General features: G+C 75.1%; 53 protein-coding genes (1 of these 53 running past the window's edge). 27 read left to right on the forward strand and 26 right to left on the reverse strand.

The features are described from left to right. Positions 1–234 (reverse strand): S-adenosylmethionine synthetase N-terminal domain-containing protein (locus tag Sru01_RS10380; protein ID WP_275412150.1); only part of this gene is annotated, 234 nt, incomplete at its 3' end. Between the two features lie 676 nt (positions 235–910). Between Sru01_RS10380 and Sru01_RS10385 the strand changes: the two genes are divergently transcribed. The 4 genes from Sru01_RS10385 (at position 911) to Sru01_RS10400 (ending at position 6,819) form a co-directional block, all read left to right on the forward strand. Next, complete coding sequence (locus Sru01_RS10385; protein WP_203983820.1) at positions 911–4,021, forward strand: AfsR/SARP family transcriptional regulator; 3,111 nt, start codon at positions 911–913, stop codon at positions 4,019–4,021. A 327-nt stretch (positions 4,022–4,348) separates the two neighbouring features. Further along, positions 4,349–5,062 (forward strand): 4'-phosphopantetheinyl transferase family protein, encoded by a 714-nt coding sequence (locus Sru01_RS10390; RefSeq protein WP_203983821.1) that lies wholly within the window; start codon positions 4,349–4,351, stop codon positions 5,060–5,062. A gap of 67 nt (positions 5,063–5,129) precedes the next feature. Next, complete coding sequence (locus Sru01_RS10395) at positions 5,130–5,756, forward strand: alpha-ketoglutarate-dependent dioxygenase AlkB (protein WP_203983822.1); 627 nt, start codon at positions 5,130–5,132, stop codon at positions 5,754–5,756. Positions 5,757–5,874: 118 nt separating this feature from the next. Further along, complete coding sequence (locus Sru01_RS10400) at positions 5,875–6,819, forward strand: PfkB family carbohydrate kinase (RefSeq protein ID WP_203983824.1); 945 nt, start codon at positions 5,875–5,877, stop codon at positions 6,817–6,819. Here the strand turns inward: Sru01_RS10400 and Sru01_RS10405 are convergent. From Sru01_RS10405 to ureA, 4 genes are read right to left on the reverse strand one after another with little or no spacing between them, the layout of a single operon-like run. Further along, positions 6,812–8,452, reverse strand: coding sequence for an amidohydrolase (locus tag Sru01_RS10405; protein ID WP_203983826.1), 1,641 nt, complete (start codon positions 8,450–8,452; stop codon positions 6,812–6,814). The genes Sru01_RS10400 and Sru01_RS10405 overlap by 8 nt on opposite strands. A 36-nt stretch (positions 8,453–8,488) precedes the next feature. Beyond that, positions 8,489–9,775 (reverse strand): MFS transporter, encoded by a 1,287-nt coding sequence (locus tag Sru01_RS10410; RefSeq protein ID WP_203983828.1) that lies wholly within the window; start codon positions 9,773–9,775, stop codon positions 8,489–8,491. Between the two features lie 37 nt (positions 9,776–9,812). Beyond that, entirely contained in the window at positions 9,813–11,495 is a 1,683-nt protein-coding gene (locus Sru01_RS10415) for an urease subunit alpha (protein WP_203983830.1), read from the reverse strand. Beyond that, positions 11,492–12,058, reverse strand: coding sequence for an urease subunit gamma (gene ureA / locus Sru01_RS10420; RefSeq protein WP_203983832.1), 567 nt, complete (start codon positions 12,056–12,058; stop codon positions 11,492–11,494). Before ureA ends, Sru01_RS10415 begins: the two co-directional genes overlap by 4 nt. A gap of 122 nt (positions 12,059–12,180) precedes the next feature. On the opposite strand from ureA, the gene Sru01_RS10425 reads away from it, so the two are divergent. Beyond that, the gene (locus Sru01_RS10425) at positions 12,181–13,344 is read left to right on the forward strand and encodes a PucR family transcriptional regulator (RefSeq protein WP_239137243.1); all 1,164 of its coding nucleotides are present in this window, start codon (positions 12,181–12,183) and stop codon (positions 13,342–13,344) included. Here the strand turns inward: Sru01_RS10425 and Sru01_RS10430 are convergent, their stop codons facing one another. The 4 genes from Sru01_RS10430 to Sru01_RS10445 are packed head-to-tail and all read right to left on the reverse strand — an operon-like array spanning position 13,345 to position 16,535. After that, positions 13,345–13,527 (reverse strand): helix-turn-helix domain-containing protein, encoded by a 183-nt coding sequence (locus Sru01_RS10430; RefSeq protein WP_203984019.1) that lies wholly within the window; start codon positions 13,525–13,527, stop codon positions 13,345–13,347. It lies immediately after the preceding gene. Between the two features lie 20 nt (positions 13,528–13,547). Then, complete coding sequence (locus Sru01_RS10435; RefSeq protein ID WP_203983834.1) at positions 13,548–14,372, reverse strand: carbohydrate ABC transporter permease; 825 nt, start codon at positions 14,370–14,372, stop codon at positions 13,548–13,550. Next, positions 14,362–15,237: a carbohydrate ABC transporter permease gene (locus Sru01_RS10440; RefSeq protein WP_203983836.1), complete on the reverse strand. Its 876-nt coding sequence runs from the start codon at positions 15,235–15,237 to the stop codon at positions 14,362–14,364. Before Sru01_RS10440 ends, Sru01_RS10435 begins: the two co-directional genes overlap by 11 nt. After that, on the reverse strand, positions 15,237–16,535 hold the full coding sequence (locus Sru01_RS10445; protein ID WP_203983838.1) for an extracellular solute-binding protein: 1,299 nt from the start codon (positions 16,533–16,535) through the stop codon (positions 15,237–15,239). Before Sru01_RS10445 ends, Sru01_RS10440 begins: the two co-directional genes overlap by 1 nt. 282 nt (positions 16,536–16,817) lie before the next feature. Between Sru01_RS10445 and Sru01_RS10450 the strand changes: the two genes are divergently transcribed. After that, positions 16,818–18,128 carry an NAD(P)/FAD-dependent oxidoreductase gene (locus tag Sru01_RS10450; protein ID WP_203983839.1) on the forward strand — a complete coding sequence of 437 codons (1,311 nt, stop codon included), beginning with the start codon at positions 16,818–16,820 and terminating at the stop codon, positions 18,126–18,128. Positions 18,129–18,173: 45 nt separating this feature from the next. Beyond that, complete coding sequence (locus Sru01_RS10455; RefSeq protein WP_203983840.1) at positions 18,174–19,127, forward strand: DUF72 domain-containing protein; 954 nt, start codon at positions 18,174–18,176, stop codon at positions 19,125–19,127. Here Sru01_RS10455 and Sru01_RS10460 read toward each other — a convergent pair. After that, positions 19,094–19,609, reverse strand: a complete 516-nt coding sequence (locus Sru01_RS10460) for a DUF2087 domain-containing protein (protein ID WP_203983841.1) — start codon at positions 19,607–19,609, stop codon at positions 19,094–19,096. The two genes, Sru01_RS10455 and Sru01_RS10460, sit on opposite strands and share 34 nt — an antisense overlap. Positions 19,610–19,758: 149 nt before the next feature. Then, entirely contained in the window at positions 19,759–20,856 is a 1,098-nt protein-coding gene (locus Sru01_RS10465; protein ID WP_203983842.1) for an NADH:flavin oxidoreductase/NADH oxidase, read from the reverse strand. A 181-nt stretch (positions 20,857–21,037) separates the two neighbouring features. Between Sru01_RS10465 and Sru01_RS10470 the strand changes: the two genes are divergently transcribed. From Sru01_RS10470 to Sru01_RS10490, 5 genes are all read left to right on the forward strand, one after another. Continuing rightward, positions 21,038–21,391 carry an ArsR/SmtB family transcription factor gene (locus Sru01_RS10470; protein ID WP_239137245.1) on the forward strand — a complete coding sequence of 118 codons (354 nt, stop codon included), beginning with the start codon at positions 21,038–21,040 and terminating at the stop codon, positions 21,389–21,391. 168 nt (positions 21,392–21,559) lie between these two features. Continuing rightward, complete coding sequence (locus Sru01_RS10475; RefSeq protein ID WP_203983843.1) at positions 21,560–22,312, forward strand: sugar isomerase domain-containing protein; 753 nt, start codon at positions 21,560–21,562, stop codon at positions 22,310–22,312. Between the two features lie 116 nt (positions 22,313–22,428). Further along, positions 22,429–23,853 (forward strand): N-acetylglucosamine/diacetylchitobiose ABC transporter substrate-binding protein, encoded by a 1,425-nt coding sequence (gene ngcE, locus Sru01_RS10480; RefSeq protein WP_203983844.1) that lies wholly within the window; start codon positions 22,429–22,431, stop codon positions 23,851–23,853. A gap of 90 nt (positions 23,854–23,943) precedes the next feature. Further along, positions 23,944–24,885, forward strand: a complete 942-nt coding sequence (locus Sru01_RS10485) for a carbohydrate ABC transporter permease (RefSeq protein ID WP_203983846.1) — start codon at positions 23,944–23,946, stop codon at positions 24,883–24,885. Between the two features lie 15 nt (positions 24,886–24,900). Continuing rightward, on the forward strand, positions 24,901–25,848 hold the full coding sequence (locus tag Sru01_RS10490) for a carbohydrate ABC transporter permease (RefSeq protein WP_203983848.1): 948 nt from the start codon (positions 24,901–24,903) through the stop codon (positions 25,846–25,848). A gap of 143 nt (positions 25,849–25,991) precedes the next feature. On the opposite strand, the gene Sru01_RS10495 is transcribed toward Sru01_RS10490, so the two are convergent. From Sru01_RS10495 to Sru01_RS10510, 4 genes are all read right to left on the reverse strand, one after another. Further along, positions 25,992–26,273, reverse strand: a complete 282-nt coding sequence (locus Sru01_RS10495; protein ID WP_203983850.1) for a WhiB family transcriptional regulator — start codon at positions 26,271–26,273, stop codon at positions 25,992–25,994. A 286-nt stretch (positions 26,274–26,559) separates the two neighbouring features. Next, complete coding sequence (locus Sru01_RS10500) at positions 26,560–27,219, reverse strand: TetR/AcrR family transcriptional regulator (RefSeq protein WP_239137246.1); 660 nt, start codon at positions 27,217–27,219, stop codon at positions 26,560–26,562. Beyond that, positions 27,174–27,521 carry an SPW repeat protein gene (locus Sru01_RS10505; RefSeq protein WP_203983854.1) on the reverse strand — a complete coding sequence of 116 codons (348 nt, stop codon included), beginning with the start codon at positions 27,519–27,521 and terminating at the stop codon, positions 27,174–27,176. Before Sru01_RS10505 ends, Sru01_RS10500 begins: the two co-directional genes overlap by 46 nt. A gap of 117 nt (positions 27,522–27,638) precedes the next feature. Next, entirely contained in the window at positions 27,639–28,445 is an 807-nt protein-coding gene (locus Sru01_RS10510; protein ID WP_203983856.1) for an SAM-dependent methyltransferase, read from the reverse strand. Positions 28,446–28,558: 113 nt separating this feature from the next. Here Sru01_RS10510 and Sru01_RS10515 point away from each other — a divergent pair, with 113 nt between their 5' ends. Next, positions 28,559–29,935 carry an MFS transporter gene (locus tag Sru01_RS10515; RefSeq protein WP_203983858.1) on the forward strand — a complete coding sequence of 459 codons (1,377 nt, stop codon included), beginning with the start codon at positions 28,559–28,561 and terminating at the stop codon, positions 29,933–29,935. Positions 29,936–29,981: 46 nt separating this feature from the next. Here the strand turns inward: Sru01_RS10515 and Sru01_RS10520 are convergent, their stop codons facing one another. After that, positions 29,982–30,401 carry a hypothetical protein gene (locus tag Sru01_RS10520; protein WP_203983861.1) on the reverse strand — a complete coding sequence of 140 codons (420 nt, stop codon included), beginning with the start codon at positions 30,399–30,401 and terminating at the stop codon, positions 29,982–29,984. A gap of 117 nt (positions 30,402–30,518) precedes the next feature. Further along, positions 30,519–31,262 (reverse strand): SRPBCC family protein, encoded by a 744-nt coding sequence (locus Sru01_RS10525; RefSeq protein ID WP_203983863.1) that lies wholly within the window; start codon positions 31,260–31,262, stop codon positions 30,519–30,521. A 271-nt stretch (positions 31,263–31,533) separates the two neighbouring features. Here Sru01_RS10525 and Sru01_RS10530 point away from each other — a divergent pair, with 271 nt between their 5' ends. Together Sru01_RS10530 and Sru01_RS10535 are read left to right on the forward strand one after the other, a co-directional pair. Next, positions 31,534–31,767 (forward strand): zinc-ribbon domain-containing protein, encoded by a 234-nt coding sequence (locus Sru01_RS10530; protein ID WP_203983864.1) that lies wholly within the window; start codon positions 31,534–31,536, stop codon positions 31,765–31,767. A gap of 47 nt (positions 31,768–31,814) precedes the next feature. Then, positions 31,815–32,276, forward strand: coding sequence for a nucleoside deaminase (locus tag Sru01_RS10535; protein ID WP_203983865.1), 462 nt, complete (start codon positions 31,815–31,817; stop codon positions 32,274–32,276). 47 nt (positions 32,277–32,323) lie between these two features. Here Sru01_RS10535 and Sru01_RS10540 read toward each other — a convergent pair whose 3' ends face one another. Beyond that, positions 32,324–33,229, reverse strand: coding sequence for a LysR family transcriptional regulator (locus tag Sru01_RS10540; RefSeq protein WP_203983866.1), 906 nt, complete (start codon positions 33,227–33,229; stop codon positions 32,324–32,326). A gap of 118 nt (positions 33,230–33,347) precedes the next feature. Between Sru01_RS10540 and metE the strand changes: the two genes are divergently transcribed. Further along, on the forward strand, positions 33,348–35,627 hold the full coding sequence (gene metE, locus Sru01_RS10545; RefSeq protein ID WP_203983867.1) for a 5-methyltetrahydropteroyltriglutamate--homocysteine S-methyltransferase: 2,280 nt from the start codon (positions 33,348–33,350) through the stop codon (positions 35,625–35,627). On the opposite strand, the gene Sru01_RS10550 is transcribed toward metE, so the two are convergent. Next, on the reverse strand, positions 35,591–37,879 hold the full coding sequence (locus Sru01_RS10550) for a heavy metal translocating P-type ATPase (RefSeq protein ID WP_203983868.1): 2,289 nt from the start codon (positions 37,877–37,879) through the stop codon (positions 35,591–35,593). The genes metE and Sru01_RS10550 overlap by 37 nt on opposite strands. 334 nt (positions 37,880–38,213) lie before the next feature. On the opposite strand from Sru01_RS10550, the gene Sru01_RS10555 reads away from it, so the two are divergent. Further along, positions 38,214–38,681, forward strand: coding sequence for a nitroreductase family deazaflavin-dependent oxidoreductase (locus Sru01_RS10555; RefSeq protein ID WP_203983871.1), 468 nt, complete (start codon positions 38,214–38,216; stop codon positions 38,679–38,681). Beyond that, complete coding sequence (locus Sru01_RS10560) at positions 38,678–39,907, forward strand: FAD-dependent oxidoreductase (protein ID WP_203983872.1); 1,230 nt, start codon at positions 38,678–38,680, stop codon at positions 39,905–39,907. The genes Sru01_RS10555 and Sru01_RS10560 overlap by 4 nt, the downstream gene beginning before the upstream one ends. A gap of 2 nt (positions 39,908–39,909) precedes the next feature. On the opposite strand, the gene Sru01_RS10565 is transcribed toward Sru01_RS10560, so the two are convergent. Next, on the reverse strand, positions 39,910–40,578 hold the full coding sequence (locus Sru01_RS10565) for a ThuA domain-containing protein (RefSeq protein ID WP_203983873.1): 669 nt from the start codon (positions 40,576–40,578) through the stop codon (positions 39,910–39,912). A gap of 312 nt (positions 40,579–40,890) precedes the next feature. Continuing rightward, the gene (locus Sru01_RS10570; RefSeq protein WP_203983875.1) at positions 40,891–41,574 is read right to left on the reverse strand and encodes a phosphoribosyltransferase; all 684 of its coding nucleotides are present in this window, start codon (positions 41,572–41,574) and stop codon (positions 40,891–40,893) included. A gap of 127 nt (positions 41,575–41,701) precedes the next feature. Between Sru01_RS10570 and Sru01_RS10575 the strand changes: the two genes are divergently transcribed. Then, positions 41,702–43,093, forward strand: a complete 1,392-nt coding sequence (locus tag Sru01_RS10575; protein WP_203983877.1) for a nicotinate phosphoribosyltransferase — start codon at positions 41,702–41,704, stop codon at positions 43,091–43,093. 21 nt (positions 43,094–43,114) lie between these two features. Here Sru01_RS10575 and Sru01_RS10580 read toward each other — a convergent pair whose 3' ends face one another. Then, a complete protein-coding gene (locus Sru01_RS10580) occupies positions 43,115–43,972 on the reverse strand; it encodes an NBR1-Ig-like domain-containing protein (RefSeq protein WP_203983879.1) in 858 nt (285 codons plus the stop codon). A gap of 211 nt (positions 43,973–44,183) precedes the next feature. Between Sru01_RS10580 and Sru01_RS10585 the strand changes: the two genes are divergently transcribed. From Sru01_RS10585 to recD2, 7 genes are all read left to right on the forward strand, one after another. Further along, complete coding sequence (locus Sru01_RS10585; RefSeq protein ID WP_239137248.1) at positions 44,184–44,918, forward strand: FadR/GntR family transcriptional regulator; 735 nt, start codon at positions 44,184–44,186, stop codon at positions 44,916–44,918. Between the two features lie 228 nt (positions 44,919–45,146). Continuing rightward, positions 45,147–45,620, forward strand: coding sequence for an ATP-binding protein (locus Sru01_RS10590; protein ID WP_203983881.1), 474 nt, complete (start codon positions 45,147–45,149; stop codon positions 45,618–45,620). A 20-nt stretch (positions 45,621–45,640) separates the two neighbouring features. Beyond that, on the forward strand, positions 45,641–46,417 hold the full coding sequence (locus Sru01_RS10595) for an alpha/beta fold hydrolase (protein ID WP_203983883.1): 777 nt from the start codon (positions 45,641–45,643) through the stop codon (positions 46,415–46,417). Positions 46,418–46,458: 41 nt separating this feature from the next. Further along, the gene (locus tag Sru01_RS10600; protein WP_203983885.1) at positions 46,459–47,742 is read left to right on the forward strand and encodes a cytochrome P450; all 1,284 of its coding nucleotides are present in this window, start codon (positions 46,459–46,461) and stop codon (positions 47,740–47,742) included. Then, positions 47,739–48,479 (forward strand): helix-turn-helix domain-containing protein, encoded by a 741-nt coding sequence (locus Sru01_RS10605; RefSeq protein WP_203983887.1) that lies wholly within the window; start codon positions 47,739–47,741, stop codon positions 48,477–48,479. The genes Sru01_RS10600 and Sru01_RS10605 overlap by 4 nt, the downstream gene beginning before the upstream one ends. 158 nt (positions 48,480–48,637) lie before the next feature. Next, positions 48,638–50,209: an FAD-dependent monooxygenase gene (locus Sru01_RS10610; protein WP_203983888.1), complete on the forward strand. Its 1,572-nt coding sequence runs from the start codon at positions 48,638–48,640 to the stop codon at positions 50,207–50,209. Positions 50,210–50,452: 243 nt separating this feature from the next. Continuing rightward, positions 50,453–52,585 carry an SF1B family DNA helicase RecD2 gene (gene recD2 / locus Sru01_RS10615; RefSeq protein ID WP_203983889.1) on the forward strand — a complete coding sequence of 711 codons (2,133 nt, stop codon included), beginning with the start codon at positions 50,453–50,455 and terminating at the stop codon, positions 52,583–52,585. A gap of 27 nt (positions 52,586–52,612) precedes the next feature. Here the strand turns inward: recD2 and Sru01_RS10620 are convergent, their stop codons facing one another. After that, positions 52,613–53,149, reverse strand: a complete 537-nt coding sequence (locus Sru01_RS10620; protein WP_203983890.1) for an NUDIX hydrolase family protein — start codon at positions 53,147–53,149, stop codon at positions 52,613–52,615. 83 nt (positions 53,150–53,232) lie between these two features. Here Sru01_RS10620 and Sru01_RS10625 point away from each other — a divergent pair, with 83 nt between their 5' ends. Further along, positions 53,233–53,415 carry a hypothetical protein gene (locus tag Sru01_RS10625; protein ID WP_203983891.1) on the forward strand — a complete coding sequence of 61 codons (183 nt, stop codon included), beginning with the start codon at positions 53,233–53,235 and terminating at the stop codon, positions 53,413–53,415. Between the two features lie 95 nt (positions 53,416–53,510). Here the strand turns inward: Sru01_RS10625 and Sru01_RS10630 are convergent, their stop codons facing one another. The 3 genes from Sru01_RS10630 to Sru01_RS10640 form a co-directional block, all read right to left on the reverse strand. Beyond that, positions 53,511–54,890, reverse strand: coding sequence for an FAD-binding oxidoreductase (locus tag Sru01_RS10630; protein ID WP_203983892.1), 1,380 nt, complete (start codon positions 54,888–54,890; stop codon positions 53,511–53,513). Between the two features lie 200 nt (positions 54,891–55,090). Beyond that, positions 55,091–55,960, reverse strand: a complete 870-nt coding sequence (locus Sru01_RS10635) for an alpha/beta fold hydrolase (protein ID WP_203983894.1) — start codon at positions 55,958–55,960, stop codon at positions 55,091–55,093. 87 nt (positions 55,961–56,047) lie between these two features. Further along, on the reverse strand, positions 56,048–56,357 hold the 3' end of the coding sequence (locus Sru01_RS10640) for a tetratricopeptide repeat protein (protein ID WP_203983896.1). Its footprint extends 992 nt past the window's final position; the window shows 310 of its 1,302 coding nt (coding positions 993–1,302); the start codon falls outside the window, past its right edge; it ends in the stop codon at positions 56,048–56,050.

Here is a 56,357-nt window from a genome sequence, read left to right on the forward strand (position 1 = left end):
ATAGCCGATGTCCAGGATGGTCTCGCGGATCAGGCCGGGGATGTCGACGTAGGTCTCCGTCGTCACCTCGCCGGCGACGTGGACCTGCCCCGTCGTGATCATCGTCTCCACGGCCACCCGGCTGGCCGGGTCGCCCTTCAGCATGGCGTCCAGAATGGCGTCGCTGACCTGGTCGGCGATCTTGTCCGGGTGACCCTCGGTGACCGACTCGGAGGTGAACAGGCGGCGGGACATCTCTCACTCCTCGTTCTCGGGGGGGCGGGACCGGCGTCCCGCGTCGTGGGAGCTTCGGGTGGGAAGCGATCGTCTCCGGCCGCGCTCAAGGATCGGTCGGAGATGCCATGGGAACCACCGGAAACGGCCGGGCCCGCGTCCGGAAAAGCAAGGGCCATCGTGCGAGTGACGCTCACACGACGGCCCTTGCCCGCGTGGGGACTTGCTGCGAAAGGGGGTCAGCGACCAGGGACACCACCTCGTCATACGCTCGAAATCCGGGCAATCTCGATGCTTCGATGCTAGGTGTCCGGCGAATCCCCTTCCCACCCCAGGGCACCCCCTAGCCTTTTTCAGCGGATAATCACCGTGTTATCGCTTCTGGCGGGGGTTCGCGGCCTCTCCTGTTCCGGCGCCAGGACCGCTGCGAAGCCGCGGTCGCCGCATTACCCGACTTCCCCGATATTCCGGAAGTACGCCGCGAAAGGCGCAGCAGATGGTGAAATCGGCGGCGAATGCACGACCGTCCGGCCGGGCGGCGAGCGGTACCATGTCCAGGCACGCGCGGGGAGAACACGGCGGCCCGTTCCGCCGTCCGTCCGGCGTGGCGGCCGCTCCCGGGTGACGGGCGCGGCGAGGTACGGCCGGCGCGCGGGCACCGCCCGTGGCCCAGGTTCTTCCGGCGAGGAGTAGGCGGGTGGAGTTCCGGGTCCTCGGACCGCTTGAGGTGATCGCCGGAGGCGAGCGGCTGGACGCCGGAGGCACCCGGCAGCGGGTGATCCTGGCCTGCCTGCTGCTGGAGGCGGGCCGGGCGGTGTCCGTCGACCGGCTCGCCGAGGCGATCTACGGCGACGAGCCGCCGCCCACCTCGCGCGCCCAGGTACAGATCTGCATCTCCGCGCTGCGCCGGCTGCTCGCCGCGCACGGGCAGGCCGGACTGATCTCCACCCGGGCGCACGGATACGTCATCCACGCCGGTGACGAGACGCTGGACGCGCGCCGGTTCGAGACGCTGGCCGGCCGCGCCCGCCGGGCCAGGGACGCCGGTGACCCGGCCGAGGCGGTCCGCCTCTACCGCCGGGCGCTCGCGCTGTGGCGCGGCCCGGAGGCGCTGGCCGGCATCGAGAGCCGGCCGGTTCAGGCGGCGGCCGCCCGGCTCACCGAGGAGCGCGTCACCACCAACGAGGACTGCCTGCAGATCGAGCTGGACCTCGGCCGGCACCAGGAGCTGGTCGGCGAGCTGACCACGCTGGTCGGCGCGCACCCGCTGCGCGAGCGCCTGCGCGGCCAGCTGATGATCGCCCTGTACCGGTCGGGGCGGCGGGCCGAGGCGCTGCAGGTGTACCGGCAGGCCAGAGAGGCCATGGTGGAGGAGCTGGGCATCGAGCCCAACGAGCGGCTGCAGCGCCTGGAGCACGCGATTCTGGTCGCCGACCCCGCGCTCGACCTGGCCGGCCCGGCCAAAGCCGCGTCCGGCGGGCCGGCCGGCCGGCCGCCGTCCGAGACGGGCGCCGGTCCGGCCGCGACGGCGGCACCGGCGGCGTCCCTCACCGTCTCTCCGGCGTACCCGGCCTCCCCGGCGGCGCCTCCGCCGGTGCCCTCGCTGCTGCCGAGCGCCGTCGCCGACTTCACCGGCCGCACCAAGCAGCTCGACGCGATCCACCGGGAGCTGGCGATCGCCGCCGAGGATCCCGCCCGGTTCGCCGTCCCGGTCATCGTGCTCACCGGGCGCGGCGGCATCGGCAAGACCACCGTCGCCGTGCACGCCGCGCACCTGATGGCCGATCGCTTCCCCGGCGGCCGGCTGTTCGCCGACCTGCACGGCGGCGCGGCCCGGCAGGTCAGCCCGATGCAGGTGCTGGAGCGCTTCCTGCGCGCGCTCGGCCTGCCCGGCAGCGCGATGCCCGACGGGCTGGAGGAACGCGCCGAGACCTACCGGGCGATGCTGGCCGAGCGCGGCACGCTGGTGGTGCTGGACGACGCCGCCGCCGAGAGCCAGGTGCTGCCGCTGCTGCCCGGCACCCGCAGCTCGGCGGTCATCGTGACCAGCCGCAGCCGGCTCGCCGGCCTGGCCGGCGCGGTGCCCGTCGACCTGGACGGCTTCGACGCGGACCAGTCGGTCGAGCTGCTGGCCCGCATCGCAGGCCGGGACCGGGTCCGGGCCGAACCGGAGGCCACCCGGACGCTGGCCGAACTGTGCGGGCGGCTGCCGCTGGCGCTGCGCATCGCCGGCGCCCGGCTGGCGGCCCGCCCGCACTGGTGGGTGGAGCAGCTGGTGAGCCGGCTGCAGGACGAGACCCGCCGGCTGGACGAGCTGAACCACGGCGAGATGGGCATCCGGGCGAGCATCGCGGTGACCTATCGGAGCGTCGGCGAGCGGGCCCGGCTGCTGCTGCGCCGGCTCGCGGTGCTCGAGGCCGGCCAGCTGCCGGTCTGGATCGGGGCCGCGCTGCTGGACGCGCCGTTCACCGAGGCCGCCGATCTGTTCGACGAGCTGGCCGACGCGCAGCTGCTCGAGATCACCGCCGGTCAGGGGGTGCACGGCGGATACCGGTTCCACGACCTGGTGCGGGTCTTCGCCCGGGAGCGGCTCGCCGCCGAGGAGACCCCGGCGGCCCGCCGGGACGCCCTGGAGCGGGCGCTCGGCTGCCTGCTGTTCCTCGCCGAGGCGGCACACCGCCGCGAGTACGGCGCGGAATACGTGCAGATCCACGGTGGCGCGCGCCGCCACCCGCTGCCCGAGACGCTGGCCGCCCGCATCGTGGCCGAGCCGCTGGCCTGGTTCGAGCGCGAGCGCCCGCTGCTGGTCTCCGGCATCCGCCAGGCGGCGCAGGCCGGGTTCACCGAGTTGTGCTGGGACCTGGCCGTCAGCGCGGTCACGCTGTTCGAGGCACGCGCCTATCTGGACGACTGGCGGGAGACCCACGAGACGGCGCTGGCCGCCGCCCGCCAGGCCGGTGACGCGCGCGGGCAGGCCGCGATGCTGTACTCCCGCGGATCGCTGCGCATCACCGAGAAGCGGTTCCCCGAGGCGCGCCGCGACTTCGAGGAGTCCTTACGCCTGTTCGAGCCGGCCGGGGACGGCGAGGGGACCGCGCTGGCGCTGCGCGGCCTGGGGTTCCTGGACCGGATGAGCGGCCGGTACGCCCAGGCCGCCGCGCACTACGAGCGGGCGCTGGCGGCCTCCACCGCCTCCGGGGACCGGATCGCCGGCGCGTACGTCCTGCACAACCTGGCCCAGTTACGGCTGGACACCGGTGACCCGGCCGGCGCCGGCGACCTGCTGTCCCGGGCACTCACCCTCAGCCGCGAGGGCGGTAGCCGCCGGGTCGAGGCCCAGGTGCTGCACCGGATGGGCGACACGCTGCTGGCCACCGGCGAGCCGGACCGGGCGGCCGGCGTGCTGAGGTCGGCCCTCGCCATCGTCCGGGACATCGGTGATCCGGTGGGCGAGGCGTACATCCTCAACGGGCTCGGGCTGGCCCTGCTGCGGCTCGGAGACGTCGCGGGCGCCGAGGAGTCGTTGCGGGCCGGGATGGGGCTGACCGCGGTGACCGGTGACCGGCTGGCCCAGGCGCGCTGCCTGCTCGGCCTGGGCGAGCTGGCCCTGGCCCGGGACGACCCCGAGCGTGCGGCCGCCGACTTCGAGCAGGCCCTGCGACTGTTCCGGTCCATCCACACGCCCGCCTACGAGGAGCGGGCCCGCGATCTGCTGGCCGGCGTCCGCGACCGGCCGCGCGGCCCCGGCTCCGCGGGCCGGCCGCGGCCTCCGACCGGCGGGATCTCCGGCGGGCGGCCCGCCCGTTAGAATCACGCCGTACTCCCGGCGTCGGGCGGGCGGAAGGAATCCGGCTCCCCTGCCCGCCCCCCTTACTCGGCGCGTTGTCGCCCTTGCCGGGCGGGAACCGGTCCCGAGAAGGGACGGTGAACGATTACCCGGCGGTGTGGCCCGTCGATACGCTGCTCGGGTGACCGCTACCCGATTCAGCGATGAGACGTCCCCGGCGACCGGCATCTCGACCGCCGCCGCCGCGTGGCCGAGGACGGGCGCAGGCCACTCGTCCCGGTCCGGGGCCGGAGCGTGCGCACCGGGCCATGGCCGGTCCGCACGGCCGCCACGCCGGCGTGAACCGGCATGATCGGTTCGATCCTGCCCGACTTCGTGGTCGGCGTCGACCTGCTCACCGATCCGCCGGACCCGGTGCTCTTCCCCGAGGAGGAGCGGGCGATCAGCCGGGCGGACGAGCGGCGGCGCCGGGAGTTCAGCACCGCCCGGGTGTGCGCGCACGACGCGCTGCGCAGGCTCGGCATGCGGCCGGGTCCGGTGGTGCCCGGGGTGCGCGGCGAACCGCAGTGGCCGCCGGGCGTGGTGGGCAGCATCACCCACTGCGCGGGCTACCGCGGCGCGGTCCTCGGCACCTCGGCCAAGGTGACCACGATCGGCATCGACGCCGAGCCGGACGAGCCGCTGGTGCCCGGGGTGCTGGAGGCGGTGTCGCTGCCCGAGGAGCGGGACAGCCTGCACCGGCTGGCCGCCCGGCATCCGCGTACCGCCTGGGACCGCGTGCTGTTCAGCGCCAAGGAGTCGGTGTACAAGGCGTGGTTCCCGCTGGCCCGGCGGTGGATCGACTTCGAGGACATCATGGTCAACATCGACCCGCGGCACGGTGAGTTCTCCGCCTGGCTCCGGGTGACCGGGCCCCGGGTGCACGGCCGGCGGATCACCGCCTTCTCCGGCCGGTGGACGGCCGAGGCCGGCCTCATCCTCACCGCGATCGTCGTCCCCGCCCCCGGCCGGGCCGCCCAGCCGCGCGTGCCCGCCGCCCCCCGGCCCTTCGCCGTCCGCTGAACGGCCGGCGCCGGGCCTATGCCCGGGTCGAATGTCTGTGCGAATGTTCCGGCATATACTGACCGGTATGAGCGCGTTCCAGGGGTCGTTGCTGGATCTGGGTGAGCGGTCCGGGCCCGGGCCGCTGGCCGGCACGGTACGGCGCACCCCGCTCGGCCGGGGCGCCTGGGTGGACGTCCGCCCTGGGTGGATCTCCGGGGCGGACGCGCTGTTCGAGCGGCTGGCCCGGGTGGTGCCCTGGCACGCCGAGCAGCGGCGCATGTACGACCGCACGGTGGCCGTCCCCCGCCTGCTGAAGTTCTACGACGAGGGGGAGGCGTTGCCCGACCCGCTGCTCGGCGAGGCGGGCCGGGCGCTGAACGCCCACTACGCTCCCGAGCTCGGCGAGCCGTTCCGGACCGTCGGCCTGTGCTTCTATCGCGACGGGCGCGACAGCGTCGCCTGGCACGGCGACCGCATCGGCCGGGGCTCGACCGAGGACACGATGGTGGCGATCGTCTCGGTCGGCGCACCGCGCGCCCTGCTGCTGCGCCCGCGCGGCGGCGGGCCGACGATCCGCCACGAGCTCGGGCACGGAGATCTGCTGGTGATGGGCGGCAGCTGCCAGCGCACCTGGGAGCACGCGGTGCCCAAGACGGCCCGGGCGGCCGGCCCGCGCATCAGCATCCAGTTCCGCCCCCGCGGCGTGCGCTGACCGCCCCGGGGGCGGTCACTCCAGGTTCCCGGGGCTCCGGGGGCCGTCCGATCCGGTGCCCCCCCCCCCGGCGGGGGCGTCCGGTGGCGGCCCGCCCGCCGGCGGTTACCGTGGGGCGGTGACGATCGGGGCGCTGTTCGCGGGGCTGTGCACGTTCGACCTGGTCCAGTCGGTGGCGCGGATGCCCGGGGCGAACGAGAAGGTCACCGCGCTGCGCCAGGCGGTCGCGGCGGGCGGCCCGGCGGCCAACGCGGCGGTTACTTTCGCCCGGCTGGGCGGGTCGGCCACGCTGGTCAGCGCGGTGGGCGCGCATCCGCTCGCGGCCGGGATCCGGGCGGACCTGGCCGCCGAGGGGGTGCGGCTGGCCGACGTGACACCGGATGACCCGGAGCCGCCCGCCATCTCGACGATCATGGTGACCCGGGGCAGCGGCGACCGGGCGGTGGTGTCGGTCAACGCCGCGCATCGCCGGGTGCGTCCGCCCGCGGAGCTGCCCGCGCTGGTGGCGGCGAGCCGGGTGGTCCACCTGGACGGCCACCACCCCGGGCTCGCGCTGGCCGCCGCCCGGCACGCCCGGGACGCGGCCCGGCCGGTGGTGCTGGACGGCGGCAGCTGGAAGCCCGGCACGGCCGAGTTGCTGCCGCTGGTGGACGTCGCGGTGGTGTCGGCCGACTTCCGCCCGCCGGGCGCGCCGGCGGACGTGCTCGCCTTCCTGCACGCGGCCGGGGTGCGCTTCGCGGCGGTGACCGCCGGCCCGGCCCCGATCCGGTGGCGGGGCGAGCGCGGCACCGGCCAGGTGCCGGTGCCGGCCGTACCGGTGGTGGACACCCTCGGCGCCGGGGACGTCCTGCACGGAGCACTGACGTTCGCGCTGGCCCGGGCCCTGACCGGAGACCACGGGCCCGGCTGCGCACCGGAGGGCGGACCCGGCGGCGAAGTCGGCGGCGGGCTCGATGACGCCCGCTTCGCGGCGGCGCTGGAGTTCGCCGTCCCGGTGGCCGGCGCCGCGTGCGCCTCCTTCGGGACCCGCGCCTGGACGTGGCCCGCCGGGAAGGTCAGCTGACGGCCAGCCCCGCGGCGTCGTGCACGACGGCGCCGCCGACCACGGTGGCCAGCACGTCGATGCCACCGATGCGCTCCGCCGGGACGGATAGCAGGTCGTCGGCCAGCACGGTGAGGTCGGCGAGCTTCCCGCGCGCCAGCGTGCCCTTGTCCCGCTCCTCCCCCGCCGCGTACGCCGATCCGGCCGTGTAGGCGTACAGCGCCTGCCCGGCGGTGAGGGCCTCGGCAGGGTTGAACGGGACGCCGGCCGAGGTGACCCGGTTGACCAGGTCGTGGATGCCCAGCAGCGGGGCGCCCTCGACGACCGGGCAGTCGGAGCTGCCCGGCAGCACGATGCCGGCGTCCAGGAAGGAACGCTGACGGTAGCAGCCGAGCGCCCGCTCCGGGCCCAGGGCGTCCAGCATGCCGTCGCCGAGCTCGCTGACGAACCGCCCCTGCGGCACCGGGATGACGCCCAGGCGGGCGATCCGGGCCACCTGCGCGTCCCCGGTGACCGCGCAGTGCTCGATCCGGTGGCGGGCGCCGGGACGTGGACGGCGCGCCTGGGCCTCCTCGTAGGCGTCCAGCACGACGTCGATCGCCCGGTCGCCGATGGCGTGCGCGGCGATCCGCCAGCCGGAGGCGTGCGCGCGCAGCACGAACTCCCGCAGCTCGGCCCGGTCCTGCTGCAGCAGCCCTCGGTTGCCGGGCTCGGCGGCGTAGTCGCAGCACATCGCGGCGGTGCGGCCGATCAGCGATCCGTCGGTGAACAGCTTGACCGGGCCGACGCGCAGCCGGTCGTCACCGAGTCCGGTGCCCACGCCGAGGTCGAGGCCGAACCGGCCGGGATCCAGCTCGTGCAGGTTCGGCGAGCCGGGCATCACGGTGACCCGCTGGGGCAGCACGCCGCGGCGCACCGCCTCCTGGAAGGCGGCGATGTCCCAGGACGCGTTGCCGGCCAGCCCGTGCCCGACCCCCGGTTCGGTCAGGCTGGTGAGCCCGTCGGCGGCGACGGCCCGGCCGGCCAGTGCCAGGCCCTCGACGAAGTCCTCGAACGGGACCGGGCGCAGTACCCGGTGGGCCAGCCCCTGGGCCTGCTCGGTGAGCAGCCCGTCGGGCACGCCGTCGGTGTCCCGGCCGATGGTGCCGCCGGGGATATCGGCCGGCAGGTCCTGCGGGCGGGCGAAGCCCATCCGGGCCAACGCCGCGGTGCTGGCCACGCCCATGTGGCCCGAAGTGTGCTGCAGCCACACCGGCCGGCCGCCGGCCGCCCGGTCCAGCCCGGTCCGGGACGGGTGCCGGCCGCCGAGCCGGTTCTGGTCGTAGCCGCCACCGCGCACCCAGGCGTCCGGCGGCAACTCGGCGGCCCGGGCGGCCACCGCCGCGTACAGCTCCTCCAGGGTGGCGACGGTGCCGTGCCGCAGGTCCAGTTCGCGCAGCCGCTGGCCGCGCATGGACAGGTGGTGGTGGGCGTCGTTGAGCCCGGGCACCGCGCAGGCCCCGCCGAGATCGACGACGGCGCCGGCGCCGAGGCCGTCGAGTTCCTCGTCCAGCCCGGCGATCCGCCCGGCGAACACACCGAGGCGGGTGGCGGCCGGCCGGTCGGGGTCCAGGGTGGTGAACCGGCCGTTCACGAACAGGACGTCCAGCCGCATGGCGGCCACTCCTCTCCCTCGGGTGCCCGGCGTTGGTCAGGCGCCGGTGGTGACCGGCGCCGGCCGGGCAGCCGCCGCCCGGCGGTGCAGCACGGTGACGCACGCCATGCTGAGCAGGATGATGAAGATGTACTGGGCGACCACCCACCAGATCGTGCCCGACCAGTTCAGCAGCGCCTGAGCGATCAGCGGCGTGGTGCCGCCGATCAGCGCCCCGCACAGCTGGTAGGCCAGCGAGATGCCGGTGTAGCGGATCCTGGCCGGGAAGACCTCGGCGAGGAACCCGGCCAGCGCGGCGTAGGAGGTGCCGCTGAACACGATGCTGAGCGCCAGCCCGGTGGTGACCAGTGGCGGCGAGCCGGTGCCGACCATCAGGAAGGTGATCGGCGTGCAGACGATCAGCGCGGCGAACGCGATCAGCATGTATCGGGCGGCGCCCCACCGCTGGCCCAGGACGGCGCCGGCCGGCTGGGTGACGAACTGGACGACCGACACGATGATCAGCACGTTCAGCATGGTGCCCTTGGCGATGCCGAGGTCGGTGGTGGCCCAGGACAGGATGAAGGTGTTGGTGAAGTAGGCCGAGGCGATGCCGACGCCGCTCGCGCCGATGCCGAGCAGCACCAGCGGCCAGGCGGTGCGCAGCACCTCGGCGATCGGCAGCCGGGCGACCTCGCGGCGCTCGCGCATGCGCACGAACTCCGGCGACTCCTCCACCCGCAGCCGGATGACCAGTCCGATGACCAGCAGCACCGCCGACGCCAGGAACGGGATGCGCCAGCCGTAGGACAGGAAGGCCTCGTCGGGCAACAGGCTGACCAGCGCGAACATCGCGGTGGCGAGGATGGAGCCGGCCGGGGAGCCCTGCTGGGCGAACGCGGCGTACAGCACGCGCTTGGGCCCGGCGTGCTCGGCGGCGATCAGCACCGCGCCGCCCCACTCGCCGCCCACCGCGATGCCCTGCACCATGCGCAGCACGGCGAGCAGGATCGGGGCGAGCACTCCGACCGAGGCGTAGGTGGGCAGCACGCCGACCAGGGTGGTGGCGCCGCCCATGAGCAGCAGGGTGGCCACCAGGGTGCCCTTGCGGCCCAGCCGGTCGCCCAGGTGGCCGAAGATGATCCCGCCGAGCGGGCGGGCCAGGAAACCCACCCAGAAGGTGGCGAAGGACGCCATCACCCCGGCGGCCGGGCTGGCCTCGGGGAAGAACAGCCGGCCGAACACCAGGGCGGAGGCGGTGCCGTAGATGTAGAAGTCGTACCACTCGATCGAGGTGCCGACGAAGGAGGCGATGCCCGCGCCGCGGGCCTTGGTCGTGCTCATGAGTATCACCAGGGGGTCGGTCGGACGGGGGGACGGGTCAGGCCAGGTGGTGCAGCCGGGACAGCGGCACCTCGGCCGCCGCGCCGACGCGGGCCTCGGCGCCGTCCACCAGGACGGGACCCGGGGTCCGGGGCACCTCCACCCGCGGGGTGGCGGTGTTGTGGCACATGTCGGCCCGGGTGAGGCCGCGCGCGTGCCGGATGGCCGCGTAACGCAGCCCGGCGGGCAGCGCGTCGCGGGCGTCGGCGGAGTCGAGCGCCTCCCGCGCGACGAAGACGCGGGCCAGCCGGCCCGGCGCCCCGCCGAGGCCGCCGAAGTAGGGCCGGTACGTCCGAGGCTGGGTGAGCCGGGTCGAGCCGGAGCCGCTGCCGGACACCCCCCAGGCGACGAAGCCGCTCTTGATGACCAGTTCGGGCTTGGCGCCGAACCAGGCGGGGTGCCACAGCACGATGTCGGCCAGCCGGCCGGGCGCCACGGTGCCGACCTCGTGCGCGATGCCGTGCGCGCGGGCCGGGTTGACCGTGAGCTTTGCGAGGTAGCGAAGCACCCGGGCGTTGTCCGGGCCGGTGACGCCGGCCCGCCGGGCCTGCAGGTGGGCGAGTTGCCAGGTGCGGCGGACGGTCTCGCCGATCCGGCCCATGCCCATCGAGTCGGAGTTGACGATGCTGATCGCGCCGAGGTCGTGCAGCACGTTCTCGGCGGCGATGGCGTGCGCGCGGATGCGGCTGCGGGTGACCTCGACGTCGCTGTCGATGCGGTGGTTCTGCCGGTGCACCGTCATGGTCATCGGGAACAGTTCGCCGACGGTGTTGACGGTGTACGGGATGGTCGGCGTGGTGGAGGACGGCAGGATGTGCGGCTCGGACAGGATGGACAGCAGGTCGGGGTGCCCGCCGCCGCCCTCGACGTGGTAGGCGTGCACGGTGCGGCCGGCGGTGGCGGCCAGGGTGTCGGACAGGTAGCCCGACTCGTTCATCGAGTCCGAGTGCAGCGCCACCGGCAGGTCGGCGCGCTCGGCGACGCCCAGGCAGGTGTCGACGATGCGCGGGGTCGCGCCGAAGTCCTCGTGGATCTTGAACCCGCCGGCCCCGGCGGGGACGGCCTCCTCCAGCAGCCGGGCCGAGCTGGAGGAGCCGCGGGCCAGGAAGGCGGCGTTCAGCGGGGTGCCGCGCCAGCCCTCCATGAGGGTGTGCAGGTTGTGCGCCGGGTTGCAGCCGACGTCCCAGACGCCGCCGAGCCCCATGCCGACGATGGTGGTGACGCCGGCGGCGAGCGCGGCGGGCGCGATGTCCGGGGAGGACAGGTGCACGTGGGAGTCGACGATGCCGGGCGTGGCGATCAGGCCCTCGCCGGGCACGACCGCGGTGTGCGAGTCGATGGTGAAGTCCGCCGGGGCGGCGATGCCCGCCGGGTCCTCGCTCCCGCCGACCGTGACCACCCGGCCGTCCTTGACGCCGATGGTGGTCTTGCGCACGCCGAGCAGCGGGTCGAGCAGGACGACGCTGGTGATGGCCAGGTCGAGCGCCGAGTCGCGCCCGGCGCGCGGGGCGGCGAGCAGGCCGTCGCGCACGGTCTTGCCGCAGCCGCCGAGCGGCTCGTCCCCGTAGGCGGTGTCGTCGCGTTCGATCTCGGCCCACAGGCAGGTGTCGCCGAGCCGGATCCGGTCGCCGGTGGTCGGGCCGTACAGCGCGGCGTAGGTGTCGCGAGGGATCGAGGTCATGCCCGGACCACCTCCACGAGCCGCTCGGTGCCCGGCGGGAAGGCGACGGCGGTGCCGGCCGGGACGTCCAGGCGCATGCCGGCCGCCGCCGCACGGTCGAAGGACAGCGCCGGGTTGGCCTCGGCCAGCGGGAAGTGCGAGGAAAGGTACACGATCAGCTCGCCGCCGTTGCGGATGGCCAGGCGCCCGCGATCCCGCCCGGCGTTGATCTCCACGTCGCCGGCGGCCACCGCGACCGCGCCGGGGCCGGCGCCGCGCGGCGGGCCGAAGGGACGGTCCACCGCCACCAGCGCCGTGCCGCTGGGGAACATGGCCTCGACCTGTACCTGTGGCACCAGGTCCGCGACGCCGTCCATCACGTCGTCCGCGGTGAGCAGGGAGCGCGCCTGCTCGACGATGTCGTCCAGCGGCACGCCGTCCCAGGCCCGCTCCAGGATCTCGTCGCACAGCAGCGCCACCGCCTCGGGGGCGTTCAGCACACGGCCACGCGCCCGCCGGCGCCGGGCCAGCTCGGCCACCGTGAAGATGGTGAGCCGTTCCTGTTCACGAGGCGTCAGATGCACAACGACACGCCCGCCTTCCGGTCGACGACCTTCGCTGTCAGCGGAGTTCGTCCACGGTAAGCACAGCGAGGCGCCCCATCCAATGGCATACCATCGCGGAAACCGATGGCTAGATTGTGCAGATGAACGACACACCCGCTCCGTCGGTGGCCGCGCTGGCGCTGCGCTGCCTGGACGACATCGTGGCCATCACCGGGGTCTGGCTGTCCCGCGCGATGCTGATCGACCCCTACGGCCGGCCGGATCCGCCCGTCCCGGCCGAGGAACTGCGCGACACCGCGCTGGACGGCCTGGAGATGCTGTTGCGGCACGTGGCCACCGGGGTGGTGGCTCCGGGCATGGCCGGGTTCTCCGAGCGGGTCGGCGAGCGCCGGGCCGGGCAGGGGGTGCCGCTGGCCTCCCTGCTGGCCGCGGCCCGGCTGGACGCCCGGGTGATCTGGGAGGCCATGCGGGCGCGGGCCGTGCCGGCCGCGCTGCCCGACCTGATCGGCGGCGCGCACCACGTATGGGAGGCGGTGGAGCAGCACGTCACCGGGCTGATGACCGGCTACCAGCGGGCGGTGATGGAGATGGGGCGCCAGCGGGAGGACCAGCACCGCGCCTGGTTCGCCCGGCTGCTGGACAACCAGGGCCGCAATCCGGACGTCGTCCGCGACGCCGGCCGGGTGCTCGGCTTCCAGCCGGCCGGCCCGTTCCTGACCGCCGTGGCGCACCCCGAGGCCGGGGCGGCGCTGCGGGCCGCGGCGAACGGGCTGACGGCGGCCGGGCTGCGCTGCCACCGGCACGACACGCCGACCGGTGACGTGCTGGTCGTGCAGCTGCCCGACCGGCCCAGTGACCACGAGGCCGGGGTGCTGGACGCGCTGGCCGGAGTGCGCTGCGGGGTCGCTCCCGCCGTGACCGGGCTGGCCGGGGTGCCGGCGGCCGTGCGGCTGGCCGCGGCCACGGCCCGCGCGCCGGGTGGCGGGACCGGGCCGCGGCGCCTGGAGGACAGCTGGCTCGCGGTGTTCGCCGGGACCGGTCCGGAGCCGGCCGCCGAGCTGGTCCGCCGGGTGCTCGGCCCGCTGGCCGGCACCGAGGGCGAGCGGCTGCTGGAGACGGTGCGCACCCACCTGTCGGGATCGGGGGCGATCGCCGACACCGCCGCGGCGCTGTACTGCCACCGCAACACCGTCCAGCACCGCTTCGCCCGGTTCCGCGAACTGACCGGGCGGGACGTCCGCGTCCCCCGGGACGCCGCGGTGGTCGCCCTGGCCCTGCAGGCCGCCGCCGGCCCGCCGCCCTGACTAGGGCGGGCCCGCTCCGGTGCGGGCCGGCGCGTAACCGAGCAGGTCGCCGGGCTGGCAGCCGAGCACCTGGCACAGCCGGGCCAGGGTGGAGAACCGGATGGCCCGGCCCTTACCGGTCTTGAGGAATGCATCGAGCCCCGCGAACGGCCAGGCGAGCTGTCCGGGAAATCGAAAAACGATGAATCAAGAGCAGGGGCCGATCAGTCGAGGGCGCCGAGGGTGATGCCTTCGATGATGTGGCGCTGGGCGGCGACCGCGACCAGCAGCACCGGGACGATGGCGATCAGCGACGCCGCCATGATCAGGTTGTACTGGGTGGTGAACTGGCTCTGGAACACCGACAACCCCTGCGACAGCACCGACATCTCGGTGGTGTTCACCACGATCAGCGGGAACAGGAAGTTGTTCCAGTTCTGCAGGAACAGGATGATGGCCAGCGCGGCGGCGACCGGGCGGGCCAGCGGGGCGTAGACGGCGGCGAAGACGCGCAGCTCCGAGGCGCCGTCCAGCCGGGCCGCCTCGCCGAGCTCGCGCGGGGTGCCGAGGAAGAACTGCCGGAACAGGAACGCGCCGAGCCCGGAGGCGATGTTCGGCACGATCAGCCCCTGGTAGGTGTTGAGCCAGCCGAGATCGCCGAGCAGCTGCGAGATCGGCACGATGATCGCGCTGAACGGCACCATCAGCCCGCTGAGCGCCAGCACGAACAGCGGCCGCTTGCCGGGGAAGTCGAGCATGGCGAAGGCGTAGCCGGCCAGCAGGCCGCTGAGCAGCTGGCCGGCCGTGGCGGCCACCCCGAAGATCGTGGTGTTGAGGTACCAGCGGCCGAAGGGCGCCTGCGACAGCGCCTGGCCGATGTTGCCCCACCGCGGGTGCTCCGGCCACAGCGGCGCCGCCGGGTTGACGATCTCGGCGTCGGTCTTCAGCGCCCCCGCCACCATCCACAGCAGCGGGAAGGCCACGATCAGCACGGCCAGGCCGAGCAGCGTGTACACCACGGCGCGGCGGGCCACCAGGCTAGCGGGCACGGTCGGCCCGCCCGAGCAGCCAGACCTGGGTGGCGGTGATCAGCAGGGAGAGCAGGAACAGCGCGACGCCCATGGCGTTCGCGCGGCCGGTGTCGAACTGCACGAATCCCTCGTTGTAGACGTAGTAGAGGGCGGTCTGGGTGGCGCCGTCCGGGCCGCCCTGGGTGAGCACGTAGATCTGGGTGAAGGTCTGCAGGCCGGTGAGCGTGGTGACCACCCAGATCAGCAGGGTGTGCCGGCGCATCATCGGCCACTGGACGTGCCGGAATCTGCGCACCGGGCCGGCGCCGTCCACGCTGGCGGCGTCCAGCACGTCGCGGGGCACCGACTTCAGGGCGGCGACGTAGAGGATGACGTTCTGCCCGAAGAACTGCCAGGCGCCGAAGGTCAGCACCGCGACCAGCGCCGGACCGGGCGAGGACAGGAAGTCGGCCTGGGGCAGCCCGGCCGCCGACAGCAGCCGGTTCACCAGGCCGAACTGCGGGGCGAACATGTTGCCCCAGATCAGCGCGGTGGCCACCACCGGCACCACCAGGGGGATCACGAACGGCGCGCGCAGCCGGGCGGCCCCGGGGACGCGCGAGTTGAGCAGCAGCGCCAGCACCAGCCCGGCCACCATGGTGAGCAGCACGAACCCGGCGGTGTAGACGCCGGTGACGCCGAGGGCGTGGCCGCCGCCCTCGGCGAGCATGTCCCGGTAGTTGTCCAGCCCGACGAACCGCGGCGAGGTGTCGAACACCCCGCCGCCCTGCAGGCTGCGCCACAGCAGCATGGCCAGCGGGACCAGCGAGAAGAGCGCGGTGAGCAGCACGGTGGGCGCCACGAAGGCGTAGGCGAGCGCCCAGGTGCCGTATCGCCGGCACATCAGCCGATCTTCTTGAGCGCGGCGTCCCCTTCCCGGGCCGCCGCGGCCAGCGCCTCCTGCGGGGTCTTGCGGCCCTTGAGCGCGGCGTTGATCTCGGTCCACAGCGCCTGGGAGATCGCGTTGTAGGCCGGGGTGATCGGGCGGACCTTGCCGGTCTTCTCCGCCTCGGCGAACACCTCGTACGTCGGGTCGGCGGCGATCTTCTCCTTGAGCGCCGGCTGCTCCAGCTGGGCGGGGTCGGAGGGCAGGCCACCGCTCTTGGCCGCCAGATAGGCGCCCCGCTCGGGGGTGCTGAGGAACTTCAGGAACGCCAGCCCGGCCTTCTCCGCCGCCGGGTCGGTCTTCAACAGCGCGGCCACCCCGATGCCGAGGCTGGTGGCGGTGCCGGCGGCGCCGGCGGGCATCGGCGCGACGCCGAAGTCGACGCCGGCCTTCTGGAAGGTCGGCACCGCCCACTGGCCGTTGACGATCATGGCGACGGTGCCGGCGGCGAACGCCGGGGCGCCGTCGAAGCTGCCGGCCTGGGCGTAGCTGGTGGCGGGCGCGGCCTTGGCGCGCAGCAGATCGACCCAGGTGGTCAGCGCCTTGACGCCGGCCGGGCTGTTGAACGCGGTGGCGGTGCCGTCGGCATTGAGGAACGATCCGCCCTCGGCGTGCAGCATCGGCGCCCAGGCGAAGGTGATCCACTCGGCCTCGCCGAGCGGCACGTAGAAGCCGTACTTGTTCTTGCCCGGGTTCGACAGCTTCCTGGCGGTCTCGGCGAGCTCGGTCCACGTCTTCGGGGGGCCGGCGATGCCCGCGGCGGCGAAGGCCTTCTTGTCGTAGAAGAGCACGATGTCACCGACGCCGGCCAGCGCCATGCCGAGCTGGTGCCCCTGGTAGAACAGCGACTCCTTGATGCCCGGATAGAGGGCGTCGGTCTCGGCGGTCAGCTTGCCGTCCAGCGGGACCAGCTTGCCGCTCTGCGCGATGACCGGCAGGTCGGAGGGGTTCTGGGTGAGCAGGACGGTGGGCTGGGTGCCGTTCTTCAGCGCGGCGATCACCTTGGGCAGGTACTGGTCGGAGCTGGCGATGTACTGGCCCTTGGCCGTCATGCCGGGGTTGGCCTTGGCGAACGCCGCGTCCACCTCGGCGATCTGGTCCGGCTGCCAGCTGCTGGTCCAGTAGGTGAAGGTGCCGGCCGCCGCGCCGGAGGCGCTCCCCGCGTTCCCGGCCTGCGGCGAACCGCCGCAGGCGGCGGCCGCGAGGGCCAGCCCGGCGGCGGCCACCCCGGCCGCCAGCCGCTTTCCGATCTTCATGTTCCCCGTCGCTCCCCTGGCGCCCATGGCGGTGACCGCCGTTCCGGACCGGCCGCATCCGGCCGGACGCTCGACCCTATCCCCGCCGCACGCTAATAACCAAGTAAATAGGTAGGTAAATCTCCGGGTGGTACCTCGCATGTCTCCCTGGTACCCCACAAGATCCCGTTTCACCCGTTCCGGCCGGGCCGCGGTTTCACCCCGCCGGAACGGGTACGCGCCGGACAGGGCCGGGCGGCATCTCCCGGCGCAGGCTAGGGCAGGTCGAAGGGAGCGTCGTTCATGGCTGACCGGCAGCGGGTCGTCATCATCGGAGGGGGGTTCGCCGGGTTCACCGCGGCGCGCCGCCTCTCCCGGCTGGCCAGGGGCGCGATCGAGATCGTCCTGATCAACCCCACCGACTACTTCCTCTACCTGCCGCTGCTGCCGGAGGTGGCGGCCGGCGTCCTGGACCCGCGCAAGGTGGCCGTGCCGCTGGCGTCCAGCTGCCCGGGCGTCCGCCACCTGCTGGCCACCGCCGAGCGGATCGACGTCGACGGGCGGCGCGTGCACTGCGTCGACCCCGAGGGCAACCGCCGCGAGGTCCGCTACGACCGCCTGGTCATCGCGGCCGGCAGCGTCAACAAGCTGCTGCCGGTACCCGGGGTGGCTGAGCACGCGCACGGCTTCCGCAGCATCGCCGAGGCGCTGTACCTGCGCGACCACCTGATCCGGCAGATCGAGCTGGCCGAGGCCGCCGACGACCCCGCCGAGCGTGAGGCCCGCTGCACGTTCGTCGTGGTGGGCGCCGGCTACACCGGCACCGAGGTCGCCGGCCAGGGCATGCTGCTCACCGAGGACGCGCGGCGGCGCCGCCCCGGGCTGCGCGGGCAGTCGCTGCGGTGGCTGCTGGTGGACAAGGCGCCGCGCATCCTGCCCGAGCTGGACGAGCGGCTGTCGCGCACCGCGCAGCGCGCGCTGAGCGACCGCGGGGTGGAACTGCGGCCGCAGACCACGGTGGCCGAGGCGACCGCGGACGGCGTCACCCTGTCGGACGGCGAGTTCGTGCCGACCCGCTCGCTGGTGTGGTGCGTCGGCGTGCGTCCCGACCCGCTGGTCGCCTCGCTCGGCCTGCCGGTGGAGCGGGGCCGGCTGTGCGTCGACGAGTACCTCAACGTGCCCGGCCACCCGGAGATCTTCGCCTGCGGGGACGCCGCCGCGGTGCCCGATCTCACCCGGCCCGGCGAGTACACCGCGATGACCGCCCAGCACGCCTCCCGGCAGGGCAGCCGGGCGGCCGACAACATCGCCGCCTCCTACGGCCGCCGGCGGCGGAAGGCCTACCGGCACGGGGATCTGGGATTCGTGGTGGACCTCGGCGGCACCAAGGCGGCGGCCAACCCGCTCGGGATCCCGCTGTCCGGGCTGGCCGCCAAGGCGGTGACCCGCGGATACCACCTGCTGGCGCTGCCCGGCGGGCGGGCCCGGGTCGCCGGGAACTGGCTGCTGGACGCGGTGCTGCCCCGCCAGACGGTCCAGTTGGACCTGGTGCGCGGCGGATCGGTGCCGATCGACGCCGGCACCCCCGAGCGCCCGCACGGCACCGCCGGCTGACCGCGCGGCCGGGTTTACCGGGGCGTCAGGTGGTAGAGGGCCGCCATGGCCGATCACGACTCGGCGCCGGCCGGCGGTCCCGACATCCGGGTGGGCACCGCCGGCTGGACCGACCGCGCGCTGCTCGCCTGCGGCTGGTACCCGCCGGAGGCGACGACCCCGGAGCGGCGCCTTTCGTACTACGCCACCCGGTTCCGGATGGTCGAGGTGGACGCCACCTACTACCATCCGCCGTCCCAGCGCACCGTGGAGGCGTGGCGGGACCGCACCCCGGCGGACTTCGTCTTCAACGTCAAGGCGTTCTCGCTACTCACCCGGCACCCCACCCCGGTCGCCTCGCTGTACAAGGACCTGCGCGAGCGGGTCGGCGCCGGCCGGCGGACGGTCTACCTCGACGACGTGGGCGAGGAGGTCGCCGCGGAGGTGTGGGACCGGTTCCGCTCGGCGCTGCTGCCGCTGCACCGGGCGGGCAGGCTCGGCGCGGTGCTGCTGCAGTTCCCGCCGTGGTTCACCCCCGGTCCGGGGTCTCGCGAGTACATCCTGTCGTGCGTGGAGCGCTGCCGTCCCCTGCGGGCCTGCGTGGAGTTCCGCAACGCGGCCTGGCTGGCGCCGGAGCGGCGGGAGCGGACGCTGGACTTCCTGGCCGGGCATGACATCCCCTACGTCTGCGTCGACATGCCGCAGGGGCACCGGTCCTCGGTGCCGCCGGTGGTCGCCGCGACCGCGGACCTGGCCGTGGTCCGCTTCCACGGGCACTCCGCGCAGTGGGAGAGCAAGGTCAGCGAGGAGCGCTACCGCTACCTGTACGGCGAGGAGGAGCTGGCCAAGTGGGCGGTGGAGATCTCCGGCCTGGCCGGCCGGGCCCGCACCGTCCATGTGATCATGAACAACTGCTGCGGGGCCAACGCGCAGCGCAACGCGGCCCGGCTGGCCGAGCTGCTGGAGGTGGCCCCGCCCGGCCCGGATCAGACCTCGATGGATCCGCCGCTGCGCCAGTAGACGCCGGCCTCCCGGCTGAGCAGTCCCTCGTCCACCAGGTAACGGCGCAGCGCCGCGTGGTCGTCGTGGAACGCGCGCAGCGCCACGTTGACGTCCTTCTCCGGATAGCGGACCCCGGGCTCGAACACCCGGGCGATGTAGTCGAGCAGCACCAGCCGCTTCTCCCGGCGGGACGGGATGGCGCGCAGCCGGCCGTCGACCAGGAAGTTGCGCAGCACCCGATCCTCGGCGGACTCCGCCGCGGCGGACGGCTCGGCGGTCGCGTGCAGCAGCTCGCGGAACCGCTCCCGCCGTACCCGCCATCCCTTCTCCTCGGCCTCCACCAGGCCGCCGCGCTCCAGGCGGTCCAGCGCGCGGCGGGCCGCGTCGCCACCGAGGCCGGACGCCGCCGGGTCGCCGGACAACACCAGCGCCGACAGCACCCGCAGCGTGTCCTCCTGGTACAGCAGCCCCAGCACGCGCCGGACCTGTTCGTCGCTCATCGTCACCGTCCATCCGTGCTCGCCGCCGCCGGGCGCGGCGCGTCCGCCCATTGTGGTGCGGCCAGGGCCGGCGGCGCGAACCATATGCTCCGGGCGGCGAGCGGCGGCGGGCCCGGGGCGCGGCCCAGGGGACGGTGACCGGCGGCGGGTCAGCCGGCCCGGTGGTACTGGTCCGGCCGGCGGGGCCCGGCACCGAGCTCGCGGGCGGCGCGGTTCGGCCAGTACGGGTCGCGCAGCAGCTCGCGGCCGAGCAGCACGGCGTCGGCGCGGCCGGAGGCGACGATCTCCTCGGCCTGCCGGGGCTCGGTGATCTCGCCCACCGCGGCGACCGGCAGGCCGGTCTCCCCCTTCACCCGCGCCGCGAACGGCACCTGGTAGCCGGGGCCGGTGGGGATGCGCGCGCCGGGCACCAGGCCGCCGGTGGAGGTGTCCAGCAGGTCGACCCCGCGGACCAGCAGTTCCTTGGCCAGCCGGACGGTCTCCTCGGCGGTCCAGCCCTGGCGTCCGTCCTCGGGGTTCTCGGTCAGCCAGTCGGTGGCCGAGACGCGGAACAGCACCGGCAGGTCGTCCGGCCAGACCGCGCGCACCGCGTCGACCACTTCCAGGGCCAGCCGGGTCCGGTTCTCGAAGGAGCCGCCGTAGGCGTCGGTGCGGCGGTTGGCGTGCGGCGACAGGAACTCGTGGATCAGGTAGCCGTGCGCGCCGTGCACCTCGACGACCTGGAAGCCGGCGGCCAGCGCGCGGCGGGCCGCGGCGGCGAAGGCGGCCACGATCGCGCCGATCTCGGCCACGCTCAGCTCCGCGGGCACCGGGTGGTCGTCGGCGAAGGGCAGCGGGCTCGGCCCGACCGGCCGCCAGCCGCCCGCCTCCGGGCCGAGCGGCCGGCCGCCCCGCCACGGCTGGTCGGTGGACGCCTTGCGCCCCGCGTGCGCGAGCTGGACGCCGGGCACCGCGCCGTACTCGCGCAGGAAGGCGGCGATCCGGCCGAACGCCCGCTGCTGCTCCTCGTTCCACAGGCCGAGGTCGAAGGGGCTGATCCGGCCCTCCGGGACGACCGCGGTGGCCTCGGCGAAGATGAGCCCGGCGCCGCCGACGGCCCGGGAACCCAGGTGGGTCAGGTGCCAGTCGGTGGGCACCCCGGCCTGCGGCCCGGTGGGCGCCGCGCAGTACTGGCACATGGGTGACATCCACGCGCGGTTGGCGATGGTCAGGCCGCGCAGGGTCAGCGGTTCGAACAAAGCGCTCATCTGCAGCTCCTTGGCACCGCGGCCGGGGTGCCGCGGGGCGAGAGAGGTGGGGTGGACGGCCGCCCGGTCGGCCAGGCGGCTGCTAGTACGATACATTTCGTAGTACGATGATTGTCAAATAAGGACGCTCGCGGCCTGCGAGATCTCGTACAATCGACACCGAAGCCATCGGAGGAGCACCGTGCCGCCCGCGACGCCCACCCCGGCCCGCGTCCTCGCCCATCCCGGGCGGGAGGCGATCCGCCTGGAGACGGTGCTGCACGCCCTGGCCGACCCGATGCGCCTGTGCATCGTGCGCTTCCTGGCCGGCCGCGGCGACGCCGGCGCGACCTGCTCGGACATCGAGCTGGTGGTCAGCAAGTCGACGGGCACGCACCACTACCGGGTGCTGCGCGAGGCCGGCGTGATCAACCAGGTCTACCGCGGCACCGCGAAGATCAACACGCTGCGCCGCGCCGACCTCGACGCGCTCTTCCCCGGCCTGCTGGGCAGCGTGCTGGCCGCCGACGCCGCGCAGCTCGGCCGCGAGGGCTGAGCCCGCCGGCCGCCTGCGCGGCCGATGTCCGAATGTGATGAAGCTTTACTTGCCCCGCGCCCGGTTGGGCAATTATTTTCAGTCAATCATCCGACTGTGAAGGAATGATTGCGAAAGCCGCGGGTGGCCCCGCCGGCCCGGCTCTCCGCAACAGGAGCTGAGGGTATTTTGGAGATCAGCGCCGCCGCCTACGTCGCGCACATCCGGCGACTGGTGCCCGAGGTCGCCCAGGGGCAGGCCGAGGCGGTCGACCGGGCCGCCGGGCTGCTGGCCGGCCGCCTGCGCGACGGCGGGGTGATCCAGGCCTTCGGCTCGGGTCATTCCGAGGCCATCGCGATGGAGATCGCCGGACGGGCCGGCGGGCTGGTGCCCACCAACCGGCTGGCCCTGCGCGACCTGGTCCTCTACGGCGGCGAGCCGCCCGGCACCGTCCGCGCCGCCGAGCTGGAGCGCGACCCCTCGGTGGCCCGGCGGATCTACGACCTGGCCCCGGTCGACCCGCGGGACGCCTTCGTGATGATCTCCAGCTCCGGGGTCAACGGCTCGGTGGTGGAGCTGGCCACCATCGTCAAGGAACAGGGCCACCCGCTGGTGGCGCTGACCTCCGTCCGGCACAGCACCCAGATGACCTCCCGCCACCCCTCCGGCCGCAAGCTGCTCGACCTCGCCGACGTCGTGCTGGACAACGGCGCGCCGTACGGGGACGCCGTGCTCCCGCTGCCCGGCGGCGGCACCTTCGGCGCGGTCTCCACGATCACCTCCGCGCTGCTCGCGCAGATGATGATCGCCGAGGTGGTCCGGCTGCTGCTGGCGGCCGGCGAGGAACCGCCCATCTACCTCTCGTCGAACGTCGCCGGTGGCGACGAGCACAACCACGCCCTGGAGAGCCGGTATGCCGGACGCATCCGCCGCGGCGGCTGACCGGCCGGTCCCGCCCCCCGACGTCCTCGCCCCGGCGAGGGCCCGCCTTTCGCACCGCCCCGCCGCGACGCGCCACCGCGCGGCCCGGCAAACGGCCCAGCCCCCACGGAGGACCCATGGCTGACCACCCCCTGTCCCGGCGCGAGCTGCTGCGCAGCGCCGCCCTCGCCGGCCTGCTGCTGCCCGCCGCCGGTGCGCTGTCGGCCTGCGCCTCGCCGGCCGGCGGCGGTGGCGGTGCCGCATCGCCGGCCCCCACCGGGCCGAAGACGGCGGCCAACCCGCTCGGCATCGCCGAGGACCGGCCGTTCGAGGTGGTGATCTTCGACGGCGGGTACGGCGACGCCTACGCCCGCACGATCCACGAGCCGCTGTTCACCGGCAAGCACGGCAAGGTGCAGATCAAGCACACCGCCACCAAGGAGATCGCCAAGACGCTGCAGCCCCGGTTCGCCGGCGGCAACCCGCCGGAGTTCATCAACAACTCCGGCGACAACGCGATGGACTTCGGCGCGCTGGCGCAGGACGGGCAGCTGCAGGACCTCACCGAGCTGCTGGACGCGCCGAGCTGGGACGACCCGAACGTCAAGGTGCGCGACACCATCCTGCCCTCGGCCGTCGAGCTCGGCACCTACGACGGCAAGTACTGCGTGCTCGAGTACGCCAACACGGTGTGGGGCATCTGGTACTCCAAGAAGCTCTTCGACGACAACGGCTGGCAGGTGCCGAAGACGTGGGACGAGTTCACCGCGCTGTGCGAGAAGATCAAGAAGTCCGGTGAGTGCGCCCCGTTCACCTACGCGGGCAAGCACCCGTTCTACATCTACGAGACGATCCTCACCCTGGCCGCGAAGATCGGCGGGGTGGACGTGCTGAAGAACATCGACAACCTGCAGCCCGGGGCGTGGAAGGCCGGCGCGGTCGCCACCGCGGCCGGCGCCTTCGCCGAGATCGGCGCGAAGTACCTGATGGAGGGCACCGAAGGGCTGGACCACATCCAGACCCAGACCGCCCACAACAAGTACCAGGTGGCCATGCTGCCCTGCGGTTCGTGGCTGGAGAACGAGCAGAAGGACTCCACGCCCGAGGACTTCGGCTACGCCATGTTCCCGCTGCCGTCCTTCTCCGGGTCCGACGCGCTGCCCTACGGCACCGTGCACTCGCGGCCGGGCGAGGAGTACTTCGTCGCGGCCAAGTCGGCCAACCCGCGGGCCGGCATGGAGTACATGCGGGCCATGCTCTCCAAGGAGGGCGCCGGCAAGTTCAGCGAGCTGGTCAGCGCGCTCACCGTGGTCAAGGGCGCCGCCGAGGGGCGCACCCTCACCCCCGGCCTGGAGTCGGCCGCCGGCGCGCTGTCGCAGGCCGGGACCAACGTGACCTACTTCCGGTTCCGCCAGTGGTACAAGGAACTGCACGACGAGGTCGCCGCGGCCACCGGCCAGCTCATGGCCGGGCGGTTGAAGGTGGACGCCTGGGCCGACCGGATCCAGAAGAAGTCCGACGAGATCAAGGACGACTCCTCGGTCAAGAAGTTCACCCGCTGAGGGCGGCCCGCGGCCCGGTACCGGAGGGCGGGCCGCGGGCGTCCGGCGGGCCTGGCGGAATCACGACATGAAAGGCGGTGAGCCGCGGCGATGAGCGGCACCGCGCGACCGGCCGGACCGAACCGGGTCGCCTTCGCCCGGGCGCGGTTCATCGCCGGGTTCCTCGCGCTTCCGGTCCTGCTGTACCTGATCTACGTGATCTCGCCGTACGCCCAGGCGTTCCACATCGCCATGACGAACTGGCGGGGCGTCAGCGCCTCCCCGGCGTTCGTCGGTCTTGAGAACTTCCGGCGGCTGCTCGGCGACGGGGTGTTCTGGACGGCGGTCGGCCACAACGGCCTGCTGCTGCTCTTGCTGCCCGTGCTCACCATCGCCATCGCGCTGTTCTTCGCCTTCCTGCTGAACGCGGGCGGTTCCGGGGGCGGCGTCTCGGGCGTCGCCGGTTCCCGGTTCTACCGGGTGATCTTCTTCTTCCCGCAGGTGCTGGCGGTGGCCATCGTCGCGGTGCTGTTCCAGCAGGTGCTGCGGCCGGACCGCAGCGGCATGCTGAACGGCCCGCTCATCGCGCTCGGCCTGCGGCCGGTCGGCTTCCTGTCCGATCCGCGGCTGGCGTTCTGGTCGATCCTCGCCGTGCTGGTCTGGCAGGCGGTCGGCTTCTACGTCGTGCTCTTCTCGGCCGGCATGGCGTCGATCCCCCGCGAGATGTACGAGGCGGCGCAGATCGACGGGGCCGGGCGGGCGCAGATGTTCTTCCGGGTGACCCTTCCGCTGCTCTGGGACACCGTGCAGGTGGGCTGGATCTACCTCGGCATCGCGGCGCTGGACGTCTTCGCCATCGTGTGGGTGATGACGGCCGAGCACGGCGGGCCGGACCACTCCACGACGGTGATGGCCGCGGAGATCTACCGCAACGCCTTCCAGTACTTCAAGTTCGGCTACGCCTCGGCGATGGGCGTGGTGCTCTTCTTCTTCACGGTCGCCTTCGCGGTGGCCGCCCTGCGGCTGTCCCGCCGCGAGCGGATCGAGTTCTGACGGATGGGCGGGGCGATGGTCACCGAAACGGCGAACACCGGCGGCACCGGGCGGAGCGGGCGGACCCGGCTGAGCCGCAGCGCCGCCCGGCAGCGGCGCCGGGCACGCCTGGGCCCGCTGTCCGGCCTGTCCCACGTGGCGCTCGCGGTGTGGACCGTGCTGGTGGTGGTGCCCATCCTGTGGACGTTCCTGGCCTCGGTGAAGACCGAGGACGAGATCTTCGGCAGCGCCTGGTCGATGCCGGCCGCGCTGCGCTGGGACAACTGGGGCCGGGCCTGGGAGCAGGCGCACATCGGCCGCTACATGCTGAACAGCGTGATCGTGGTGGCGTTCGGCACGTTCGGCACCATGCTGCTCGGCTCGATGGCCGCCTACGTCCTGGCCCGCTACCGGTTCCGCGGCAACCGGGCGATCTACCTGCTGTTCGTCTCCGGGCTGGCCTTCCCGGTGTACCTGGCGCTCACGCCGCTGTTCTTCGTGGTGCAGAACATGGGGTCGGTCCCGCTGGTCGGGCCGCTGATCGGCCTGGACACCCGGGGCGGCCTGGTGCTGGTGTACATCGCCTACTCGCTGCCGTTCACCGTGTTCTTCCTGTCGGCGTTCTTCCGCACCCTGCCGGGAGCGGTCGCCGAGGCGGCGTTCGTGGACGGGGCGTCCCACTCGCGGGTCTTCTTCCAGATCATGCTGCCGATGGCGAGGCCGGGCATCGTGAGCATCACGATCTTCAACATCCTCGGCCAGTGGAACCAGTACCAGATCCCGCTGGTGCTGCTCAGCGGGCAGTCCAAGGACAAGTGGGTGCTCACCCAGGGCATCGCCGACATCTCCACGGCGGCCGGCTACGACGCCGACTGGGCCGCGCTGTTCGCCGCGCTCAGCATGGCCATCCTGCCCATGCTCGTCGTCTACACCGTCTTCCAGCGCCAGATCCAGGCCGGGCTGACCGCCGGGGCCCTCAAATGACCCGGCCGGACCGGTGCCCTCGCCTGGCGGCGGGCCGGCGGTCGGCCGCCTCCCGCCGGTTCGGCTCCTGGCCTGACCGGCCGGCCTCCGCACCGGCCCGATCGGGCGAGTCCGGCGCCGGGCCCACCCGCGGCGCCGGGATCCTACCCGGCGTGCGCCCGCCAGTCCCGCCGCATCACCGCCCGGGACCGGCGCTCGTCGGGGTCGGTGCCACCCCAGATGCCGTGCTCCTCATGAGCCCGCAGCGCGTAGTCCAGGCAGGCGCCGCGGACCGGGCAGCGCCGGCACACCGATTTGGCACGTTCGTGCTGGGCGTGGCCCGGTCCTTTGGCGGAGATGGGAAAGAAGAGCTCTGGATCCTCGCTCCGGCATGCGGCGCGGCGCAGCCACGAGACATCGGGCAAGAGTATGTCGCGGACGGTCATGACGATCCCGGAAATTGTGAATTCGCAACGGTGGTCAGTGCGGCTCAACCGTCACTCGGATGCCCGCTCAGCTGGACTTAACACAGGTTTTGGGGATGAATCACCGAGATGATGTCCATCCCTCGGCCGGCTCCCGCCCCTCCCGTCCCGGCCGGTGCGAGCGGCGCGATCCGGCGGGCGGGTCAGGGCCGGCCGATCACCGGGAGCGCCGAACGCCGCGACGGCGAAGGACCGGTTCCGGACGCCCCGCCCGGCGCCCGGTGGTGGTCCCCGGGCCGGGCCCCGGTCACGACAGGGCGCGGGCGATCAGGTCGGCGACGAGGTCGGCGTCGATGTGCTGGCCGGTGAGCTGGCAGAGGCTCTCCTGGTAGAGCAGGACGGCGGCGAAGGTGGCCGCCGCGGCCTCCAGGCGGGCCGCGTCGCCGCGGCTGCCCGGCAGGGTCAGTTCCAGGGCGAACCCGGCCCGGCGCACGATCTCGGCGTTCAGGTGGCGGATCCGCTCCCGGACCGAGCCGTGCGTGTCGGCCTCGCGGAACAGGATGCGGCGCATCGCCGGGGACGCCCGCAGCGGCACCCGGCGGGCCAGCCGCGACAGGGTGCCGGCCGGATCGCCGGGCACCGCCTCCACCTGGCCCTCACCGAGCTCCTCGATGCCGACCCGCTCGTGGACCAGGGTGACCAGCACGTCGATCTTGCGGGGAAAGTAATGGAACACCAGTCCTTTGGGAACGTCCGCGCGCTTGGCGATCTCGGCGGTCGCCGTCGCGTCGTAGCCGCCGCCGGCGAACAGCTCCTCGGCGGCGTCCAGGATCCGGGTGCGCGCGTCGGCCGCGCCGGCACCGCCGGTGCGCCCGCCGGTCCCGGACCGCCGCCGGGCGGCCCGGGACCAGGCGGGTACGATCACGCGCTCGCCGGCACCCGGCTGCGGGTCTGCAGGGCCGTCCACAGCCCGACGATAACCGTCACGGCGCCGGCGATCCATGCGGTGAGCGCCGCGGCGCCCGAGCCGTCGAATCCGAAGGCCCAGGGCGACAGGAACAGCAGGGCGCCGAACGCCGCGGTGACCCAGGAGGACGCGCCGCCCGCCCCGAGCAGGGACCACAGGGCGGAGACGAGCAGCAGCGCGCCGAGCACCAGCAGCGGCTGGACGGCGGCCGCGGTGCCGGTCGCCCAGACGAACGGTGCGAGCACGGCGGCCAGGCCGGCCAGGAACGCGACGACGTCGGCCCATGATCTGGTGAGGTCCATCGAAGCCTCCGAAGGAGAGGTGTCCAGGCCTCGACCATCGTGCTGATTGACCGCCCGGTCAACACTCCGGACCGTTATGGAATGCTCACCTTGTGCGACGGCGAGCATGCTCGAAGGTCAGTCCAGCCGGCCGATCCCGCAGATGAAGTAGTTGCCGACGGTCCGCAGCACGGGGTGGACCGCCTCGTCCTCGTCCGGGCGCCACTGGTGCAGGTTGACCAGGCCGGGATCGAGCAGCCGCAGGCCGGCGAAGTAGGGCGCGATCTCGTCGGACATCCGGGCCACGAACCGCGCCGAGGCGTCCCGGTAGACGCCCTCCACGCCCGGGGCCGCCTGCGGCCGCTGGTCCACCGCGACGTGCGAGATGGCGATGTGGCTGCCCGGGGCGAGCCCGGCCCGGATCCTGGCCAGGATGCCGGCCGGGTCGTCCTCGTCCGGGATGAAGTGCAGGATGGCCAGGAGCAGCACGGCGACCGGCCGGTCGAAGTCCAGATGCGCGCGGACGGCGGGGTCGGCGAGGATCTCCTCCGGACGCCGCAGGTCGCCGTCGGCCACGACCACGTCGGGACTGTCCTGCAGCAGCGCCCTGGCGTGCGCGAGCACCTGGGGATCGTTGTCGACGTAGACGGTGCGCGCGCCGGGCGCGTACCGCTCGACCAGCTGGTGCACGTTGGCCTGGGTCGGCAGTCCGGCGCCGATGTCGAGGAACTGCCGGATGCCCAGCTCGGCGAGATGACGCACCGCGCGGGCCAGGAAGCGGCGGTTCTCCCGGATGCCGATGGGGATCTCCGGGACGAACCGCAGCACCTGCTCGGCCGCCGCCCGGTCGGCCGGGAGGTTGTCCTTGCCGCCCAGGAAGTAGTCGTACATCCGGGCGGCGTTCGGCACGGCCGGATCGAAGCCGCCGAGCACGGCCGGATTCATCGCGGCCCTCCGGGACTGGACATCACACCATGATCATAGCGGTGATCGCCTCATGAGTGTCTTTATCCGGACAACGCTGCCGGGCGGGGCCGGCGAAATGCCATGATCCCTCCATGCCCGCTCCCTCGATGCCCGCTCCCTCGATGCCCGCTCCCTCCCCCCGCCGGGTGCTCGGCGCGCGCCTCGCCGACGGCGTCACCCGGCGCAACATGTGGGCCCTGCTGTCGCTGGCGACGGCCGGCACGGCGGTGATCTCCTTCCTGCCGTCCGCCCAGCCGCACATCCTGTCCACCGTGCTCGGCGTTCCGGAAGGCGCCCAGGGGCGGATCGTCGGCCTGCTGGGCTTCGCCGCCGAACTGGCGATGATCCTCAGCCTGGCCTGGTACGGGGCGATGGCCGACCGGTTCGGGCGCCGCCTGGTGGTGATCACCGGCCTGCTGCTGTGCGCGCTCGGCACCGCGCTGTTCCCCTTCGCCGGCGGCACCGCGGCGCTGGTCGGGCTGCGCGTGGTCTTCGGGCTCGGGGTGGCCGCACTCAACGCGATGATGTCGACGATCGCGATCGACTACGTGCGCAGCCGCTCCCGCGGGGCGTCCTACGGGCTGATCGGCGTGTTCGGCGGCCTCGGCGCGCTGGTCGCGGTGCTCGTGCTGGTACGGCTGCCGCGCACCATGGAAGGGCTCGGCCTGGCGCCGGTCACCGCGACGCGGGTCTCCTTCCTCATCATCGCGGGCGGCCTGCTGCTCGTGGCGGCCGCGCTGTGGCCGTCCCTGTCGCGGACGGCGGGCACCGGGGCCGCCGCCCCGCACGCCTCGCTGCCCCGGCTGGCGCGCGAGGGCCTGGTGCTGGCGCGCGACCCGGGCGTCGCGCTGTCCTATGCCGCCTCCTTCGTGGCCCGCGCCGACCTCGCCGTCGTCGTCGGGTTCCTGACCCTGTGGATCACCGACCAGGCGACGGCGCGCGGGATGTCCGGGGCCGAGGCGCTGGCCAGGGCCGGGGCGATCGTGGGCGTCTCGCAGACCGTCGCGCTGCTGTGCGCGCCGCTGTTCGGCCGGCTCGGCGACCGGATGCGCCGGCAGGACCTGGTGGTGGTGGCCCAGGCGGTGGCCGCCGCCGCGTACCTGTCCACCCTGCTGATCTCCGATCCGCTCGGCGCCGGCATGATGGTCGTCGCCGTGCTGATCGGCGTGGGGGAGATCGCCGGCATCACCACCGCCGGACCGCTGCTCGCCCAGCAGGTGCCCGCCGGCGTCCGCGGCTCGGCCTTCGGCGTGCACACGCTGTGCGGAGCCGCCGGCATCATGATCATTTCAGCGCTGGGCGGCATCCTGTACGACGCGTGGCGCCCGGCGGGGCCGTTCGTGCTGTCCGGCGCCGCGGGCCTGCTGGTCGCGCTCTTCGGCCTGGCCGTGCGGCGGCGGATCGCCGCCGACCGCCGCGCCGACCTCGATCAGGAGGCGGCGGCCGGCGCGTCCGGCCGGCCCGGGTGAGCCCGGCCGGTGCCGCCGGGCCGCGCGGGCGCCGCTCCTGGCCGGGTCAGGGCCACCAGGCGAGCCCGAGCAGGAACGAGCGGCCGGAGCCGCCCTCCTGCCCCTCCCCCGGCGGGTCGCCAGGGCCGTCCGGGCCGTCGGAACCGTCCGGGCCGTCCCGATCGCCGCGATCCTCATCGGCGTCCGGGGCGCCCGGGGCGTCCGCCGGCGGACCGGCCGGGCCGGCGCCGGCGGGGTCGTCCACCGGCCGCGGGTGGCCGGCGGGGCCGGCCCCCGGCGTGCTCGCCCGGCCGGTGTCCGGCCACCGTTCGCCGTCGGGTTCCCCGTCGGGGCCCCGTCGCCGCGCGCGGTCCTCGCCCGCCCGGGCGGTGTGCCCCGGCGGGCCCGGGCGGTCGCGCGGCTCGACCGCCCGGGAGTCGGTGCCGGCGGGCCGGTCGGCCGGCCGGGGGTGCTGGTCGTCATCCATGGCCATCGTGACCTTCGGTCGCGGTGTCGTGCACGGGGGCGCCGGGGCGCTCCCCGCGAGGGCGGCCGGTGGGCGGCGCGCCCGGTGCGGTCGCGGCTGTCGCGGGCGTCCGGCCGGTCAGCCGAACAGCCCGTCGAGCCAGGCCAGCCAGGCTCGTTCCGCCTCGGCCGGCTCTCCCTGTTCGGTGAAGATGTGGTGGGTCACCACGACGGTGTCCAGCGGACCCTCGGCGAAGCGGTAGAGCGCCTCACCGGTGCGCACGCCGAGCAGGCCGGGGGCCACCTGGTCGGCCACCCCCTCGATCGGGCCCGGCCCGTCGGGGGTGAGCCGGACCCGGTCACCCTGCACCACGGGGCCGGTGAGCCCGAGCCCGCGCCGAAGCGTCTCGCCGACCGGCTCGTGGCGGCCGGGTCGTGGCCGCACCGGGTAGACCACCAGCGCGAACCGACCGGGGAAGTGGGTCAGGTACTGGTCCAGCGTGTGCAGGTACATGTCCCAGCCTCTGTTCAACGCCTCGTACTCCGTTCTCCAGTCACCGCCGAGAACGCCGCTCTGCACCAGGCGGAGCATGTTCCCGCCCTCGCCGTGCTCCTCCACCAGGAAGTCGAAGCCGGAACCGGCCCGAGCGCCGTCGTCGGCGCCCCGGTAGGCCAGCCGGTCGCCCGTTCGCCAGGTCGCCACCACGGTGTCCGCCGGCAGCACTCCGAAGAACCGGCGCGCCCGGCCCGCCGCGCCCGAGAGGGCGTCGTCCGGGCCTGGGAGCCAGGCGTCCAGGGCGGTGCCGGCCGCGATGGCCTCCCACGCCTGCTCCAGAGCGCCCCGCAGCTCGAACTGCCGGCGCGACTCGAACGGCTGGGTCATCTCAGCGCCCCTCGGCCTCGGAGCCGTGCGCCTCGCCCGCCAGATGCATGGCCACCGCGGCCACGTCCTCGTAAACCATCACCTCGAACATGGCTCCACGGTCTCACCGACAATGGAAGTTGTCAAGACTATGGAACTTGTCGGATTGCGCCCGGTTCGCCGCCGCCGCACGGGCACCCGGCCGGGGCGGCGCCCGCCGCGGTGTCGCCGAAGTGCCCTTCAGGCGGTGAGGCCGAGGTGCCGGACGGCGATGCGGGGGTAGGGGACGGTGATGTTCATCCTGTTCGGCCTGCGCACCCTCGTCCATCGGCTCGGCGCGGTCACCGCCACCTGCCGGAACTGCGGCAACACCGCCGCCCAGATGGTGACCAGGAACGTCACCAAGTTCAGCCTGTTCTTCGTCCCGCTGTTCCCGGTCCGCACCCGGTACGCGGCACAGTGCACCTACTGCGGGGCCGCCTACGGGATCTCGCGCGAGGAGGCCGAGCGCCTGCCGCTGCGCTGACGCGCGCCGCCGGGGTTGCGACCGGCGACGGCGGGGATGACGAGATCATGACGAGCGAGGCGGCGGATCCGGCCGCGATGCTGGCCGTGGCGCTGGCGGAGGCGAGGAAGGGGTTCGCCGAGGGCGGGGTGCCCGTGGGGGCCGCGCTCTTCGGGCCGGACGGCGGGCTGCTCGGCCGGGGCCGCAACCGCCGCGTCCAGGACGGTGACCCCTCGCTGCACGCCGAGACCGCCGCCTTCCGGGCGGCCGGCCGGCGGCCGGGCTACCGGGGCACCACCATGGTCACGACGCTGTCCCCGTGCTGGTACTGCGGCGGCCTGATCCGGCAGTTCGGGATCCCGCGGGTGATCGTCGGCGAGAGCCGCACGTTCACCGGATGCCACGCCTGGCTGGCCCGGCACGGCGTCGAGGTGCTGGTGCTGGACTCCGCCGAGTGCGCCGACCTCATGCGGGCCTTCGTCGCCGCCCGCCCGGACCTGTGGCACGAGGACATCGGCCAGGACGCCTGACCGCGGCGCCCCGATCCCGCCGGCGAAGCTCCTGGCCGACCGGCGCCCTACCTGGTCCACAGGCCTTCCTGGACCGCGCCCACCAGGCTCATCAGCTCGGGGGTCACCCGCTCCGGATACCAGGTGACCCCGTAGGTCAGTCGCAGGTCGCCGGCGTCCAGCGGGACGAACGCGACGTCCGTCCGGCGCACCGAGGCGACCACCGGCCCCGGGACCGGCAGCACGCCCGACCCGGCCGCGACCAGGTCGAGCGCGGCGGCGAAGTCGTCGAGCTCCGGGCCCGGCACCCGGCGGGGCCCGCCCGGCAGCAGCGCGTCCAGGCGCGCCCACATGCCGCCGGGCGGACGCTCGCCCGGCATGATGACCGCGTACCGCGCCAGCCGGTCCGGCCGCACCCGGGGCGCGCCGGCCAGCGGGTCGCCGGACGGCACCGCCAGGTGGCCGACCGTCAGGTGGAAACGCGCCCCAGTGGTCGGACCGATCGGGAACGGGGCGGGGAGGATGGCCACGGCGACCTCACCGGCGGCGAGCGCGGCCACCGCCGCGCGCCGCCCGGCCGCCATCAGCTCGACGTCGATCGCCGGCGTGCGCCTGGCCAGCCGGCGGGCGGCCTGGGCCGCCAGCGCGCCCACCGGCGGAGCATAAGCGAGACGAATGACCGGCCGGGGCGGCCTGGCCAGCCGGGCCGCCTCGGCCGAAAGGTCGCCGGCCGCCCGGAGCAGGGCCTCGGCGTACGGGACCAGCGTGCGCCCGGCCGGGGTCGGCCGGACCTCGCGGCTGGTCCGCTCGAACAGGCGGACGCCGAAGGACCGCTCCAGCCGGGCGACGGCCTGGCTGACCGCCGGCTGGGACATGCCGAGATCGGTGGCCGCGCCCGAGAAGCTCAGCCGCCGGGCGACGGTCACCAGGCAGGCGACGTCGCGCAGTGACGGGGGCGGCGGTACGGGCGGCACAGGGCAAGTATGGCCGCCGGCTGCACCGTCCATTGATAAGGCCGGTGAATAGATCGTCGAGAGTGGCCGGGAAAGGGGGCACGATGCGGGGCGTTCGCCACCTGACCGAGGAGACCGGATGACCGCCGAACGCACCCCGCCCGCCGCCACGATCCTGGGATACCCGCGGATCGGGCCGCGCCGGGAGCTGAAGCACGCGCTGGAGGCGTACTGGGCCGGGCGGGCCACCGCCGACGATCTGCACCGCACCGGGCGGCGGCTCCGCGAGCAGACGTGGCGGCGGCTGGCGGCGCTCGGCCTCGCCACCCCGCCGTCCAACACCTTCTCCCTGTACGACCACGTGCTGGACACCGCGGCGCTGCTGGACGCGGTGCCCGACCGGTTCCGCGGCGGGACGGCGCTGGACACCTACTTCGCGATGGCCCGCGGCACCGGCACGGTGCCGCCGCTGCGGATGACCAAGTGGTTCGACACCAACTACCACTACATCGTCCCGGAGATCGGCCCGGACACCGCGTTCCGCCTGGCCGGCGACAAGCCGCTCGCCGAGGTGCGCGAGGCCCGGCGGATCGGCGTGGCGACCCGGCCGGTACTTCTCGGCCCGGTGACCTTCCTGCTGCTCGCGCAGGCCGCGCCCGGCGCCCCGGCGGGGTTCGCCCCGCTGGACCGGCTCGGCGACGTGGTCGCCGTCTACCGGGAACTGCTGGCCGCCCTGGCCGCCGAGGGGGCCGGCCAGGTCCAGCTGGACGAGCCCGCGCTGGTGACCGACCTGACGCCGGCCGCGCTCACCGCGGTCGAGACCTGCTACTCGCGCCTCGGCCGGTCGCCGTCCCGTCCCGAGCTGCTGGTGGCCACCTACTTCGGCCATCCCGGCGCGGCGCTGCCGGTGCTGGCCGGCACGCCGGTGGAGGCCATCGGCCTGGACCTGGTCCGCGGCGCGCAGACCCTCGCCGACCCGGCCGCGCTCGCCGCGCTGGCCGGCAAGACCGTGGTGGCCGGCGTGGTGTCCGGCCGCGACGTCTGGCGCACCGACCGCGACCGTGCCCTGGCGGCGCTGCGCACCGTGCGCGAGCACGCCGCCCAGGTGGTGGTCGGCACCTCCTGCCCGCTGCTGCACGTCCCCTACGACGCCGAGGCGGAGACCGGCCTGGATCCGGCGCTGCGCCGGCGCCTGGCCTTCGCCGAGCAGAAGGTCGCCGAGGTGGTGGAGCTTGCCGGACTACCGGCCCGGAGCGCCCCCGGCACGCCCCTGCCCGCCGCGCCGCCGCCGGCCGCGCCCGCCACGTTGCCCGAGCCCGGCAGCCGCGCCCCCTACCAGGTGCGGGCCGCGGCGCAGGCGGCGCACCTGCGGCTGCCGGACCTGCCGACCACTACCATCGGGTCGTTCCCGCAGACCGGTGACCTGCGGGCCGCCCGCGCGGCGCTCGCCGCCGGGAGGCTGACCGCGGCGGAGTACGAGGAGCGGGTACGCGCCAAAATCGAGCACGTGGTGCGGCTGCAGGAGCGGCTGGGCCTGGACGTGCTCGTGCACGGGGAGCCGGAGCGCAACGACATGGTGCAGTACTTCGCCGAGCATCTGGACGGCTTCGCGGTGACCCGGCACGGGTGGGTCCAGTCCTATGGAAGCCGCTGCACCCGGCCCCCGATCATCCACGGGGACGTGCGGCGGCCGGCGCCGATCACCGTCCGCTGGGCGCGCCACGCGCGGTCGCTGACCGAGCGGCCGGTCAAGGGCATGCTGACCGGGCCGGTGACCATCGTGGCCTGGTCGTTCCCCCGGCCCGACCTGCCGCTCGCCCAGGTGGTGTTCCAGGTGGCCGAGGCGGTGCGCGCGGAGGTGGCCGACCTGGAGGCCGCCGGCGTCTCGGTGATCCAGGTGGACGAGCCGGCGCTGCGCGAGCTGCTGCCGCTGCGCCGGGCCGGCCAGGACGAGTACCTGGCCTGGGCGGTGGCGGCGTACCGGCGGGCGACGTCGGGGGCGGCCGACCGCACCCAGATCCACACGCACCTGTGCTACTCCGACGCCGAGCAGATCCTGGCCGCGGTGGACGCGCTGGACGCCGACGTCACCAGCGTCGAGTCGGCCCGGTCGGACGGCCGGATCCTCGCCGGGCCGGCGGTGCGCGGCTTCGCGCGCGGGCTCGGCCCGGGCGTGTACGACATCCACTCGCCCCGGGTGCCCACCGGCGCGGAGATCGAGAAGTCGCTGCGGGCCGCGCTCGACGCGCTGCCCGCCGCCCGGGTGTGGGTCAACCCCGACTGCGGGTTGAAGACCCGGGCCTACGCCGAGGTGGAGGCGGCGCTCACCACGATGGTCGCCGTCGCCCGCCGGCTGCGCGCCGAGGCGGCGCCCGATCCCGGTCAGGCGGCCGAGGCGCCGGCGGCCAGCGAGAAGTAGGCCTCCTCCTCCTGGTCGAAGTGCAACGTCAGCACGGCGTGCAGCCCGTAGAGGCAGGCGCGCAGGTCGGCGAGCCGCTCGGGACCGGGACCGTCCAGGCCGGCCAGCTCCAGATGGCGGCCCAGCCGCCGGACCAGCCGGTCGATCTCGGCGTGCGTCCTGCTCATGGTGACGGTGGTCTCCGGCCCGCCGAGGACCCGGCTCATGGCCGGGTAGAGGCGGTCCTCCTCGGCGTGCTCGTGCGGCAGCAGCTCGCGGGTGAGGAACTCGTGGACGCGGCGCAGGTCCTCGCGCGCCGCGGCCGGCTCGTCGGCCGCCAGCCGGTCCGCGCACTCGCGGATCAGTTCCAGCGAGGGGCGCAGTCCGGCGTGCTCCAGCTGGAAGCGGCGCAGCAGCTCCTCGGTGGCGGCGTCCACCCGCGTGCGCGTGCCGCGGGCCGGCCGCAGCGCGCGCAGCGCGTTGAAGATCACCGCCACGTCGATGCCCTCCTGGAGCACCGCGCCGGCCGCGGGCGGCAGCAGCCCGGCCGCGGCCACGACCATCGCCGCCAGCGACAGGCCGATGCCGACGCCCGCGCTCTGCACCGCGATCCGCCGGGTGCGGCGGGCGATGTCCAGCGCGTCGGCGAGCCGGTCCAGCCGGTCGGCGGTGATCACCACGTCGGCGGCCCGGGTGGAGGCGGCCGAGCCGCGGGCGCCCATGGCGACGCCGACATCGGCCGCCGCCAGCGCCGGGGCGTCGTTGACGCCGTCGCCCACCATCACGGTCGTCGCCCCGGCGACCTCCTCGCGCACGGCCGCGACCTTGCCGGCCGGGCCGTGGCCGGCCAGGACCCGGTCCACGCCGAGGACCGCGGCCACGCTCTCGGCGACCTCCGCGCGGTCACCGGTGAGCATGACCAGCCGGTCGACGCCCGCCGCGCGCAGCCGGCGCAGCGTGCGGGGGGCGTCGGCCCGCACCGCGTCCCGCAACAGGATCACCCCGGCGGGCCGGCCGGCCAGATTGACCCACACCGTCATGGCGCCGTCCAGCGCGGCCCGCGCCCGCACCGCGGCCTCCCAGCGGGACGACCGGGGCCCGGCCGCCTTGCCGACCAGGACCGGGCGCCCGCCGATCCGGGCCGCCATGCCCTGGCCGGGCTCCTCCCGGGGGTCGTCCGGCACCGGCAGCGCGAGCCCCCGCGCCCGGGCGGCCCGCACGATCGCGGTCGCCAGGACGTGCGAGGAGACCTGGTCGACGGCGGCGGCCAGGCGCAGCACCTCGGCGGCGTCCCCGCCGGGCGCGGCAACCACGTCCGCCACCTGGGGGCGGCCGGCGGTCAGCGTGCCGGTCTTGTCCAGTATCAGGGTGCGGGCCCGGCCGAGCGTCTCCAGCGCCCCGCCGCCCTTCACCACCACGCCGTGCCGGGCGGCGCGCGACAGGCCGGAGGCGATCGCGGCGGGCGCGGCGAGCAGCAGCGGGCAGGGAGTGGCCACGACCAGCACGGCGACCGCGCGCACCGGATCGCCGGAGGCCAGCCAGGCGGCGCCGGCCACCAGCAGGGTGGCGGGCACGAACCAGGCGGCCGCCCGGTCGGCCAGCCGCACCACCGGGGCGGTGCCCGCCTCGGTCTCCCGGGCCAGCCGGACGACGCCGGCGTAGGTGCTGTCGGCGGCGGTCACCGTGGCGCGCAGGTCGAACGGCGAGCCGGCGTTGACCACGCCGCTGGGGACGGCGTCCCCCTCGTCGCGCTCGACCGGCAGGGACTCGCCGGTGAGCGCGGACTCGTCCAGCAGCGCGGTCCCGCGCACGACGACGCCGTCGACCGGCACCGTCTCGCCGGCCGGCACCAGCAGCAGATCACCGCGGGCGATCTCCGTCACCCCGATCGGCTGCGGCACCCCGCCGATGTAGCGCCGGGCCGTGCGCGGCACCCGTTCGTACAGCGCGGCCAGGTCCCGGCGGGCGCGCCGCAGGGCACGCTCCTCCAGGGTGCGGCCGCCGGCCAGCATGACGGCGATCATCGCGCCGGCCAGGTACTCGTGCACGGCGAGCGCCCCGGCCAGGGCGAGTGCCGCGATGGCGTCCACGCCGAACCGCCGGGCGCGCAGCGCGGTGGCCACCCACCACACCGCGGGCACCAGGGCGAGCACCGTCGCGGCGGCGAAGACCAGGTCCCCGGCACGCCCGGCCCCGGCCAGGTGCAGGATCCCGCCGGCGAGCAGCGCCCCGGCGGTCCCCGCCGGGAGCAGTAGCCGTCCCTTGCCTTCCACGTGTGCAGGGTCTCCCGCCGGGCCGCGGGCGGCCAGGGCGGATGTGCCCGGGGATCGGGGCCGAAAGGCCCGTGGCCGGGGTCGGGGGTGTCACCGAGGACAGCGCCGGCGGCGCAGGTCGGCCGGGCGGGACGCCGGGCACCGCGCCGTCGCGGGGTTCCCGCCGCTTACGAGTGCCCTGAGGCCGGGTGCCGGCCGGCCGGCACCCGGCGCATCCGGAGCGGGCCTCCGCCGCGAAGGGAGGAGCGGACGGATCATCCGCCGGCGGGCCGGACATCGGCCCACCGGCCCGGTGATCCGGCCGCGGACGCGGGACGGCCTGCGAGGAGGCGGCGTGGCGGAGCGATCGGCCGGGACGGCACGGGAGATGAACGCGGAGATGACGGCGCGGCTGCTCGCCGGGCCGCCGCAGCCACTGGAGGAGGGCGGCCTGGCACTACGCGTCCTGCACGTGCCCGGCCGGCGGAGCGGCCGGCCGCAGCGCACCCCGCTCGGCGTGACCCGGCTGGACGGCCACGACTACCTGGTGTCCCCCGAGCCGGGACGCGACTGGGTGCGCAACGTCGAGGCGGCCGGCGGCTGCGAGCTGCTCGCCGGCGGCACCCGGGACGCGCGCCGGGCGGTGCGCGCGTCCGGCGCCGAGGCGGCGCGGGCCGTCGCGCGGTACCTGGCCAATACCCGGGCGCCCTGGGTGCTGTCCCGGTTCCCGGTGCCGGCGGGCGCCACGCCCGAGGAGGTCGAGCCGCACCTGGCCGCGCTCGCGGTCTTCCGCCTAGAGCCCGGCAGCGGGGGCGGCCGGTGACCGCCGGCGCGGGGCGGGTGGTCGTGGTGGGCGGCGGGCCGGGCGGGCTCGTGCTGGCCTACCTGCTCGCCCGGGCCGCCGTCCCGGTGACGCTGCTGGAGGCTCGCGCCGACTTCGACCGCGACTTCCGCGGCGACTCCCTGCATCCCTACACCCTGGAGCTGCTCGACCGGCTGGGGCTGGCCGAGGATCTGCTGCGGCTGCCGCACCACCCGGCCCGCTGGTTCCGTTTCCACACCCCGACCGGCACGGTGACCACCACCGACTACGGCCGGCTGCGCACCCGGTACAACTTCGTGGCGCTGATGCCCCAGGCGCGCTTCCTGGACTTCCTGGCCGGCCGGGCCCGGGAACTGCCGGGGTTCGAGCTGCGGATGGGCGCCCGGGTCACCGGCCTGATCCAGGACGGCGGCGCGGTGCACGGCGTGCGCTACCGCGATCGGGACGGCGAGCACGAGATGGCGGCCCGGCTGGTCGTCGCGGTCGACGGGCGGTTCTCCAAGGTGCGCCGCCTGGCGGACCTGCCGGTCCGGTCGCTCGGCGCGACGACCGACCTGCTGTGGTTCCGGCTGCCGCGCCGGGAGGGCGACCCGCCGGACGCCGACGTCGATCTGTATTTCGGCCGCGACCACTACGTGGGGCTGCTCGGCGGCGTCGACTCCTGGCAGGTGGGATACAGCCTGCCCAAGGGCGGGTTCCCGGCGGCCCGCGAGGCGGGGGTGACGCCGATCCGCCGGTTCGTGGCCGAGCATGTGCCCTGGCTGGCCGACCGGGTGCACCTGCTGGACGACTTCGGGAAGATCACCCTGCTGTCGGTGGACATCTCGCTGGCCGGCCGCTGGTACCGCCCCGGGCTGCTGATGATCGGTGACGCCGCCCACGTGATCTCCCCGGTCGGCGGGAACGGGATCCTGATGGCGGTGCAGGACGCGGTGGCGGCGGCCAACGTGCTGGTGCCCGCGCTGCGCGGGGACGGGCCGGTGCCGGTGGCGGCGCTCGCGGCCGTGCAGGCGGCCCGTGAACCGGCGATCCGCGCGGTGCAGCGCCAGCAGGTGCGGGTGGAGCGCCGCGCCGCCCGGGCCCGGGCCACCGGCCGGCCGCTGCTGCCGGTGCGGCTGCTGCGGGCGGTCACCGCGATTCCCGGCGTGCGGGCCCGGGCGGCCCGGTCCAACGCCTACGGACCGCGGCCGCCGCGGCTGGACATGGCGCTCCTGGCCGCCCGGTAACGTCAGGGGTCGCCGAGGACCGAGCGGATGCCGCCGATCAGGTGGGCGCGGAACGCGGGGTCGTCGTAGGTCCCGGCGGCGTGCCCGAGCGCGGTGTACCAGGTGCGGGCGCCCGCGTGCCTGCCGGACCAGGCGATCGGGTGGTCGCCGCCCATCGACAGCTCCCCGGGGTCGTAGGTGCTCTCGTCCAGGGTGAGCTGCACGCGGACCCGCGGGCGGGGGTCGGTCCGGAAGGTGTACCACTCGTCGGTGTGGTGCCACTCGGCGGGCAGGTGCCCGGTGGCGGGGGTGCCGGCGTCGGCCACCCGTAGCACCGCCGGGTGGACGCCGGGCGGGTGGGCGAGGAAGCGGGCGCCGACCAGGCCCTCGTAGAAGTCCCAGTCCGGCTCGGCGGTGGCGGCGGCGTGTACGCCGGCGAAGCCGCCGCCGCGCCGGGTGAACCGCTCGTAGGCCGCCCGGCCCTCGGCGTCCAGCACGGTGCCCGACGCCTGCAGCCACACCACCGCCGCGTACCCGGCCAGCCGGTCGTCGCGGAAGTGCCCGGGGTCCTCGGTGTGCTCGGTGGCCAGGCCGGCGGCCCGGCACAGCTCGCGCACGGCGGCCACCGCGGCCGGGATGGAGTCGTGGCGGTATCCGGTGGTGCGGGTGAACAACAGCAGCCTCGGCGGCATCCGCCCTCCCTCGCGCCCGCGGGACCCTCGCCGCCCGGGCGCGGCCGCCGGTCCGCCAGGTGGGCTCCACCTTGTCACAGCGGGCACCGGACGGCGAGCGCGGCGTCCGATGGGACCTTCGCTCCGGCGGCGACGGGACCGAAGCCCCTGGGCCGGGCGGCCACCGGGTGGTGAAGGTGGACTTCAGGGCCGCTCTGCACCGGAGGGGATCAGATGTCCGATCGGCATCCGGGAGACCGGACGGGGCGGGCCACCACCGGCGCACCGTCCCGGACCGCGGAGCGGGACGCCGCCCCGGCGGCGCCCGCCCGTTCAGTCTCCGGTGTGCCGGCGCGGCGCGCCGGGGCCCGGCACCGCCGGCTCCCGGGCGGCCCGCCGCAGCAGCTCGACGACCTCCTCGTCGGTGGTCTGCCGGAAGTCGGCGTACCAGGCGCCGATGGCGTGCAGGAAGGGCGGCGTCTCCAGGCAGACCACCTCGTCGGCGACCTCCCGCATCGCGGCGATCACGTCCGGCGCGCCCACCGGGACCGCGAGCACCACCCGGGACGCGCCGCGCGCCCGGGCGACCCGGCACGCGGCCCGCGCGGTGCCGCCGGTGGCGATGCCGTCGTCCACGACGATCACCGTGCGGCCGGCCGGGTCGACCGGCGGCCGGCCCTCGCGGAACCGGCGGGCCCGCCGGGTGACCTCCGCCCGCTCGCGGCGTTCCACCTCGGCGATCTCCTCCGGGTTCAGGCCGGCCACCCGGACGATGTCGGGGGTGACGACCCGCACCCCGCCCTCGCCGACCGCGCCGAAGCCGAGCTCGGGCTGGTACGGCACGCCGAGCTTGCGCACCACGATCACGTCCATCGGCGCGTGCAGCGCCCGGGCGACCTCGGCCGCGACCGGCACCCCGCCCCGGGGCAGCCCGAGGACGATCGCACCGGCTGTTCCGGGGATCTCGCGCAGCCGTCCGGCCAGCCGCACGCCCGCGTCATGACGGTCGGTGAACATCGGACCCTCCCCTCCGGCGCCCCGGCTCGCCCGCCGGGACCTCCCGCGGCGACGTCCCCATGTCCAACGTGGAACGGGGCGGCGGGCGACCGGTAGGGCAGAAGGTCCCTTACCCGAGGAGGCGGACATGGCCGGCGGACTGCTCACCGACCTGTACGAACTCGGCATGGCGGCGGCGTACCTGCGGGCCGGCATGACGGGGCGGGCGACGTTCAGCCTGTTCGTCCGCCGACTGCCGCCGGATCGCGGGTTCCTGGTGGCGGCCGGGCTCGCCGACTGCCTGGACTTCCTGGAGGGGTTCTCGTTCGCGCCCGGCGAGCTGGACTACCTGCGCGGCACCCGGCGGTTCGCCCCCGAGGCGCTGGAGGCGTTCGCCCGCCTGCGGTTCACCGGGGACGTGTGGGCGGTGCCGGAGGGGACGGTGGTGTTCGCCGGCGAGCCGCTGCTGGAGGTGACCGCGCCGATCGCCGAGGCACAGCTGGTGGAGACCGTGCTGCTCAACCACGTGACCTTCCAGACCGCCGTGGCGAGCAAGGCGGCGCGCTGCGTGCTGGCCGCGGGCGGCGCCCGGCTCGTCGACTTCGCCTTCCGGCGCGCCCACGGCGTGGAGGCGGCGGTGGCGGTGGCCCGGGCGGCGGCGATCGCCGGGTTCGCCGCGACCAGCAACACCGAGGCGGCCCGGCGGTACGGGCTCGTACCGGCCGGGACGATGGCGCATTCCTACGTCGAGGCGTTCGGAGACGAGCGGGCGGCCTTCGAGGCGTTCGCCGCCGAGTTCCCCGCCGACTGCGCCTTCCTGGTGGACACCTACGACACCATGGGCGGGGTGCGGGCGGCCGTCGCCGCCGTGGCCGGGACGCCGCGCTCGCGCCGGATCCGGATCCGGCTGGACTCCGGCGACCTGGCCGAGCTGTCCCGGGCCGCGCGGCGGACGCTGGACGAGGCCGGGCTGCGCCGCGCGGAGATCTTCGCGAGCGGCGGGCTGGACGAGCACGCGATCGCCGAACTGGCGGCCGGCGGCGCGCCGATCGACGTGTACGCGGTGGGCACCCGGCTGGGGGTGTCGTTCGACGCGCCGTCGCTGGACAGCGCCTACAAGCTGGTCGTCTACCAGGACCGGCCGACGATGAAGCTGTCGCCGGGCAAGGTGAGCGCGCCGGGGGCCAAGCAGGTGTTCCGCCCGGACGCCGGGACCGGCGGGGAGCCCGGCGACATCGTGGCGCTGCGCGAGGAGCCGGTGCCGGCCGGGTACCGGACGCTGCTGGCGCCGGTGATGCTGTCCGGGCGCCGGCCGGCCGAGGCCGAGCCGCTCGCCGCCATGCGCGACCGGTGCGCGGCCGGGCTGGCCCGGCTGCCGGCCGCCGCCCGGGCGCTGCGCGACCCGGTGCCGCCGCCGGTGCGCTACAGCCGGCGGCTGACCCGGCTGGCCTGCCAGGTGCGCCGGGACATCCTGGCCGCGGCGGCCGCCGGCGCGCCCGATCCGGCGGCCGGTGACCGCCGCGACGGCGGCCGGCGCTGAGCCGGTGCCGGGCCGCCGCGGTCAGCGGCCGACCACCAGGACGTCCAGGAAAATGGGGTTCTTGCCGGCCAGCAGCGGCCGGCCGTCGGCGTCGGTCATCTTCCAGTAGATCTTGCACCGGCCGGGCCGGTCACCGGCGCGGACCGGGACGGCGATCTCGACCGACCGGCCGGGCTCGGTGGTGGCGATCGGCACCCTCTCCGGCGCGGTGCACGGCCCGTCGCCGCCGCGGGCCACCCGGGTGAGGAAGCGCTGCCGCCACCGGGTGGTCCCGGTGTTGCGGATCAGCCACTTCTTCACGAACATGCCCCCGGCGGCCACCTCGCTGCCGTCGGGGTAGGTCACGTCCCGCTCGAAGGTGGAATCGTCGCGCGCCGGCGGGGTGGGCGGGCCCGCGGGGGTGTCCGGCCTGGAGGTCGCGACGAGCACGGCGGCGGTCCCGCCGGCCAGCGCCGCGGCCGCCGCGGCGATCGCGGCAACCCGCCGCGGCCGCCGGGCCGGCTCGCCGGCCGCGCCGTCCCGACCGGTGGCCGTCCCGGCCTGGTCCGGCGGGCGCAGTGCGTCCCGGGCGGCCTCCCAGCGTGCCCGCCACTCCCGTTCCACCTCCTCCGCGTCCTGGCCGAGGCGGCCGGCCGCCAGCACCCGGACGAACTCCCAGGTCGTCTCCCAGCTGGGCAGCACCTGGCCGCGGGCGGCGGCCGCCAGCGACGACTTGGACGCGGCGGCGCCGAGCCGCCCGGCCATCTCGGCGAACGACGGGTCGCCCGCCCGCTCCTTGAGGTCCCAGAGCCGGTCGGCGAAGGCCGCCGCCGGTCCGGCGTCCGGATCGGGCCGGGCGGGCCTGCGGCCGGGCCTGCCCGGCACCGGTGTGTCCTTCATCGCACCTTCCCCGCTCGGGTCCGCCGGGTACGCCGGGACGCCGCCCGCCGGACGAACCTGACTTCGGGCGTGACCCTACTGCACGCCGCCGGTGGAAGATCGGCCTGGCCGGGATCGGATCACCACTCCGGATCGGCTCCGGCCGGATACCGTGGACGCCAACGGCGGGCACCGGTGCTCCGCCCGCGTCCGACCGGGGTGAGCTGAGGCAGTGGGCGTCATCGACGGCACCGTCGAGAAGATCAAGCAGATGATCGTCCAGGGTGAGGTCCGGCCCGGAGACAAGCTCCCCGTCGAGAAGGATCTCGCCGAGCTGCTCGGCGTGTCGCGCAACACCCTGCGCGAGGCGGTGCGCGCCCTGGTCGCCATGCGGGTGCTGCAGACCCGGCAGGGCGACGGCACCTACGTCACCAGCCTGTCCCCCGGTTTGCTGCTGGACGGCATGGCGTTCGTCAGCGACATGCACCACGGCGCCGACGCCCAGCTGTTCCTGCACGTGCGGCGGCTGCTGGAGCCCGAGGCGACGGCGCTGGCCGCCACCCGGGTGACCTCCGACGACCTGTGCAGGCTGGACACGCTGCTCACCCGGGCCGAGGTCCTGGCCGAGCGGCCCGCCGCCGACCACGACGCGCTGGTGGCCATCGACCAGGAGTTCCACGCGCTCATCACCTCCCGGTGCGGGAACCCGGTGCTGGCCGCCGTCATCGACAACCTGTCCGGCCGGACGGTCCGGGCCCGGGTGTGGCGCGGGATGACCGAGCCCGGCGCGATCCGCCGCACGCTGACCGAGCACCGGGCGATCTACCGGGCGCTGGCGGCCGGGGACGCCGACCGCGCGCGGCTGCGCGCCGCGGTGCACATCCTCGGCGTGGAGGACGCGATGGCCGCCGGCGGCGAGTCCGCCCCGCCGGTGAGCGGCGGCCGATCGGACGTCCGGCGATCTTAGGGTCGTCGGCGGGACATCCCGCCACGGAAGTCCGCCACGATCATTGACAACCCGGTCGGACCGCCGGATGCTGTCCAGCTGTACGCCCATTTTCTGCCCATCACGCCCACTATTCGGGCTTCAGTTGGAAAGCCGAGCCGTGCCCCCGATTCCTGGCAGCCGACGAGCGTGCGATGCCGTGCGCGCCACGCCCGCGACGCCCGCCGCGGCCGGCCGGACGGTCCTGCCATGAGGGCCGCCGCCGACCTCACCGCCGCCCGGCTGTCGGCCTGGTGCGACCTGCCCGGTGACCGATCGGCCCCCGCCCTGGCCCGCCGGTGGGTGACGGCCATGCTCGCCTCCTGGGATCTCGGCCTGTCCTCCGGCGAGCGGGCGACCATCGTCGGGCTGACCAGCGAGCTGGTCACCAATGCCGTGCAGCACGCCGTCCCGGCCCCGGGCTCCCCGGCGGGCGTCCGGGTCACCGTCAGGGCCGGGCGCGGCGTGGTCTGGCTGGCGGTCTGCGACCCCGACCCGACCCCGCCGGCGGTACGGGAGCCCGATTTCCTGGCCGAGAGCGGCCGCGGACTGTACCTTGTCCAGGCGCAGGCCGACCGCTGGGGCTCGGTTCCGCACGCCGGCGGCAAGTACGTCTGGTTCTCCCTGTGCTGCGGCGCCGCCCGGCCGTCCCCCCGCCCGCACCGCTTCCGTTCCGTTCCGTGACCACCGAAGGAGCTCCGGCCATGCCCGCCACCCCCGCTGTCGTCCCGCCCTGCGACGTCGTCGGCTCAGGCCCGCACCGGGTGATCGCGCTGCACGGCTGGTTCGGCGACCGCCGCTCCTTCGCCAGGATCCACCCCTACCTGGACACCGACGCCTTCACCTACGCCTTCCCCGACTACCGGGGCTACGGCGAGGCGCGCGGCGTCGAAGGCGAGCACACCCTGGCCGAGATCGCCCGCGACGTGATCGCGCTGGCCGACAAGCTCGGCTGGGACACCTTCTCCCTGCTGGGCCACTCGATGGGCGGCACCGCGATGCAGCGCGTCATGCTGGACGCGCCCGGCCGGGTGCGCCGGCTCGCCGGCGTCTCCCCGGTGCCGGCCTCCGGCGTGCCGTTCGACGAGCAGGGCTGGGCGCTGTTCTCCGGCGCGGCGGCCGACCCCGGCAACCGGCGGGCGATCATCGACTTCACCACCGGCAACCGGCTGCCCGGCCGGTGGCTGGACGAGATGGTCGCCACCTCGCTGCGCGTCTCGGACGAATACGCCTTCCGCGCCTACCTGGACGCCTGGGCGGGCACCGACTTCCACGCCGAGATCGAGGGTGACCCCACGCCGGTGCTCGTCGTCGCCGGCGCGCACGACCCCGCGCTGTCGGCGGAGGTGATGCGCGGCACCTGGCTGAACTGGTATCCCAACGCCGAGCTGGTCGTCCTCGCCGACGCCGGCCACTACGCGATGGAGGAGACGCCGCTCGCGCTCGTCTCGGCCGTCGAGCGCTTCCTTTCGGCCGGCTGACCGGCCGGGCACGGCGACCGGGACGAGGAGACACCGACACGATGGCTGTGGCCAGGCCGGCCGGGCCGGTGATCGACGTGTTCGACCCGCGGGTGTACGCGGCGGGCATCCCGCACGACGCCTACCGCCTGCTGCGCGACGAGGACCCCGTCCACTGGCATCAGGAGCCCGCCGTCGGCGACTGGCCGGCCGGTCCGGGGTTCTGGGCGGTGACGCGGTACGCCGACGTCGTGCGGGTGCTGCGCACCCCGGGCGAGTACAGCTCCTTCGCCGGTGCCACCCAGATCCGCGACCCCGACCCGGCCGACCTGCCGTTCATCCGGCGGATGATGCTCAACCTGGACCCGCCGGACCACGGGCGGCTGCGCCGCGTCGTCTCGGGCGCCTTCACCCCCCGACGGATCGGGCGGTTCGCCGACGCGGTGGCGGCCCGCGCCCGGGAACTGGTGGACCGGGTCGCCGAGCGCGGCACCTGCGACCTGCCGGTGGACGTGACCGACGAGTACCCGGTGGCCAACCTGGCCGATCTGCTCGGCGTGCCGCCCGGCGACCGCGGGCTGATCCGGGCGTGGACCGACCGGGTCGTCGGATACCAGGACCCCGACCACGCCGGTACCGCGCGCGGCCCGGACGGCCGGCCGGTGAACCCGCGGTCCCCGGCCCGGCTGGCCGACATGTTCGACTACGCCCGCGCGCTCGCCGAGCACAAGCGCCGCCGGCCCGCCGACGACCTGATGACGGCGCTCGCCTTGGCCGAGGAGGACGGCCGCCGGCTGGACGACGCCGAGCTGTCGATGTTCTTCTTCCTGCTGGTGATCGCGGGCAACGACACGGTACGCGCCGCGCTGCCCGGCGGGCTGGCCGTGCTGCTGGACCACCCGGCCGAGCACCGCAGGCTGCTCGCCGACCCCGGGCTGCTGGACCCGGCGATCGAGGAGCTGCTGCGCCGGCACCCGCCGGTGCTCAGCTTCCGGCGCACCGCGGTCGCCGACACCGTGCTGGCCGGGCGGCCGATCGCGGCCGGCGACAAGGTCGTGGTCTTCCACGCCGCGGCCAACCACGACGAGCGGCGCTTCCCCGACCCGATGCGGCTGGACATCGCGCGCCGGCTCAACGACCACGTGTCCTTCGGGGACGGGCCGCACGTGTGCCTGGGCGCCCGCTTCGCCCGGCTGCAGATGCGCGCGTTGTACCGGGAACTGCTGTGGCGCCTGCCGGACCTGGAGCCCGCCGGGCCGCCCGTCCGGCTGGTGTCCAACTTCATCGGCGGGGTGAAGCACCTGCCGCTGCGCTTCACCCCGGTCCCCCGGTCCGGTGCCCGGTGACCGCGCCCCACGACGACCCGGCCGGCCGGGCGGGCGGCACCCCGGACGGCGGGACGGACGGCACCGCCGGCCCGGCGGGCTCCAAGACCATCGACACCGGGCTGCGGTTGCTGGAGCTGCTGCGCGACCACCCCGACGGGCTGACCATCACCGGGCTGTCCCGGGCGGCCGGGATACACCGCAACGCGGTCTCCCGGCACCTGGCCGCGCTGCGCGCCCACCGGCTGGTCGGCCGGGACGGCAACGTCTTCACGCTCGGTCTCGGCATCGTGGAGCTCAACGCGGCCGTGCGGCGCCGGCTGCGCGTCGCGGCGGCCGCCGCGCTGCAGGAACTCGCCGACGCCTGCCACGCCACCGCGTTCATCACCGTGCTGGACGCCGAGGAGGACCAGGCCGTCGCGCTGACCGTGGCCGAGCCGCGCGGCTCCAGCATCCATGTGGCCTACCGGGCCGGCAACCGGCACCCGGCCGACCGCGGCGCCCCCGGCATCGCCATCCTGTCCGGCCGGCCACCCCGGCCCGGGGAGCGGGACGCCGTGGCGCGCGCCCGCCGCGCCGGCCACGCGACGAGCTCCGGGGAGCTGCAGCCGGGTGCCTGGGGGCTGGCTGTGCCGATCGTCACCGGTGACCGTCCGGTGGAGGCCAGCGTGGGCGTGGTGACCATCGGTGAGCGCGGCGAGGACGCCACCGCGCCGCTGGTCCGCGCCGCCGCCGCGCACATCGCCCGGCTGTTCTGACCGCTGCCGTCTCGCGGGCCGCGTCCGGCTCCCGGCGGCGCCGGAACCCGGACGCGGCCCCGGCGGCCGCCCGCCGCCGCCGAGCCGCTACCGTTGATCACTCGCGGGCGGCCCCACCCCGGCGGCCGCCCTCGGGGACGACGCAAGGAGGACCGCCGGTGCACTCCGCACAGGTGATCATCGCGGGCGGGGGCCCGGCCGGGCTGGCCGCGGCGGTGGAGCTCGGCCGGCGCGGCGTCCGCTGCCTGCTTGCCGAGCCGAGGGTCACGATCGACCAGGACCGGCCGCGGGCCAAGACCACGAGCATCCGCACCATGGAGCACCTGCGCCGCTGGGGGCTGGCCGGCCGGCTGCGCGCCGCCGCGCCGCTGAAGGTCTCCTGGTCGCAGGACGTGATCTTCTGTACCGGCCTGCTCGGCGAGGAGCTGACCCGCTTCTCCGGCGCGTTCGGGCTGTACGACCGGCGCGCCGACCACATCGCCGAGCCGGGGCAGCAGGTGCCGCAGCCGGTGGTGGAACGCGTGCTGCGCGAGGCGGTCGCCGAGCTGCCGGCGGTCACCTGGCTGGGCGGGCACGCGGTGACCGCGGTCGAGGACCGCGGCGACCGGGTGCTGGCCACCCTGGCCGGCCCGGACGGCGGCGCCGTCACCGCCGAGGCGGAGTACCTGCTCGGCTGCGACGGCGCGGGCGGGGTCACCCGGCCGGCGATCGGCGCCGCCTACCAGGGATCCTCCGGCGAGCGGCCGAACCTGAGCGTCGTCTTCCGGGCGCCGGGCCTGGCCGCCCGGCTGGACCTGCCGCCCGCCGTGCAGTACTGGGTGGTCGGGCGGGCGACGGCCGGCCTGATGGGCCGGCTGGACCTGGCCGGCCGCTGGTGGGCCATCGTGCAGGGCGTCGACGCGCGGCGCGGCCCGGCCGACCCCGAGGCGCTGGTCCGCGACCTGCTCGGCGGCCCGGCCGCGGCCGGCGTCGAGCTGGAGATCGTGGCCACCGACCCGTGGGTGGCCCGGATGCTGCTGGCCGACCGCTACCGCTCCGGCCGGGTCTTCCTGGTGGGCGACGCCGCGCACCTCAACCCGCCGTGGGGCGGGCACGGCTTCAACACCTGCGTCGGCGACGCGGTTAACATCGGCTGGAAGCTCGCCGCGGTGCTGGCCGGCTGGGGCGGCCCCGGCCTGCTGGACACCTACGAGCCGGAGCGGCGGCCGGTCGCCGCGCAGACCATCGCCGACTCCTCGGCCCAGGAGCGGCTGCTCGCGCCGTCCTTCGCCGGCCTGCCGCGCCCGGACCTGGCCACGGCGCTGCGCGCCAAGGCGGGCGAGTTCCACAGCGAGGGCCTGGTGCTCGGTTACCACTACGCCGGCTCGCCGATCGTCGCCGCCGACCCCGCCCCGGCGCCCGCGCACGACCCGATGACCTACCACGGCTCGGCCCGGCCGGGTGCCCGGCTGCCGCACGCCTGGCTGCCGGACGGCCGATCCCTGTACGACACGCTCGGCCCCGGCTTCACCCTGCTGCGCCTGTCGCCGTCGGCCGATCCCGGGCCGTTCGAGCGGGCGGCGGCCGTCCGGGGCGTGCCGCTGGCGGTCACCGACCCGCCCGGCCTGCCGGACCCCGGGCGGTACGGCGCGCCGCTGGTGCTGGTCCGGCCGGACCAGCACGTGGCCTGGCGCGGCGACGGCGGTGACCCCGGCCGGGTGCTCGACCTGGCGCGCGGCGCGATCGGCTGACCTGGGCCCCGTCCCACCCCGCCGTATCCAGTCCCACCCCGCCGTGTCCCGCCCCGACGGGCCCGGCCCGCGGCGTCCCGGCGCCGACACGTCAGGGGGCCGCCCGGCCGGCCCGTCCCCGGCCGGGCGGGGCGGGATTGTCGGGCCGGTCGCCTACGCTTCCCCTGCCGGCCCGTTCCTCCGGCCGGCGCCGGGACGGCCGCCCGATGTGGCGCGGCCGGTGAGCCGAGGGGAACGCCGCGCATGGAGGTCTCCGTCGAGCGGCTGGTGTACGTCCGGGAGGACGACTACACGGTCGCATGGGTGAGCGCCGAGGGGCACCCGGGGTTCGCCGCCGCGGGCCGGGCCCTGGCCGGCGCGCAACCGGGCGAGACGCTCCGGCTGGCCGGCGGGTGGGGCGAGCACCCGAGGCACGGCACCCGCTACGTGGTCACCGGCTGTGAGCGCGTCGTGCCCGCCACCGTGCGGGCGGTCCGTCTTTACCTGGGGTCGGGGCTGATCCGCGGCATCGGCCCGCGGCTCGCCCACGCCATCGTCGACCACTTCGGCGAAGCGGCGCTGAAGGTCATCGACACCGAGCCGGACCGGCTGCGCGAGGTGGTCAACATCGGCCCGGCCCGCCAGGCGCAGATCGTCGCGGCCTGGCGCGACCAGCAGGGCATCGCCGATCTGATGGTGCGGCTCCAGGGGTTCGGGCTCAGCCCGCTGCTGGCCACCAAGATCTACCAGGTGTTCGGCGCCGACTCCGCCGAGGTGCTGGCGCGCGACCCCTACCGGCTGATCGGCCAGGTGCGGGGGGTCGCGTTCGGCACCGCCGACCGCATCGCGCTGCGCTCGGGAGTGCCCGAGCGCAGCCCGCAGCGGATCAAGGCCGCGGTGCTGGACCGGCTGGCGGCCGCGGCCGCCCGCGACGGCCACTGCCACCTGCCGCTGCCCGCGCTGGCCGGCCAAGCGGCCGAGCTGACCGGGCTGGAGGCCGGTGACGTCCGGCCGGTGGTGGACGCGCTGGCCGCCGAGCGGCGCCTGGTCGTCGAGACCTCGCCCGACCGGCCGGACCAGGCGGTGGCCTACGCGGCGGAGGTGCACGAGCGCGAGGTGCGGCTGGCCGTCCATCTCGCCCGGCTGCTGGGCGCGCCCTCGACGCTGCCACTGCGGGCCTACCAGGAGGACCCGGCCCTGCACGAGGACCAGCGGATGGCGGTCAACATGGCGCTGACCAGCACCGTGTCGGTGATCACCGGTGGTCCGGGGTGCGGCAAGAGCCACACGGTGCGGGCGGTCGCCACCACGGTGCGCGCGGCCGGCGGCCGGGTTACCCTGGCCGCGCCCACCGGCAAGGCCGCCCGGCGGCTGGCCGAGTTGACCGGCCTGCCGGCGATGACCGTGCACCGGATGCTGGCGCACCGGCCCGACCAGGACGCCGGCACGCTGTTCCAAGAGAGCCCGGTCCACGCCGACCTGATCGTGGTGGACGAGGCGTCGATGCTCGACCTGCAGCTGGCGGCGCGGCTGGTCGCGGCCGTCCCCTCCGGCAGCCACCTGCTGCTGGTCGGCGACGGCGACCAGCTGCCGAGCGTCGGCCCGGGCGAGGTGCTGGCCGACCTGCTGCGGGTGCCGCCGGTGCCGCGGGTCCGGCTGACCCATGTCTTCCGGCAGGCCGAGGGCAGCGCCATCGTCCGCGCCGCGCACCACGTCCGGGCCGGCCGGGTGCCGGAACTGCCGGGCGGCGGCGGGTTCTGGTTCGAGGAGCTGGACGATCCCGAGCGGGTGGCCGAGCGGGTGGTCCACCTGGCGACGGTGGCCATCCCGCGCAAGCAGCGGATCGACCCCGCGCAGGTGCAGGTGCTGTGCCCGATGCGCCGCGGCGTCACCGGCGCCGTCGAGCTCGGCCGGCGGCTGCAGGAGCGGCTCAACCCGGCCGCCGAGGGCCGGCCCGAGCACTGGTCGGGGGCGGACGTCTTCCGGGTGGGCGACCGGGTCATGCCCATCCGCAACAACTACGACAAGGGCGTCTTCAACGGCGAGACCGGCACGGTCACCGCAGTGACCCCGCAGGACCGGGTGGTCGAGGTGCGCACCGGCGACGGCGAGGTGGTGGAGTACGGCTTCGGCGAGCTGGACGACCTGGCGCACGCGTACGCGGTGAGCGTGCACCGGGCGCAGGGCAGCGAGTACCCCTTCGTGGTCGCGCCGATCGTCGCCGAGGCCGGTGGGGTCATGCTGCGGCGCCGGCTGCTGTACACCCTGGTCACCCGGGCCCGGTCCTGGGTGGTGCTGGTCGGCTCGCGGGAGGCGCTGGAGACGGCGGTGCACCGGGTCGGCCACCGCCGCAACACCGGCCTGGCCCGCCGGCTGGCCGCCGCGCTGCCCGGGTGAGCGGGTGGCCGGGTCAGGATCGCCGGGTCAGGGCAGCCGGCCGACGTGCGCCAGGGCCTGCTTGAGCAGGATGCCCTGGCCGCCGGTCATCTCCTGCTGCACCGTCGGCGACGACGCCTCCTGCGGGGTGAACCACACCAGGTCCAGGGCGTCCTGCCGCGGCCGGCAGTCACCGGCGACCGGCACCACGTAGGCCAGCGACACCGCGTGCTGGCGCGGGTCGTGGTACGGGGTCAGGCCCTGCGTCGGGAAGTACTCGGCGATGGTGAACGGCTGCGGCGTGGCCGGGACGTGCGGCAGGGCCGTCGGGCCGAGGTCCTTCTCCAGGTGGCGCATGAGCGCGTCCCGCACCCGCTCGTGGTACAGCACGCGGCCGGAGACCAGCGCCCGGCTCACCGTCCCGTCGGCGCCGATGCGCAGCAGCAGGCCGATGTGCGTCACCGTGCCCTTGTCGTCCACCCGCACCGGCACCGCGTCGACGTAGAGGATCGGCATCCGCGCCCGGGCGGACCGCAGTTCCTCCGGCGACAGCCAGCCCGGCGTGGTCTCGGTGATTTCAGTCACCCGCCGATCGTACTTTCCGGACAGACCACCTCGCTCCCCCGGGCACCCCGCCCGCGCCATTCCCCGGGCACGCGGCCGGCGCGGTGTGGATTCCGCGGGCGCCGGCCGGCGGGCTGGAGGTGGCGGTGGTGCTGCACGCGCCGGCGATGTTCGCGGTGGCGGGCCTGGACGCGCTGGTCGTCTACGAGGTGGCCGGGCTGACCGTGCTGCGCCGGGCGTGGTTCAACGTGGACCGGATGTGGGCGGCGGCGTTCATCGTGGCCTAGGAAAACCATGCAGATTGCCGTCCGGTCGATCCCGGACATGACGGCGGCCCGCCGCGATGGGGGCGGCGGGCCGCGGTCGAGCCGGCGTGCGGGGATCAGCCGGCGGCCGGGGGGATGTTCTGGTTGAGCCGGAACACGTTGGCCGGGTCGTAGACGGCCTTGATCGCGGCGAGCCGGTCGTAGGTCGCGCCCGGGTAGGCGGCGCGGACCCGCTCCTCGCCCTCGTCGCCGACGAAGTTGACGTACGCCCCGGCGTCGCTCTGCCGCAGGGCCTCCGACAGCTCGGCGACCCACGCCTCGCGCACCGGCCGCTCCTCGGCGCCCTGGTAGAAGGCGGCGACGTTGACCAGGATCTTGCTGTCGCGGTGGGCGAACGCGGTGGCGTCCACCGGCACCCGGGCCATCGCCCCGCCGAGCACCCGCAGCTGCACGGCGCGCATCACCGCGTCGGACGACTCCAGGTACTCGATGACGGTCTCGGCCACGCTCCGGTCGACCTGGTCGATGAACATGGTCCGCGCCACGGCCGTCGGCTGCTCGGCGGCCTCCTCCGGCGGGAACAGGCCCGAGTACGGCATGGTCTGCACCATATCGGCGAGCGGCTCGGCCAGCGCGCGGAACGGCGCGACGGCCCGCTCGCCGGCCTTGGTGTCGCCGGCGTAGGCCAGGAAGGCGAACAGGATCAGCTTGCCGTGCAGCTCGCTCGGCAGGAACGGCATCGGCGGCGCCGGCATGACGTTGGCGATCGTCGAGAGCTCCTCCGGCGCGGCCTCGGCGGCCGCGATGAACCCGGTGATGGTCTCCGGCGTGACCGGCAGGATCAGGATGCCGCCCACGATGGACGGCACCGGGTGCAGCCGGAACCGCAGCCGGGTGACCACCCCGAAGTTGCCGCCACCGCCGCGGATGGCCCAGAACAGGTCCGGGTGCTCGTCGGCGTCGACGTGGCGCACCTCGCCGTCCGCGGTGACGACCTCCGCGGCCAGCAGGTTGTCGATGCTGAGCCCGTGCTTGCGGACCAGGAACCCGATGCCGCCGCCGAGCGTGATGCCGCCGACGCCCACCGAGCCGGTGTCGCCGAACCCGGTCGCCAGGCCGTGGGCGCCGACCGCGGTGGTGTACTCGCCCGCGGTGCAGCCGCCCTGCACCCACGCGGTCCGCCCCTCGACGTCGATGTCGATCGCGCGCATGTCGCGCAGGTCGAGCACGATGCCGCCCTCGGTCGCGCTGTGGCCGGCGTTGCTGTGCCCCCCGGCGCGCACCGCCAGCTCCATCCCGCTGTCGCGCGCGAAGGTGATCACCCGCGAGACGTCGGCGGCGTCGGCGGGCCGCACGACGGCGGCCGGCCGCCGGTCGTAGCCGCCCATCACGATCGCGCGCGCCTGGTCGTACCCCTCGTCCTGTGGTTCGATCACCCTGCCGGTGAGGGTCGCGCGTAAGCGCGCGATCGTGTCGGGTGAGACGTTCACCTGCATGAAGAAACCCCTCCGCGGCGCCGCGCCGGCTGCCGCTCATCGCTTACCACAGTGCCGTGCTCGTTTCCCGCGATGACCGAGTCACCGATCAGGGATCACTGCCCCGATCCTCCCGCGCGCCGGCGTGCGCCTTCAACCGCACTAGGGGTAGGGCAGGGGTGGGGGTCGGCCGGCCCGGACGGGTGTCACGGCCTAGGGCGTCACGGCCGTGGCCAGGTCGCCGCGAAGTCGCGGACGGCCCGCCACACCCGGGCCGGCGCCTCCTCCGGCGCGAAGTGCCCGGCGTCCGGTATCACGGCGGTCGTCACGTTCCGCAGACCCGCGTCCCGGAACCCCCGCGCGTAGGCGGCGATGTCGCCGTACTCGCCGTCGCCGCGCAGATACAGCAGCGGGGTGTCCACCGGCGCCCCGCCGGCGAAGGCGGCATTGTCCCGCGCGTCCTCGGGGAACGCCCGGTAGAGGTCGAACCCGGCGGTGAGGGCGGCGTCATCGCGGTAGGCGGCGGCGTGGGCGGCCCTGGCCTCGGCGCCGATCCTGGCGGGCTCCGCCGACAGCACGTCGTAGAAGTGGCCGAAGTACTCGGCCTGGCGGCCCCGGACCAGCGTCTCCGGCAGGTCCGGTACCGCGTGCAGGCCGAAGTGCCAGATGGCCGGGTTGGCGATCACCTGTCGCCACGGGTCCACCCCCGGGATCACCGTGTTCATGATGACGACGCGGCCGGCGTCGGAATAGCGGCGGAGGTAGGCGTAGGCCACCATCCCGCCCGCGTCGTGCCCGCACAGCGTCAGATCGGCGAGTTCCAGGCGTTCCGCCAGGCCGCGGACCACCTCGGCCAGCGCCGACTTCGCGCCGCCGGGCACCGCCCCCGCCGATTCCCCGACGCCGGGCAGGTCGATGGCGATGACCCGCGCGTCGCGGCCGGCGGCGGCCATCACCCCGGCCCAGGCGCGCCATGACTCCGGCCAGCCGTGCAGGAACAGGAACGGCCTGCCCTCCGGGTCGCCGGACTCCACGACGTGCAGGACGCGGCCGTCGACGGAAACCTGGGTGTGACGCGGATCGCCGGGCATGGACCATGTCTATCAAGACGGGCCGTCAGAACGGTCCGCCGGGGCCGCGGCCGCCGGGCACCGGACCCCGGCGGCCGCGGATGGCGATCAGGTGGCCTTGCCGCGGGCGATGTACATGTTCATGTCGGTGAAGTCGAGGGTGACGTTGTACGGCTTGAAGAAGGCGTGCGGGAAGTCGCCCAGCACGTCGAACCCGAACGGGCTGCCCGCCGGCCGGTCGTCTGCGTAGCAGTAACCGTCCCGCACGACGGCGTTGCCCAGGCGGATCTCCTTGGGGTAGCACGGGTAGCTGACCACGCCCTGTCCCCCGGCGAACGCCTCCCGCGGGCGGTCGTAGTCGGTGCGGATATGCAGCCGCCGCGCCGTCTCCGCCGGCATGCTCGCGAGCTGCTCGCTG

It is taken from the genome of Sphaerisporangium rufum (assembly GCF_016863395.1).
In the GTDB taxonomy this organism is placed as follows: Bacteria; Actinomycetota; Actinomycetes; order Streptosporangiales; family Streptosporangiaceae; genus Sphaerisporangium; species Sphaerisporangium rufum.

Coding starts and splice junctions, on each gene's coding strand:
- Sru01_RS10390 (WP_203983821.1), top strand. CDS start 4,349: ATGATCGGTTCGATCCTGCCCGACTTCGTGGTCGGCGTCGACCTGCTC.
- Sru01_RS10395 (WP_203983822.1), top strand. CDS start 5,130: ATGAGCGCGTTCCAGGGGTCGTTGCTGGATCTGGGTGAGCGGTCCGGG.
- Sru01_RS10405 (WP_203983826.1), bottom strand. CDS start 8,452: ATGCGGCTGGACGTCCTGTTCGTGAACGGCCGGTTCACCACCCTGGAC.
- Sru01_RS10410 (WP_203983828.1), bottom strand. CDS start 9,775: ATGAGCACGACCAAGGCCCGCGGCGCGGGCATCGCCTCCTTCGTCGGC.
- Sru01_RS10415 (WP_203983830.1), bottom strand. CDS start 11,495: ATGACCTCGATCCCTCGCGACACCTACGCCGCGCTGTACGGCCCGACC.
- Sru01_RS10425 (WP_239137243.1), top strand. CDS start 12,181: ATGAACGACACACCCGCTCCGTCGGTGGCCGCGCTGGCGCTGCGCTGC.
- Sru01_RS10440 (WP_203983836.1), bottom strand. CDS start 15,237: ATGTGCCGGCGATACGGCACCTGGGCGCTCGCCTACGCCTTCGTGGCG.
- Sru01_RS10445 (WP_203983838.1), bottom strand. CDS start 16,535: ATGAAGATCGGAAAGCGGCTGGCGGCCGGGGTGGCCGCCGCCGGGCTG.
- Sru01_RS10450 (WP_203983839.1), top strand. CDS start 16,818: ATGGCTGACCGGCAGCGGGTCGTCATCATCGGAGGGGGGTTCGCCGGG.
- Sru01_RS10455 (WP_203983840.1), top strand. CDS start 18,174: ATGGCCGATCACGACTCGGCGCCGGCCGGCGGTCCCGACATCCGGGTG.
- Sru01_RS10460 (WP_203983841.1), bottom strand. CDS start 19,609: ATGAGCGACGAACAGGTCCGGCGCGTGCTGGGGCTGCTGTACCAGGAG.
- Sru01_RS10465 (WP_203983842.1), bottom strand. CDS start 20,856: ATGAGCGCTTTGTTCGAACCGCTGACCCTGCGCGGCCTGACCATCGCC.
- ngcE (WP_203983844.1), top strand. CDS start 22,429: ATGGCTGACCACCCCCTGTCCCGGCGCGAGCTGCTGCGCAGCGCCGCC.
- Sru01_RS10485 (WP_203983846.1), top strand. CDS start 23,944: ATGAGCGGCACCGCGCGACCGGCCGGACCGAACCGGGTCGCCTTCGCC.
- Sru01_RS10490 (WP_203983848.1), top strand. CDS start 24,901: ATGGTCACCGAAACGGCGAACACCGGCGGCACCGGGCGGAGCGGGCGG.
- Sru01_RS10495 (WP_203983850.1), bottom strand. CDS start 26,273: ATGACCGTCCGCGACATACTCTTGCCCGATGTCTCGTGGCTGCGCCGC.
- Sru01_RS10505 (WP_203983854.1), bottom strand. CDS start 27,521: ATGGACCTCACCAGATCATGGGCCGACGTCGTCGCGTTCCTGGCCGGC.
- Sru01_RS10510 (WP_203983856.1), bottom strand. CDS start 28,445: ATGAATCCGGCCGTGCTCGGCGGCTTCGATCCGGCCGTGCCGAACGCC.
- Sru01_RS10515 (WP_203983858.1), top strand. CDS start 28,559: ATGCCCGCTCCCTCGATGCCCGCTCCCTCGATGCCCGCTCCCTCCCCC.
- Sru01_RS10520 (WP_203983861.1), bottom strand. CDS start 30,401: ATGGATGACGACCAGCACCCCCGGCCGGCCGACCGGCCCGCCGGCACC.
- Sru01_RS10525 (WP_203983863.1), bottom strand. CDS start 31,262: ATGACCCAGCCGTTCGAGTCGCGCCGGCAGTTCGAGCTGCGGGGCGCT.
- Sru01_RS10530 (WP_203983864.1), top strand. CDS start 31,534: ATGTTCATCCTGTTCGGCCTGCGCACCCTCGTCCATCGGCTCGGCGCG.
- Sru01_RS10535 (WP_203983865.1), top strand. CDS start 31,815: ATGACGAGCGAGGCGGCGGATCCGGCCGCGATGCTGGCCGTGGCGCTG.
- metE (WP_203983867.1), top strand. CDS start 33,348: ATGACCGCCGAACGCACCCCGCCCGCCGCCACGATCCTGGGATACCCG.
- Sru01_RS10565 (WP_203983873.1), bottom strand. CDS start 40,578: ATGCCGCCGAGGCTGCTGTTGTTCACCCGCACCACCGGATACCGCCAC.
- Sru01_RS10570 (WP_203983875.1), bottom strand. CDS start 41,574: ATGTTCACCGACCGTCATGACGCGGGCGTGCGGCTGGCCGGACGGCTG.
- Sru01_RS10575 (WP_203983877.1), top strand. CDS start 41,702: ATGGCCGGCGGACTGCTCACCGACCTGTACGAACTCGGCATGGCGGCG.
- Sru01_RS10580 (WP_203983879.1), bottom strand. CDS start 43,972: ATGAAGGACACACCGGTGCCGGGCAGGCCCGGCCGCAGGCCCGCCCGG.
- Sru01_RS10590 (WP_203983881.1), top strand. CDS start 45,147: ATGAGGGCCGCCGCCGACCTCACCGCCGCCCGGCTGTCGGCCTGGTGC.
- Sru01_RS10595 (WP_203983883.1), top strand. CDS start 45,641: ATGCCCGCCACCCCCGCTGTCGTCCCGCCCTGCGACGTCGTCGGCTCA.
- Sru01_RS10600 (WP_203983885.1), top strand. CDS start 46,459: ATGGCTGTGGCCAGGCCGGCCGGGCCGGTGATCGACGTGTTCGACCCG.
- recD2 (WP_203983889.1), top strand. CDS start 50,453: ATGGAGGTCTCCGTCGAGCGGCTGGTGTACGTCCGGGAGGACGACTAC.
- Sru01_RS10630 (WP_203983892.1), bottom strand. CDS start 54,890: ATGCAGGTGAACGTCTCACCCGACACGATCGCGCGCTTACGCGCGACC.
- Sru01_RS10635 (WP_203983894.1), bottom strand. CDS start 55,960: ATGCCCGGCGATCCGCGTCACACCCAGGTTTCCGTCGACGGCCGCGTC.